Source organism: Ideonella sp., assembly GCF_041914305.1.
GTDB lineage: Bacteria > Pseudomonadota > Gammaproteobacteria > Burkholderiales > Burkholderiaceae_C > Ideonella.
The window spans coordinates 170,538-228,208 of record NZ_JAYSDQ010000001.1 but is presented as its reverse complement, the minus strand read 5'-3'; the positions used below and the strand labels follow the sequence as shown (position 1 = coordinate 228,208).

Below are 57,671 nucleotides of genomic sequence, written 5' to 3'. Positions count from 1 at the left end.
CTGGTAGGACAGTGAATTGCGCATGGTTGTCAGGCCCTTCAGGAAAGGACAGAGGCGTCGGTGGTGGTGGCCGGTGCGTTCGCCGCATCGACCTGGTGGACGAAGCGGGTCAGCACTTCGTCGAACTCGGTGGGGTGGGTCAGGAACGGGTAGTGGCCCGAGCCCTTGATCTCGACCAGGCCCGAGCCGGCCAGCGCCTCGTGCATCGTCTGCGAGTGAACCGGGCGGATCACCGTGTCCAGATCACCGAACACGAAGTTCACTGGCCGGCGGATCTCGCGCACCCAGTCCAGCGTCGACAGGGTGATCATCTCGTTCAGGTAGCGCATCGCCACCAACGGGTTGGCGCACTGGCTGCCGATCAGCAGGCCACCCACACGCTCGGCCTCGACCCGGCGGGGGTCGTCGGCCGGCCACTGGGCGGCAACGGTGTCGAAGTCCAGCTTCAGCGAGCCGGAGACGGTCTGGATCATCTGCATCACCTCTTCGATCGAGAGGTTGTCGGCCGTCACCGGCGGCAAATCGGCCCCGTCGTAGAAGCCGCCCACCATGCTCAGCGACGCCACCTGCTCCGGATGGAAACGGGCCAGGTGCGCAGCGGCGATCGAGCCGAAGCACGACGAGACCAGGTGCGCCGGCTGCGTGCCGATCAGGCGCTGCAGCACCTCGGAGAACACGCGCGACACACCGGCGGCGGTCGACTCCCGGATCGCCTTGCTGAGCCCGTAGCCCGGCGCGTGGATCACGATCAGGCGGTGCTGCGTGCGCAGCGACTCGAGCTGTTTCAGCCAGACCGGCGCGGTGAGCGCGACCGCCGGCATCAGCACCAGCGGCGAGCCTTGTCCGGTGACGAACACCTCGACCTGCGGGCATGACGGCACCTCGACCAGCAGGTGCAGCAGCTCGTCCGGGCCGATCTCGGCGCCGTCGCTGGCCTGTGCGTTGGCCAACTGGCCTTCGCGGAACAGGTCACCGTAGCTGAACAGGAACGGCTCGATCTGGTCGGCCGGGATGCGGCGCAGCACGCGCGCACGGTCGGTCAACTCGGCGGCCGTCGGGCCGGCGGACGGCGCGGCCACCTGCACCACGCGGCTGTCGGCAGATTCGGCCAGTTCGACCGGCGCCGGGGCATCCACTGCGGCTGGCGAAGCGGCCGCGACCGGGCCCGATCCGCCCAGCAACTGGCGCGCCTGCTCGACGTGGTTGTTGATCAGGAACTCGGCCACCTCGCGCACCGACTGGTAGTTCAGGAACAGCGTGGCGGGCAGCGTGCCTGCCAGCTCTTCGAGCGCCCGGTGCAGATTGACGACGATCAGCGAATCGACGCCGAAGTCGGCCAGGTCGGCATCGAGGTCGATCTTCTCGCGCTCGATCATCAGCGTGTCGGCCACGATCGCCCGCACGCTTTGTGCCACCGCGTCGACCGTCAGCGCGGCCTCGACGTGCGCGACCTTGGCCTGCTGCGAGATCTGTTCGATCACCTTGCCGGCCTCGCGGCCCGCCTCGGCGACCTTGGTCTCGACAGCAGGACGCGGCGCGGGCTTCACCGGCGTCGGCTGGGCCGGCTTCGGCAGCTCGACGCCCATGCGTTCGAGCACCGCATCCGACACGTTCAACGCCATCACCTGGCCCAGGCCGCTGGCCAGCAGGCGCTCGATCGCCTGGCCACCCTGCTCGCTGTTCAGCGGGTCGATGCCCTTGGCCCGCAGCAGCTCCGGGTCGCCGCGGTCGTTGCCCTCCCAGAAGCCCCAGTTGATGACGTGGACCGGCCAGCCGGTCTCTTCGCGCAGGTGCAGGCTGAACGCGTCCTGGAAGTTGCAGGCCACGGTGTAGGCGCCCCAGCCCTTGTTGCCGACGAAGGATTCGCCCGACGAGAAGAACATCAGGAAGTCGAGGTCGCGGCCCTTCAACGCGCGGTACAGCGCATGCGAGCCGATCGTCTTGGCGTGCAGCGCGTCGTTGAACTCGGCCTCGGTCAGGGTCGCCAAGCGGCCGCCGGCGAACGCCATCGCCGAGTGGAAGACGCCTCGCAGCGCGCCCATCTCGGCCTCGATCTTCTGCAGCGCCTTGGCCAGCTTCTTGTCGTCGCCGATGTCAGCCTGGTAGTAGCGGACGCGGCCGGCGGCCACCTCGTCGCAGCGGGCCTGCATCGCGTCGTCGGCCGCACGGCGGCCGATCCAGGCGATGTTGGCGCCGCAGCGCTCGGCCAGGTACCGGCTGATGCGAACGCCGACATTGCCGGCACCGCCGACGATCACATAGACCCCATCGTCGCGCAGCGCACTCGCCTGGGGCTGCGGCAGGCTGGCCGGCCGCAGCGTGCGGCGATAGGCCTTGCCGCCGCGCAGCGCCAGCTGCTGCCCGTCGCCCACGCCGGTGATCACGCGGTCGAGGTCCTGGCCCAGTTCGGGCGTCAGCGCGGTCACCCCTTCGCCGAGCGCCAGGTCGACCCACTGGGTCGCGACATGCGGCAGCTCGTTGCTCAGCGCCTTCGCAAAGCCAAGCAGGCCTGCCGTGAACGGTTGGATGACGTCGTCCGTGGCGATCTGCGCGACGGCGTTGCTGACAATCCGCAGCGACCAGCGCTGGCGCGCCGTGTTCTGCGCCTCGATCGCCTTCACCAGGCGCAGCAGCATCGTCGTGCTGGCTGTCTGCACGTCGCGCAGCTCCTTGGTGCTGCGCGGGTGCCAGTGCTCGATGTTGACGCCGCCGAGGAAGTAGACCGTGTCGATCGCGCCGATGTGCTGCGCGCAGGCCGGCAGCGCTGCTTCGTCCGCCAACGCCACGCTCCACGAGCGGGCCGACAGCACCGCCGTCTTGCCGCCCAGCACGATCTCGTGCACCGGCCGGTTCAGCCGCTTCTTCAGGCCTTCGGCGACGAAGGCGGCCGCGCTCGGGTAGACCAGCACCACCGCACCCTTGGGGTCGGCCGCCGGCTCGGCCTTTGGCAGCGCCTGCTCGACCCACTCGGGGCGGTAGAACATGCGCTCCATCACCGGGTCGCCCTGGTTCGCGCGCAGCCCACGCGCGGTCATCCAGATGCGGCCTTCCGCGTCCAACAGGTCGACGGCGTAGGCACCGTCGGGCAAGACCCGCAGGAAGACCGAGCCGCCCGCGGCCGGCGCCCCCACCAGGCGGACATGCTCGACGCGCCACGCCTGCGCATCGCTGCCGGCCGCGCCGGGCCAGGCGCGCGCCACCAGGGCGGCCGATGCATCGACCAGCGCCATCGCCACTTGCCAGGCCGGCAGCGTGCGCGACGCGACCTGGTAGCGCGCCACCGCGGTCTGCTCGCCGGCCACGGCCTCGTCGATGCCCACGCCCGCCGCGCGGAACGCCGGCAGCGCCTGCGGGCAGCGGGCGCGCACTTGCGCCAGGTCGGTGGCCGCAGCCACCGGTTCGGTCTCGGCCTCATGGCGCTGGCGCAGCACTGCGCCGGCCAGCGATTGCGCGTTGGCATCGAGCAGGCGAACTGCAGGCGCTTCGCTGCCGGCCGGGCCGTGCGCGATCTCGAGCGTCAACGCCGCACCGGCCTCCAGCGCCACACCACGCTGCCAGCGCACATCGGTCGCCGTGCCACGCTGGCCCAGAAAGTCGGCCGCTTCGCCGATCCAGCCCATGATCCGCGCGTCGGCGGCGCCTTCGGCGGCACCGTCCCAACGCAGGTCGAAACGCAGCGTGCCGTCCAGGCTCTGCAAGGCGTTCAGCTGCGCCGCCAGGCCGGTGGCGGCCGCCACCGGCCTGGCCGCTGCGGCCGTGTTCACCCAGCAGCGCTCCTTGGCGAACGGGTACAGCGGCAGGTCGACGCGCCGTACCGCCCAGCCGCGGTGGCACTCGGCCCATGGCACGCTGGCGCCGTGGCACCACAGGCGCGCCAGCTTGGCCCACTTGCGGCCACGGGCCAGCGAGCGCAGGAACTCCTGGTCCTGCTCACCGTCGGCCTGCACGCGGTCGCGGTTCGACGCCGGGCTGACCGACACGCCGTCGATGTCTTGCGCCCCCGCCAGGAAACGGTCGAGCCGCTCGCGCAGCTGGCCGAAGCTGTCAGCCTCGACCGCGAGCCGCTTGGCCTGCGCCTCGCGGCCCACCTGCAGCGTGTAGGCCAGGTTGGCAAAGCGTTCCGGTTCGTTGGCACCGCCGGCGCCGACCGCGCCACCACACAGCGCGCACAACTGCCCGACGGTGCCGGCGCGCAACACCTCGTCGGCCGTCAAAGCCGTCTCGAAGGCGTCGTTGACGCGCCGCGCGATCCGCTCGGCGGCCCAGAAGTCGATCGACAGGTCGGCCCACGCGTCACCCGCATCCAGCAGGCGGGCCGACACGCCCAGAGCCCCGGCGACGACGCCCAGCACCTCGTCGACCGCCGGCCCGGCGCTCGAACGCGCCGGTGCCGTCGACATCGCGCTGGCGACGAAGCGCTGCACCACCGCCTGCAGGCGCTCGTTGTTCTTCGCCGAGAAGACGAACAGCTGCGACGAGGCGGGCACCGCCGCGGCCGCCCGCGGCGCCTCGACGAATTCTTCGAGGACCACGTGGCCGTTCGCGCCACCGGCGCCGAACGAGCTGACCCCCGCACGCCGCGGCACGCGGATGTCACGCCCCTGCTCGTCCTTGAGCACCGGCTGGCGCCACGGTGCCAGCGTGCGCTGCACGACGAACGGCGTCTTGTCGAAGTCGATGTTCTTGTTCAACACCTCGGTGTGGATCGACGGCACCAGCTGCCGGTGCCGCATCTGCAGCACCACCTTCGCGATGCCGGCGAAGCCGGCGGCCGATTCGAGGTGACCGACGTTGGACTTGACCGAGCCGAGCGCGCAGTAGCCGACCTCGTCGGACGATTCGCCAAACACCTGCGTCAGCGCGCGCACCTCGATCGGGTCACCCAGCGCCGTGCCGGTGCCATGCCCTTCGATGTAGCTGATGGTGCGCGGCTCGACGCAGGCGGCGTCGAGCGCCTCCTTGATGAGCGAGGCCTGCAGCTTCGGGTTGGGCACCGTGTAGGCGTTCGACTTGCCGCCATGGTTGATCGCCGAGCCGCGGATCAGCGCGAGGATGCGGTCGCCGTCGCGCTGTGCGGCGCTCAGGGGCTTGAGCAGCAACGCACCGACACCGTCGCCCGGCACATAGCCGTCGCCGCCTTCGCCATAGGCACGGCACAGCCCTTCAGTCGATGCGAAGCCGGTCTTGCTGAGGAACATGTACTTGTTCGGGTGCACGGTGACGTTCACGCCCCCAGCGATCGCCAGCTCGGTCTCACCGCGGCGCAGGCTCTCGCACGCCAGGTGCACCGTGGTCAACGACGACGAGCACATGGTGTCCAGCCCGATGCTCGGGCCGGTGAAGTTGAACCAGTACGAAACCCGGTTGGCAATCGACGCGTACGACGAGCCGGCGTTCGCCGAGTCGACGCCGTAGAGCTGGTACTGGCTCCACATCGCGCCGGCATAGACGCCCACCTTGCGCCCGGCCAGTTGCTCCCTGGCGTAGCCCGCGTCCTCGATCGTGTGGTAGACGGTCTCGAGGAACAGGCGCTCCTGCGGGTCCAGCGACTGGGCCTCGAGGTTCGAGATGTTGAAGAACAGCGGGTCGAACTTGTCGACGTCGTTCATGAACCCGCCCCAGCGGGTGTACGACTTGCCTTCGACGCCCTTCTCGGTCGTCCAGATCTCACGCCAGTCCCACAGCTCGGCCGGCACCTCGGAGATGCAGTTCTTGCCGGCCACCAGGTTGGCCCAGAACTCGTCGAGGTTGTCGGCCATCGGGAAGCGCCCGCTCATGCCGATGATCGCGATCGGCTCGTCTTGCGGGGCCGGTGCCGCCGCCGGCGGCTGGGCCAGCAAGAAGCCACAAGGCATGGTGGCGCCCGGATCCTGGGCGGCGACCGCCGGTGCTGGCGCCTCGGCCTGCACGGGCATGGGCACCGGCGGCGTGGCGGCGGGCGCGGGCGCTGCCACCGCCATCGCCGGCTCGGCGTTCACCACGGCACTCACCACGGCCGGCGCCGCCACCGGCGACGGCTCGACGGCCGGCTGAGGGTACTCGCGGGCCAGGAAGCCCGCCAGCTCGCGGATGGTCTGGAACTCGAAGAACAGCGTCTTCGCGAGCTCGCCGAAGGTCTCTTCCAGGCGCCGGGTGATGGCCACCACCATCACCGACTCGATGCCGTACTCCTCGAAGGTGGTGTCGCTGGCCAGTTGATGGGCCGGCAGCTTGGTCTCTTGCATGATCGCTTGGCGAACGATCTCTTCCACGCGTTTCGGCCACGCATCACGACCGTTCGTTTCAGTGTTGGACATGCCTTCTCCTTGTTCGTCAATGCCTGTGGTTCATGTCGCGCCGATGAGGTCGCCGGCAGTGCGGCCCAGCATCGAGCGGTCGATCTTTTCGCTGTCGCCCACCGCGAGCGCGACGGTCTCGTGCGGCCCGCCCAGAATGGCGAGCAGGCACTGCATGGCCGTGTCGGTGGCCATGTCGTTCATGCCGTGCAGCTGCGCGATGTAGTCGCGCTCGGCGTCGCTCATGCGCATGCCGCCCTCGCGCCACAACGGCCAGCCCACCGAGCAGCTGGCCCCGCGGCGCAGCCCCTGGCGAACCAGTTCGTTGCGCGCCCTCACCAGGCCGTCCAGGAAAGCGTTCGCATAGGTGTAGTCGGCCTGGCCAACCGGCCCCAGATACGACGCCAGCGACGAGAACGCGATGAAGTGTTCGAGCGGGTCGTCGCGTGTGGCCTCGTCGAGCACGATGGCGCCAGCCACCTTGGCCGCCAGCACCGTGCGCGCCGTCTGGCTGTCCTTGCGCAGCAGCATGCCGTCGGCGCGGCCACCGGCGGCGTGGAACACGGCCTGCACCGGCCCCCAGTCGCGCCGCACCTGGTCGAGCGCCTGCCGGACCTGGTCGGCCTGCGTGACATCGGCCTGCAGGTAGCGGCACACGCGCGGGTCTGCCAACCCGGCGGCCTGCAGCGCAACCGCCACGCTGGCTGGGTCCGAGCGCCCGAGCAGCGCAACGCGGCAGCCCCGCGCCGTCAGGAAGCCGGCCATCAGGCGGCCGATGCCGCCTGCGCCGCCGCTGACCACGACGACGCTGCCGGCCGCCAGCGGCCCCGCCGACGGTGTCGGGTCGGTCGCCGCCTTCGTCAGCCGTTCGGCCTGCAGCCGGCCATCCGCGGTGCAGCGGTAGTTGACCGCCCGCTGTGCGTCGCCCGGCAATGCGGCGATGGTCGCACCGATCGCCGCCAGATCGATGCGCCGCGGGTCGGCGGCCAGCGCGAGTGCGCTGAAGCGCACCGAAGGCGATTCGTTGCGCACCGCGCGGCCGAAGGCGCCCAGCGCCTGCACCGCCGGCATGAGCATCGAGCCTGCCTGGTCGCCATAGACCGCGACCACCGACAAGGGGCGGCGCACGCGCAGCTTCATCGCCGCACGGGCCAGCGCGAAGGCCTCGTCAAACGGCGCGTACACGGCCTCGCGCCCTGCCGCGCTGCCGCCGGCGGCCGGCCACGTGGTGTAGTCGAGCACGATCAGCTCCGGCGCGGCGTCATCGGCCAGCACTGCCGACCAGTCGGCCTCGGCCCTGGCGTCGATGCGCAGCGAGCGCGCCGCAGCGGCGTGGTCGCTGATCGTCCGCTCAGCACGCAGCCAGCCTGCAGGCGTGGCCAATGACGAGCCGGCCGTGACCAGCAGGCCGCGCACGGTCGACTCGACCCGGGCAGCGTTCAATGGCTCCCATCGGGGAACGTACAAGTGCGCCGCCTGCGCCTGCGCCGCCAGGCTCTTGGGTGCACGCGCGGCGGGCGGCGTGGTGACCAGCCCCTTGCCGGCACAAGACTCGATGCGCCCAACCCGGCGCCCGGACGCATCCAGCAGGTCGGCGTCGTACTTCGCCACACGGGCCGGGTTGCCCACAGGCGCCGGCTGCAGGGCCAGCCGCACACTCAGCTCGGTGACACCGGCCCCGCCGACATGCGCCTGCAGGTGCACGCGCCTGGCGTGGAACGGCAGGCTCGGCGCGCCATCGGGCCGCGACAGCTGATGGTGCAGCGCGATGGCCTGCAGCGCGCCGTCCAGCGCCAGCAGCCAGCACGACTCGGCATCGCCGGCCACGATGCGCAGGCTCGCCACGCCACCTGCAGGGTCGAAGCTCAAGCCCTGCACGCTGCGGTAGGGCGCGGCCAGTTGCACACCGCCACGCTCGAAGGCGGCGTAGCAGTCGTCGTGCGTGGCGTGGTGAGGCATGGCGGCCGCCACGCCCACCCGCTCGGCGTCGATCGCCGCCTGGCCAGCGGCCAGCACGTCGACCGTGCAGTGCTCGGCCTGCGCATCGCCCGCGCCGCTGACGAAGCTGAGGCGCTGCGAGCCTTGCCGGCTCGTGCCCGGCACGATTCGAAGCGCTTGCGTCTGCGCGGCGGAGAAGGGCTGCATCCACACCGCATCGGCGAGCGTGACGAGCTGCTCGCCCGATGCCCCGATCGCGCGGCGCGCCAGCGCCAGGTAGGCGGCGGCCGGCAGCACCGGGCGGCCGGCGACGGTGTGGGCCGCCAGCACGGTGCTGGTCGGAGCCAGCGCGACGCTGTCGGACACGGTGGCCGGCAACAGCGCGGGCAGCGTCGACGACACCTCGACGGCCAACGCCGGCAGCCAGTACGGCGTGTGCTCGAACGGGTAGGTCGGCAGGTGCACCCGGCGACCCGCGAGGCCTGGCGCCTCGCGTGGCCACGCCGCGTCACCGTGTTGCTGCCAGCGCTCGACCACGCCGTCACCACCACCCGCCGGCGGGTCACCTGCGGCGCGCCGGGCGGCACCCCGCATCGGCGCCGACTTGACGCTGCCGCGCCAGTGCAGCGCTGGTGTCTGCCGGCCTTCGGCCAGCGCCGTTAGCGCGTCGGTCAACTCGCCCAGCGTGTTGACGCGCAGCAGCGCCCGCTCCTGCAGGCTGGCCCGGCCCGCCTGCAGCGTGATCGCCACATCAGCCAGGGTCACCGTGGCTCCGCGGAGGTAATCAGACAGACGGTGGCACAGTGCTTGCAGTTCGGGCACGCCTTGCGCCGACAGCGGGATCCACCAGGCCTCGTCGGCGTTGGGCGCGAAGGTGTTCGCCGCCGGCGCCACGTGCTGCTCGACCACGATGTGCGCGTTCACGCCGCCGAAGCCGAACGAGCTGACCCCCGCCAGACGCGGCCCGCGCCCGCCCTGGGCGCCGCGTGGCATGGGCCAATCCTGCCGCTCCCGCACGATGAAGAACGGGCTGCCGTCGAGGTGGATGTTCGGGTTGAGCTGCTCCAGGTGCAGCGTCGCCGGCAACTGGCCGTGCTTGACGCACAGGATGGCCTTCAGCAGTCCGGCGATGCCGGCGGCCGACTCGAGGTGGCCGACATTCGGTTTGACCGACGACAGTGCCACCGATCCGGGCTCGGCGCGCGACTGGCCCCGCTCGCCCTGCAGGAGCGTGAACACCTCTTTCAACGCTTCGATCTCGATCGGGTCGCCGAGGGCGGTGCCGGTGCCGTGGGCTTCGAGGTAGCCGATGCGACCGCTGTCGACACCCGCCGCACGGATCGCCGCCTGGATGACCTGCACCTGCGCCGCCGGGTTCGGCGCACTCAGCGCGGTCGCGCGACCGCCGTGGTTGACCGCACTGCCACGGATCACCGCGTGGACCGGGTCGCCGTCGCGCAGCGCATCCGCCAGCGGCTTCAGCAGGATCAGTCCGATGCCCTCGCCGCGGGCGTAGCCGTCGGCGCGGGCATCGAAGGTCTTGCACCGGCCATCGGCCGCCAGCATGCCGATCTTGTTCAGGCAGACATGCGGCACCGGGTCGATCATCACGTTGATGCCGCCGGCGATCGCCAGCTTGCAGTCGCCGTGCTGCAGCGCCCGGACCGCGTTGTGCACGGCCACCAGCGAGCTGGAGCATGCAGTGTCGACCACCTCGCTCGGCCCGTGCCAATCGAACAGGTAGCTGACCCGGTTGGCCAGAATTGTGCGCGAGACCCCCGACAGGGTGAAGCGATCAATCTCGCGCCCCGGCTGCAGCGACAGCGTCGCGTACTCGTCGCCCGTGGCGCCGACGAACAACCCGACGGATTCGCCGCGCAGCTCACCCGGCCGCAGCGCGGCGTCTTCCAGGCACGACCAGACGCCCTCCAGCAGCAGGCGCTGACGCGGGTCCATCAGCTCGGCTTCGCGGGGCGAGATCGAGAAGAAGGCAGCGTCGAAGCCGGCCACGTCGTCCATGAACGCCGCGCGGTGCACGTTGGTGAAGTTGCCCGGTCCGTTCGGGTCACCATCGACCGATCGCCAGTCCCAGCGGTCGGCCGGGATCAGGCTGCTGTTGTCGGCCCCGGCCAGCAGGTTGCGCCAGAAGGCGTCGAGATCGGCGGCCTGCGGCATCACGCCGCTCATGCCGATGATCGCGATGGCGCCTGCAGGAACGGTCGGCGCCTCGGGCACCCCAGAGGCCGGCTTGACGGCCGGCGCCGCAGGGCTCGGCGCCGCATGTGTGGCCGCCGGCCGCAACGCCGATGCCAGCGCGCTGGCATGCTCACGCAGCAGGTAGTCGCGGATCTCGGCGATCGACACGTAGCGGAAGAACAGCGCCGGGTTCAGCGCCATGCCCAGCTCGTCGGCCAGGCGCGCTGCGAGCGAGGTGTAGTGCAGCGAATTGAAACCCAGCTGGCCGAGGTTGTCGTCCAACTGCACGGGCGTCTCGGTCGCACCGAGCACGGCGTTCACCGCGTCGCGCAGCCAGCGCTCCAGTGCGCCCGACAGCTCACCTTCGGCGGGGGCAGGCGCGGCAACAACAGCCATCGGCGCGGCGGGGGCCGCCGCCAACGCCGCGGCCAGCGCTGCCGCCTGCTCGCGCAGCAGGTGGTCGCGGATCTCGGCCACGCTGACATAACGGAAGAACAGCGCTGGGTTCATCGCCACGCCCAGCTCGTTGGCCAGCTTGGCGCCGAGCATCGTGTAGTGCAGCGAGCTGAAGCCGAGCTGGCCGAGGTTGTCGTCCAGGCCGACCGCTGTTTGCTCGGGCCCGAGGATCTCGGTCACTGCGTGCAGCAGCCACTCGGCCAGGCGCGCATCGATCGGGCCGGCGGTCGCCGTCGAAGGCGCCGCAGCCTCGGCCACCACCGTCGTGGCAGCGAGCGCCGCCATGCGCTCGTGCGTCAGGCGCTTGCGGTCGACCTTGCCGTTGGGCGTGATCGGCAGGGCCGGCAGCACGATCACCTGTGCCGGGACCATGTAGGCCGGCAGACGGCCGCGGATCAACGCCAGGCGGGCTTCGTCGGCCAGCTCGCCCGGCGGCACCGCGGCCGACGCCGCGGCGAAGCCGACGAGGCGCCGGCCGGCTTCGTCGTCGCGCACCACCGCCACCGCGCGCGGCAGGCCGGCGGCCTCCAGCGCGGCCTCGACCTCACCGAGCTCGATGCGGTAGCCGCGCAGTTTGACCTGGTGGTCGATGCGGCCGAGGAACTCGATGTTGCCGTCGGCAAAGAAGCGCGCCCGGTCGCCGGTGCGGTACATGATCGCGCCGGCGCGCTCGTGGAACGGGTCGTTGACGAAGCTCTGCGCGGTCAGCTCGGGCTCGTTGATGTAGCCGTCGCTCAAGCACTCGCCGCCGATGAACAGGTCACCCGCCTCGCCCACGGCCACGGGCTCGCGCTGGTCGTCGAGGATGTAGTAGCGGGCGTTCTGGATCGGGCGCCCGTACGGGATGCTGCGCCAGGCCGGATCGAGGGACTCGACCGGAAAGTAGTTCGACCACACCGCCGCTTCGGTCGCACCGCCCAGGCTGATGACCTGCGCCTTGGGCGCCACCGCCTTCATCGCATCGGGCATCGCCAACGGGATCCAGTCGCCGCTGAGGAAGACCACGCGCATGCGCTCCAGCTGCGCGCGGGCCCGGTTGACGCCACCTTCGAGGAACGGCAGCACCATCTGCAGGTAGGCCGGGGCCGAGTTCCAGAAGGTGATCGGCTCGTCCTTCAGGTAGCCGGCCACGGCCAGCGCGTTGGTGCGGTCCGCATCGCTGACGATGCGGATGCTGGCCCCATAGGCCAGCATGCCGAACAGGTCGAAGATCGACAGGTCGAAGCTGAGCGGGTTGACGAACAGCACCCGATCGGCCGCGTTGAAATTGAACGTGCGCTCGGCCCACTCGATCAGGTTGACCACCGGGCGATGGCGAACGATCACGCCCTTGGGCGTGCCGGTGCTGCCGCTGGTGAAGATGATGTAGGCGCGGTCGTCCGACAAAACGGCTTCGCGCGGCTGGAACTGGCTGGGCCGGCCGGCGATCTGCTCGGCTTCGGCGTCGAGCAGCACCACGCGGCGGCCCGGGTCATCGAAGCGGCCGTAGTGCTCGCGCGTCGAGACCACGGTGGTCGCCTGGGCCTGCGCCAGCACGCGCGCCAGCCGGTCTTGCGGATCATCGATGTTCAGCGGAATGAACGCGCCACCGCACTTGATGATCGCCAGCGCGGTGACGACCAGGTGGTTGGTGCGCGGCAGCATCATCGCCACCAGCGTGCCGCGGCCGACACCCAGTGCCTGCAGGTGGTTGGCCAGGCGGTTGGCGCGCGCGTCGAGTTCACCGTAGGTCAGCACCTCGTCATCGCTCAGGACGGCGACGCCGAACGGCGCGGCGCGGGCACGGCGCTCGAACAGCGTGTGCAGGCACACCGTGCGGTCGTAGGCCACGTCGGTGGCGTTCCAGCGCGCCATCAGCGCGCGGCGCCTCGCCCGCTCGTCGGCCCCCACCCGCTCGCCGGCGGCTCCGGCCAGCGACGGGGTGTCGATCAGCGCCTGGATCGACTCGACGTAGTGGTCAAAGCAGCGCCGGACCTCGGCAAGGTCGACCTGGTCTCGACGCACGATCCAGCTGAGGGTCAGGCCGCCGGCGCAGCGCTGCACCAGGTTGTCGATCGCCACGCCCGGGGTGTCCGACGCGGCGTCCACTTCGGTGACCCCGGTGAACGCGGGTGCCGGCGTGTCGAGGCAGTTGGTCATCACCACCGAGCGCACGACGGCCGGCTGGCCCGACGCCAGGTGGGCACGCAGCGCATGGAACGGCTCGGCCCCGGCATGCTGGCGGTCTCGCGCCAGTTCTTGATCGAAGTCGGTGGCCAGGGCCAGCAGCGACGCGGTGGCGTGATCGCCCGACGCGGTCACCCAGGCGAAGCGTGTGGCATCACCGAAACCGGCAAGCGGCACGCCGCCGGCCATGCGCAGACCGTAGTCGACGACGCCAAGTGCAAAAGGCAGCCGGTCGTTCGGCAGCGCACGCGCATAGGCCGCGAGCAGCAGCGCTTCGAGGCTGACGCCGTGGGCCGAGGCCCAGGCATCGAGCGGCCCGATGTCGGCCCAGGTGTGGGCCCAGCGCGTCGTCGCGTGGATGTCCGTCACACTGGCTGGCAAGGGGTGCGCACCGGCCAATCGTGGCCCGGCCGGCAGATCGGCCCAGCGGGCGGCCCAGTGGCGCTGGTGCGCAGCGTCGCCCCGGGCGGCGCCACGTTGCAGCAAGAACGGCTTCCAGCCGCCCGATTCACGCGTGCCCGCTGCGCCGTGCGCGCGGCCGATCAGCTCGTTGTAGAAGCTCCACGCCGAATGGGCGTCGAACGCCGCCATGTCGAGCAGGCTGAGCAACAGGGCCGAGCCGTCCGGCTGCCGCAGCAGGCGCAGGCGAAAGGCGGGCCAGCCGCGGTCGGCAACGAAGTCCTGCAGCATCGCGCAGGTCTGCGCCGGGACGTCCGACGCGTCGGACACCGGGATCTCGTAGGCGGCGACGGCATCGGGGCATTCCAGCGTGCCGCGCGGGCTCGCATAGGCCTTGAGCATCGGGTGATCGGCCAACAATGCGTCCAGCGCCTGCTGCCAGCGCGCGGGCTGGAACGCTTCGCAGCGGAACGAACGGAAGATGTAGCCGCTGGCCTGGCGCGGATGCCGGATGCGCTCGGCCAGGTAGCCCTGCTGCAGCAAGCTCATCGGCACGCTGGTGGCCACCGCTGGCGCGCCCGGCGCCGCGGCGCGGCCGCGGGCCACTGCGCCACGATCCCACAGCGCCGGCTCGTCGGCCAGCGCCTGCAGCGTGGATTGAAAGGCCTCGAGCAGGCGATGGACCACATCGCCCTCGAACCACGACGGCACCGCGTCGAAGGTGATCTCCAGCGCAGCGTGCACGGCGCGCAGCTGGCAATGCAGCGCCGTGCCCGGCGTCTGGGCCGCGCCGAAGGCCACACGCTGCATCCAGCCCGCCTGCTCGCCCGGGCCGCCGCCGGCGGCCAGCAGGCTGGTGAAGACCACCCGGTCGTTGCGCTGCGGGCGATCTGGCCCCAGGCTACGCCAGGCCTCGATCGCGCCGACGTGCCCGTGGTCCAGCGCCTCGAGCAACTGCTCGCCGTAGCGGCGAGCCCGCTCGCCCAGGGTCTCGCCGTCGACACAGTCGGCGGCGAACATCGCGCTGGACGTGAACGGGCCGACCACACGCTGGATATCGGCGTGCATCGGTGGCCGGTTCTGCAGCGTCAGCACCAGGCCGAAGCGCTCGCTCGTCGTCCAGCCGCGCAGCACGTCGCAGAACACGGCCAGCACGCCCGCGGTGGCCGACAGCTTGCGTTGTGCGAACAGCGCCTGCAGCCTGGCCCACTGCGCCGGCGACACACGGGCCACCTCGCGCTGGCGGTTGCGCGGGTTCACCGGGGCCTTGTCGATCGCGTCCGACCACGGCAGCGCCGGGCCGTCGGGCATGTCGGTCAGGCGCCGCTGCCAGTAGGCCAGGCTGCGTGCGTGGCCGTCGGACGCGCGGAACGCCTTCATGCTGTGGATGAAGTCCCTGAAGCGGATGTCGGGCGAGGCCGGGGCCTGGTCCGGCTGTTCGTAGCAGGCCTGCCATTGGGTGTAGATCTGCTCGGCGCTGTGGGCGTCGACGATCCAAGAGTCCATGCTGACGTGGATGCGCGCGGCGCCTTCGGGCAGTCGCGTCACGCGGATCTCGTACAGCGGCCAGTCGCCGGGCAGGTACAGGCGATGGGACAGCTCGTCGCGCACGCGCTCGATGCATCGCTGCGCCGCGGCCGCATCGTCACGGTGGTCGGCCACGCCGAAGGCCGGCAGGGCCCGGTCACTGACGATGCGCTGCAGGCCGTTGGGCAGCACCTGCGCGCGCAGCATCGGGTGCGCCTTGGCCACCTGCACCCAGGCCCGCTCCAGACGCTGCGGGTCGATCCCGTCCACGTCGAACTCGAGGTAGACATGGCAGCCGGCCGGGTCCACGCGCACCGGGTTGACCTTGGCCACCAGGTAGGCGGTCTGCAGATCGGTGAGCGCAAACGGCGAGTCGGCCGGCGCGGCGTCGCGCACCAGGCGCGGATGATTCTGGCGCACCGGAGCCTGGGCCACGGCAGCCGGGCGATCGGCGGCTGTGTCGGTGCCAGCCGCCCGCGCCTGCATCATCGCCAGCACGCGGCGCTTCTCCGGCAACGACAGGTTCTTGAAGTCGTCAACTTGCATGGCTCAGGTCGGGTTCGGTTGAGGTCGACAGCTGTCGGAACAGCGCGATCAGTTCGGCGTCGGTGGCCTGCTCGAGGTCGGCGAGTCGGGCGTCGTCGCGGGCCGGTGGGGTCGGTGGCCGGGCCGACTGGGCATGGGCCAGCGCCGCCAGCTCGCGGGCGGTGTCGGCGCCAACGATGTCCTGCACCGAGAGGTCCACGCCCAGCCGCGCCTCGATCACGAAACGCAGGTTGATCGCCTTGACCGACTCCATGCCATAGCTGGACAGCGCGGCGTCCGGGTCGACCGCAGACGGGTCCATGCCCAGCTCTTGCGCCAGCACCGACCGCACCGCCGCGAGCGTGGCGGCCATGGCCGCCTGCACCGCGGCGCCTGGCACCGATGCCGTGGTGGCCGCGTCGCCGCGCGGGGCCCGCACGGCCTGAGCCGGCATCGCATCGTCCCGGCGCAGCAGCCAGCAGCTTTCGGTGTCGAACGGGTAGCCAGGCAACGCGACACGGCGGCGCTCGTCGTGTGCGAACCACTCTTCCCAGCGCGGCTCGAAACCCGCGGCGATCAGGCGGCCGATCTGATGCACGGCCGCGCGGTCCGGCTCGGCGTCGAGTGCGGCGCGCCAGCGTCGTGCGCCCTCGGCCAGCCCGGCGGCATCGATCGCGCGGCGCTGCTCGATCGGAGCCAACGGCCAGACACCCTCGTGGCCGCGGCCGGCGATGGCCGCATCGAGCTGGGCCATGAACTCCGCCCGGTCGCGGAACGCGAAGACATGGCCGTGGGCGAAGCGGCTGCGGCCGCAGGCCAGCGTGAAGGCCACGGTGTGCAGTGCGGCGTCGTGGTGGTCGTCGATCCAGTCGCGCAGTTGCCGCAGCCGGGCGGCCAGCGCGCGCTCGGTGCGCGCACTGACCGGCGCCACGAGCCAGCGCGCGCGTTGCGGCGGCGGCGCAGCATCGCGCTGCGCGAGGCCCTCGATCACGCAGTGGCCGTTGGTGCCGCCGATGCCGAACGAGTTGATCGCCGCGCGGCGCACGTCGCCCGTTGGTGCCGGCCACGGCCGGGCCACGGTGTTGACGTAGAACGGCGTGCGGTCGAAGTCGATCTTCGGGTTGGGCTCGCGGTAGTTGATCGACGGCACCAGCCGGCCGTGGTGGACACACAGCGCCGCCTTGATCACGCCGACCAGGCCGGACGCCGCCGTCAGATGGCCCACGTTCGGCTTGACCGAGCCGATGGCCACCGAGCGTGGCGCGAGCGGCGCAGATTCGAAGCTGCGCACCAGGGCCTGCAGCTCGACCACGTCGCCCAGCGCCGTGCCGGTGCCATGGGCCTCGACATAGCCGATGCTCGCGGGGTCGATACCGAGCCTGCGGTACAGCCCCGTCTGCAGCCGCGTCTGCGCCAGCCCGTTGGGGGCGGTGATGCCGTTGGAGCGGCCGTCCTGGTTCATCGCGGTGCCGCGGATCACCGCATACACCGAGTCGCCGTCACGCAGCGCGGCGGCCAGCGGCTTGAGCACCACGAAGGCCACGCCTTCGCCGTGGACGAAGCCGTCGGCCGCGGCGTCGAACGCGCGGCAATGGCCAGTCGGCGAGAAGATGCCGAGCTTGCTGCTGGCCACGTAGAACGACGGGTCCAGCGTCAGGCAGACACCGCCGGCCAGCGCGATCTCGGCATCGCCCTGGCGCAGGCCGGTGCAGGCCAGGTGCAAGGCGGTCATCGACGACGAGCAGGCGGTGTCGACCACGACGCTCGGGCCGTCGATGTTGAGAAAGTAGGACAGCCGCGCCGCGATCAGCGACATGTCGCCGCCCAGCATCAGGCCGGCGTTCGCGGGCTGCCCCTGGCGCGCGGCCAGCACCGGGTATTCGGGCTCGCGGGCGCCGATGTAGACACCGACCGCCCGACCGGCCAGGCTGTCGGGTGCATAGCCGGCGTCTTCCAGCGCGCGCCACGACTCCATCAGGCACAGGCGCTGCTGCGGGTCCATCGCCGCCGCGTCCTTCGGCGACAGGTGGAAGAACAGCGGCTCGAACTGGTCGATGTCGCGCAGGAAGCCGCCCCATTTGCTGTTGGACTTGCCGGGGGCGGAGAGGTCGGCGTCGTACCAGGCCTCGGCGTTCCAGCGCTCGGGCGGGATCTCGCCGACGCTCTCGACACCACCTTCGAGGTTGCGCCAGAACGCATCCCGGTCGGGGGCGCCCGGCACACGCAGGCTGATGCCGATGATGGCGATGCCGTCTTGCGCTGGCGGCTGGACGGGTGCCGCTGGCACGCGGTGGCCACCCGCCAGCTGGCCCGGGCCGAGGTGGCGGGCGAGCGATTCGATGCTCGGGTGGTCGAAGCAGCTCGCCACCTGCAGCTCGATCCCGGTGCGCGCCGAAACGGCCTCGGCAAAGCTCATCAGCAAGGCCGAGTCGAAGCCCTGGTTGGCGAACTCGACCTGCGGGTCGATGCGGTCCACCGCGACACCCAGCACGCCGGCCGCCACCTCGCGCAGCAATGACACGCCGACGATCGGCGCGGCCACGGCCACGGGCTGCGGCGCCATGTCTATCGACTGCTGCTTGAGCAACATCCGGTCGACCTTGCCATTGGGGCGACGCGGCAGCGCCGACTGCATCTGGAAGTGGCCGGGCACCATGTGGGCGGGCAGCCGCTCGGCCAGGAACTGCTGCAGCACCGCCGCGTTCGCCGGCTGGCCCTCGCGCGCGACCCAGAAGGCGGTCAGCCGCGTGTGCAATTCGGAGGTGGCGTGGGCCACGACCGCACATTCGGACACGGCCGGGTGGTCGCCCAGCACCAGCTCGACATGCTCCAGCTCGACCCGCAACCCGTTGACCTTGGCCTGGTGGTCGAAGCGGCCGGTCATGCGCAGCGTGCCGTTGGGCTGCAGCACCGCCATCTCGCCGGTGCGAAACAGCTGCCCCTCGACCCGGCAACCCGCCGGCCCGCCCGCGATGAAGCGCTCGGCAGTCAGCTCGGGCCGCCCGAGGTAGCCCAGCGCCAGGCTCGGGCCGTGGATATAGACCTCGCCCTCGACCCCAGGCGCCACCGGCGCGCCCTGCTCGTCGAGCAGGTGGATGGTGGTGTTGGCGATCGGGCGGTAGCCGCCCATGCCATCGGCCGCACCGGGCACGATGGGCCTCGCGTCGTGCAGGTAGGTGTTGGTTTCGGTGCAGCCGAAGTCGTGCAGCAGCTTGACGCCAGACAGCTCGGCGTGGAAGCGCTCCTGCAAGGCCGCACTCATCGGCCCGCCGTTGATCACGCGGCGCAAGCGCGACGGGTGCTGCGCGCCGCGGCGCTTCAGATCGAGCAGCAGCTTGATCAGCGGCGGCGTCAGCGTCAGCTGGCTCACACCCTGATCGGCGAACCAAGCGAACAGGGCGCTCGGCTCGCGCAGCACACGATCGGGCGCCAGCGCCGTCGGCACGCCGGCGAGCACGCCGCCGAGCAGCTCCCACATCGATGGCATCACGTTCATCGGGGACCGCTGCCCCTGCACGTCGCCGGGCTCGTAGGGGTAGTCCTCCCACATCCAGTGCAGCCGGTTGATCAACTGGCGCTGGCTGTGGACGACGCCCTTGGGCTGCCCCGTCGAGCCGGAGGTGAACATGACCAGCGACGGCGCGTCGGGCGACACGTGTGCAAACTGCTCGAGGCCGGTGCTGCCGGCGCCGGAGGCCGCGTCGAAGTCGATCGACGCCAGGTCCAGACGCGGAACGCCGGCAGCGACCAGCCCGGCCGCGTCGCCACCATGCGTCACCACCAGGCTCGGCCGGGCGATCTCGCACAGCGAGGCCAGGTAGGCCGGCGGGAACGCCCGGTCGAGCGGCAGGTAGACCGCACCAACCAGCCAGGTCGCGAGGATGACGACCACCAGCTCGCTGGTGCGCTCGACATGGGCGGCCACGGTCTGCTGGGGTTGCACGCCCGCGGCATGCAGCCGCCGGGCCAGCACCACCACCCGGTGGCCAAGCTCACGGTGGCTGAGTTCACGCCGAACGCCGGGGGCGGGTGCGTCGATCAGCGCCACCCGGTCCAGCCACGCCGTGCTGTTGGCGAAGTAAAGCCGCTCCAGGCGCTGGTCGAATGGATAGGGCCGCACCGGGCCGCGCACGCACGAGGCGACCGCAGTCACCTCGGTCAGCTGCGGCTGAGGCGTCGAGTTCGGCGCACCGTGCGCGGCGATGGGCGCCGCAGGCGGGCGCAGCCGAGCCGCTGCAGCCTGCAGCCAGTCTGTCAGTCTGGTCATGGCCGGGTCCTAGGCGGTTTCGAGCGCGGCTTCGACGCGCCCTTGCACCTTCACCGTGACGTTGCCCGCCATCGTCTTGGCCACCATGCAGGCCGTCTCGGCCTGCAGCATGCAGCTTTGCACCGTGCCGCCAAAGAGCATGCGGGCATCGGGCGCCATCCGCACGACAGGTGCGTGTTGCAAGCCGACCAGCACCGGGCCCTGCGGCGTGCTGTCGAAGACGGCGCTGGTGCGGTTGGACAGCTCGGTGTAGCTCACGCCCTCGGCGCCCAGCAGTGCCGCCAGGGTCATCAGGTAGCAGGTGTGGGCCGCGGCGACGAGCAGCTCTTCGGGGTTGGTCCCCACGCCCGGTCCGGTCATCTCGCGCGGGACCGAATACTCACCCTGGAGCGAACCGGCCCGGAACCGGCCGTCGCCGCGCATCAGCGCGCCGTTCCATTGACCTTCGCATTCGAAAACGTGTTGCTTTGCCATCGCCGTGAATCCTTGGTTGTCGCCTGATCGGGATCAGGCGGTCTCGGCCATGCGCTGGCGCATCGCCTGCTTGGTGACCTTGCCGGTGACACCCACCAGGATGTCGGCCGCATCGACCTGCTTCAGCCGAACCAGCCGGGGGCGGCCCAGCCGCTGCTGCTCGGCGTTGATGCGCTCCAGCAGCGCCGCCTCATCGACCGCACCGCCGGGGTACGGGTAGCCGTAGACGACCGGCTCGAAGTACTCGCCGACCGGGTGGCCCAGCACCGTGCAGTCGAGCAGCTCCGGGCAGATCTTCAGGATCAGCTCCTCGGTCTGCAGGCTGTACAGCGTGCCTTGCTCGGTGCGGATCGGGTCGGTCGTCCGGTCGACGTGGAAGAAGCAGCCCATCCGGTCCTTGTAGACCAGGTCACCCGTGAGCCAGTAGCCGGCGAGCTGGCTGCGATGGGTGAGCAGCGAATCGTTCCAGTAGCCGCTGGTCACGCTGGGCGACTTGATGCCCAGCCGGCCAACCTGGCCCACCGGCAGCTCGCTGCCGTCTTCGCCCAGCACACGGGCATCGACCCATTCCTGCGGCAGGCCGACGCAGCGATCGAAGTTCTGGTCGGCCGACGTGTAGACCACCCGAAAGCTCGAATGCCCCATCTCCGACGAACCGAGGCCGTCGATGAACTGCGAGCCCTTCACCCTCTGCGATCCCCGGTAGTGGTGGCCGTGGCGCACCAGCTGGCGGATGTGGGCCTCGTGCGCCGCGTCGCCGCTGTTGATCCAGTTGCTGACGGACTCCAGCGCACGGCCTTCCAGGCCGCTCGCCACCATCGCCACGTAGTTCGACGGGAACGACACGACGGTCGACGGCTTGAAGCGCTCGATGCTGTCGAGCAGCACGTCCGCCCGCTGCTTGGACACGACCATCAGCGCGGCGCCGCACAAGATGGCATGCATCGCATAGGCGATCGCCGCGTTGTGCGACACCGGCAGGCACGACAGGTAGCGCTCGGCGCCCTGCGCTGCGGGCAGGCCGAGCAGGTGGCGCAGACCGTGGAACCACTTGCCGTGTTGCAGCAGGACCGGCTTGGGCACCCCGGTCGTTCCGGAGCTGTGGGTGATCATCACCGGGTCCAGGTCGTCATGGACGAACGGGTAGGGCTGCGGCAGCACCACCTCGTCGCCGGGCGGCACGATCTGGTCCATGCGGGCCAGGAACTTGAACTCGCCCGCGGTCGCGATCTCGGCCAGTGCCTCGTGTTGCGCCTGGTCGGCCACCACACCCACCGCACCGACGCGGCGCATGTGCGCCAGCGCCGTGGCCCGCGGCATCGCCCCGTTGGTGAGCACCGGGATCGCCCCCAGCGCGGTCAGCGCCACGTAGTGCAGCAGGTAGTGCAGCCCGTTGCTGCCGTAGACACCCACCGGGTCCTTCGCACGCACGCCGTGGCTCACGTACCAGCGGGCCAGGGCATCGGCGCCCGCCTTCAGCTGGTTCAGCGACAGCGGCCCGGCCAGCATCTGCCCGCCGAGGTTGAACGGCTCGTCCGTCCACACCAGCGGTGCGTCCGCCTCGGCGTTCAGGCCGTGGGCGACATGCAGGAAGTTGCCCGCGCCCAGGGCCGGGTTCAGTTTCAACCAGTAGCGCTGCGCGTCGCTGAGGACGGAGGTGCGCTGGCCATCGCTGTGCTCGTTCATCGCTTGTTCTGCCGCTGACGGATGGAGGGATTTCGACGCGTTCGACCCGGCATCAGCCGGCGTTGACCAGCGCCAGGTTCGTGTCGGGCTGGCGCGCCATGCGCAGGCCCAGCGCCGTCAGGAACTTCTCGGGGTGCGCGTTCTGGAACACATTGCGCCCAACGCACAAGCCCTTGGCGCCAGCGTTCAGCCCCAACGTCAGCAGACGAGCGATCTCTTCGTCGCTGCTGCGCGGGCCGCCGGCGAAGAAGACATCGATGTCGCCGGTCAAACCGTCGAGCAGCTGCGGGATGTCGCCGATCGCCTCGGGCTTTTGCAGCTTGACCGCGTCGCCGCCCAGCTCCCAGATGGAGCGCACCACGCGCCGCAGGCGCGGGATCGCCGCATCGCCCGCCGCCTGTGCGCCCAGGCACTTGACCATCACCAGGATCGGCAGCCCGTAGGCTGATGCCTCGTCGGCCACGGCGCCCAGCAGGCGCAGGTTGTGGCTATCGTGTTCGCCGTCGAAAACGAGGTCGAGGCTGACGGCATCAGCGCCCATGCGCAGCGCCGCGTCGATGGAGGCGAGCATCTCCTTGCGGTGCGGCTGGGCGGCGCTGGAGATCATGCCGTTCAACTGCAGGATCACGCCTTTGCCCAGCAGGCAGCCGGTCTCGTTCAACCGCGCCACCATGCCCTTGTGCGCCACCACCGCGGTGATGGACGGGTGATTCAGCCAGCGCGCCGGCATCGCCGAGTTGCGAAGGCCGTCCATCGCCCCCGACGTGAGGCCATGGTCAATCGGAATGATCAGCCCGCGGCCGGTCTGGGGGTTCACGACGCGCGACCAGCGCGCCAACTTCGATCCGTTCATCTTCAGTCCTCGATGTCTTCACAATCGATCTTCAGCGCCACGATCGGCCATTCGCCGTGCAGCGCCGGCGCCCCGGCCCGCACCGAATGAAAGCCGCTGGCGCGCAACAGGCGCTCCATGCCGATCGGCGATACGGTGATCAAAGTGCCGGCCCCCTGCTCCCGGGCCACCGAGACCGCCCGGCGAAACAGGTCGCGGGCATGGCTGGCCGACGCCTGAATCTCGGGCGACGCCGCCGACTTGAAATCGACGGCCGCAAACCTGGACAATTCCCAGACCCGGTTTGATTCAGGTAACTCGTTACCTCCCCACAGAGGCCGAAATGCCTTGGCCAACAGATAGGGGCGCGTCGTCGGCAACAGCCGCGCCGTACCCGTCACGTGGCCGTCTTCGTCTTGAGCGACGACATATACCGTGTCGTCACGATCGAATTCGTCATATTCCAGCTCATCTCGGCACTGCAATTGCCAGCCGAGTTTGCCGACGAAAACCTTGTACCGATATCGCCCCATATCTGCGAAAAGCGCAGGCGGCAAGATATCAGGCGTGCCCGCAATGTATTGCATGTCACTTCCGTTTTTGCCCTGGTGAATGGCTGCAGTATGGGCGATCCGCCGGCAGCCGTAACCTACCAACTTTGGTAGGTAGGCGCGTCACACGGCTGTCGCACCCACGCTCTGCGCCACCGCACTCGCCCAGGGCAGGGAGTCAACCACGGTCGACAGGCGGTCCAGGCTCTGTTCCCAGCGCAAGTCCCTCCCCTTCGAATCGACGAGCAGGACATTGGTGCGCGGCGGGTTGGTGCGATGCCAGCGGGGGGTATCGAGCATGACGTCGAGCTGCCAGTCCCAGCCCAGCGATACCGACGGGCCGGCCGCGCTCACCCACTCGGTGTAGCCAGAAATCGTGGCCACCCGGCCGCACGACCCGATGAGGTCGGCGCACGAATCATCGAGGCCCGAGAAGCAATGCTGCAACGGGAGCGACAACAGTTCATCAAGGTCAAGACGGATCAGGCCTTCGCCGGACACTCGCATCGCGCAAGTATCGACTATTCGACATTGCGCAAAGAATGACCGTGGTCAAATCATGACGATCAATTCAGATAGCCGAGGATCGCTGCGCGCACCACCGCCGCCGTCTTGTTCGCCGCCTGGAGTTTGCTGACGGCGTTGCGCACATGGAAGTCGACGGTATTCTTGGACACGGCCAGGATGTCGGCGATGTCCTGGGACGACTTGCCATCGGCCGTCCACTTCAGGATCTCGAGCTCGCGCCCGGTCAGGCCCTGGGTCATCTTGTCGGGCTGCTTGGCGCGGAACACGCGCGCCAGCGCCAGGTGCGCCACATGCACCAGCCATCGCATCTTCTGTTGATTGGCCACCAGTTCGACATCCGTCAGCGGCTCGGCCGAGCGGCACAGCGTCAGCATGCCGCCCACGCCGAAGCCGTCCAGGCTCGATTGCGCCCAGCCGACCTTCAGCCCCGCGGCGCGCGCCTCGTCCCAGAGCGCGCCCGAGCCGGCGAAGACCTCGTCGCTCCAGACCATCGGCACCTGCGACTTGCGCCCATGCTGGACCGTCGGGTCGATCTCCAGGTAGCCGGCCTTGGCATAACGCTCCGACCAGGCGAGCGGGTAATTGTTGAGCAGCGCAATGCGCGGGCTGCTGACCGGCAACGGCGCACGAAAACCGTAGGCGCAATAGTCGAACCCCAATGCCCGCGCCGCGGATTCGACGCTGGAAAAAATAGCCCGTTCACAGTCGCCCTGCTCGGTGATGCTGAGCAGGTCTTCTTGCCAGGTTTTCACACACCCCTCCCAACCCGAAGCCATCGCGATGCACAGCCCGCCCGCAGAGTCTGCGAGGCACACTGGTTCATCACTGTCCTTCGTGGATCTCGTACGTCGCGAACCATGCTCTGCCGGCATGTGGACGCGCAGATCAGACGCGCGCTCCAGTCCCGAATCCCTCGCAGGCTGATCGCGCATCGTGCGTGCAGCTCTGAGGCAGGCCGGAGGAAAAGGTTTCCACCTCCGCTCGATCTCGACCGCTGAACGCACGCGCAGTATCGATGAGCAATGGGCCGCGTTCAAGACGCCACCCCTAGTCCACTTCGTCGCGCGCAAGCGTGCGAACCGTCGTCGGGCACCAGGGCCACGACCGGCCACCGGCACCGCGGGCCGCGAGTGGCGAAGGCCATCGCCCGGCGCGTTCGGTCGGCCTGGTGTGCACCGGCCGGCACGGCGCGACACGGCGTGTCGGCATGACCAAGGTCATGTCACCTCGATGCCCAAAGGCGCCTCAAGAAGGTGCACTCGACGACGGCCACGGGGCACCGCGCGCACCGTCGCATGCGCCAGCCCCTGGCCGTGCCCACGCCAATGCCCACATCGCGTCGTGGCCAAACGCCCACCCGCAGGAAAGCTCTCTAAGCTTCGCAGCGTGGCGATATGCCACGACCATAAGAAAGCCTGGGGAGTATGGACATGGACGCACCGCGGCGACGAGTGCTGTTTGCGCTCGCCTTGGCGCCGCTCTCGGCCGTACCAGCGTGCGGCAGCACTGCGCCGCCGGCCGCATGCGCGACGACGGCCAGGTCGCAAGACGTGTTGCGCAGCGCTGCGCTGAGCCTGCGACAGGCCATCACCGCGCCGCCGCAGGCCCGCATCGAGGTCAGCCCCCTGGCCCGCAGCTGTGACCTGATCGACATCCCGGCCGGGGCGCAATTGAGCATCACGGCGGAGCGTTATCACATCCCGCGCCCCGTCATGAACGTGCTGGTGAACGTCAACGAGGGGCGTCGGCTGAAGACCCAGGTCTTTCTGCAGTTCTCGGTTCAGGCCTGGGTCAGGTCATTGATCGTCACGCGCAGCATCCACCGGGGCGAGCTGTTCGACCTCGGCGACTGCGCGGAGCAAGAGGTCGATGTGGCAACACACGGCCAGACGCTGGTTCTCACCGCCACGTCCGGGCCGCGTTGGCTGTCGCTGCGCGACCTCGACGCCGGCTCGCCGCTGGCGCCGCACCTGGTGATCCCGGTCACCTGAGCGTTGCGCTGGCGGGCGCCTGTCACTGCGCGGCCGGCAGCGCGCCGGTCACCCCCTGCACCAGCCAATGCATCTGCGCGATCTGCGCCTCGCTCATCGTGGCGCCGGCCGCTTGCCGCTCGCGGCCGGTGTTGTCCACCAGGCGGCCGGCAAAGGGCTGGAACTGGCCCGAGCGCAGCTGCGGCTCGACCTGCGCGACGGCGTCGCGCGCCGCGGGGCTCAGCTGCGGGCTCAGGGCGGCCAGGCGCACCATGCCGTCCTTGATGCCGCCGACATAGGCCTGCCGCTCCCAGCGCCCATCGAGCAAGGCCTTGGCGACGCGGATGTAGTACGGCCCCCAATGCTGCGTCACCGCGGCCAGCTGCGCATTCGGCGCGACCTCGCGCATGTCGCTCTGGTAGGCCAGCAGGTGCACCTTCTTCTCCTCGGCCACTTGCGCCACCGCGGGTGAGGCCGTGTGGTTGGTCAGCACATCGGCGCCCTGCCCGATCAGCGCCAGGGCGGCGTCGCGTTCGCGCGCCGGATCGAACCAGCTGTTGAGCCACACCACCTTGACCTCGGCCTTGGGGTTGACCGCGCGCATGCCCAGCGTGAAGGCGTTGATGCCCTGCACCACCTCGGGCACCGCAAAGCCCGCCACGAAGCCGGCGACGCCGCTCTTGCTGTGGTGGCCGGCGATGACGCCCGCCAGGTAGCGGCCCTCGTAGAAGCGGGCGTTGTAGGTCGACAGGTTCGGCGCGGTCTTGTAGCCGCCGGCGTGCTCGAACTTGACGTTCGGGTAGTCGGCCGCCACGCGCAGCGCCGGCTCCAGGTAGCCGAAGCTGGTCGCGACGATCATCTGGTTGCCCTGCGCGGCCAGGTCGCGCATCACGCGCTCGGCATCGGCCCCCTCGGGCACCGACTCGACCACCGTGGTCTTCACGCGCCGGCCGAGAAAGTTCTCCAGGTCTTGCCGGCCCTGGTCGTGCTGGTAGGTCCAGCCGGCCTGGCCCACCGGGCTGACGTAGACGAAGGCGACCTTCAAGGGCGCCGGGGAGTACTGCGCGCCGACCGGCGCGGCCAGGGCGGCAACGGCGGCGAGCAGCACGGCTCGCCCGATTTTCTTCAGCATGCGTGTCCTCAAGTAGGCGTTGGCGGGCACGATCCGATCGGGCGCCGGCCTGTATCAACAGGAAAAACCCCAGTGTCGGGCACGGGGTTTGCGTGGAGATCCGGTCCAGAATGCCGCACCTTGCGTCTCTTGCCCTCGCGGCACCCTATTCTTCAATCCCCAACGCACGGCACAACCGTCCTAGGAGATTCCGCATGAGCTATCCACGCTCCACCCCTTCGTTGCCCCGCCTGGCCGCCCTGGCCCTGCTCGCCGCCGCCGGCGTGCAAGCCAAGACCCTGGTCTATTGTTCCGAAGGTTCGCCCGAGAACTTCACCCCGGCGCTGAACACCACCGGCACCAGCTTCGATGCCGCCCGCCCCGTCTACGACCGGCTGACCCACTTCACCCGCGGCTCGACCCAGGTCGAGCCGGGCCTGGCCGAAAGCTGGACCATCTCGCCCGACGGCAAGACCTACACCTTCAAGCTGCGCGCCGGCGTCAAGTTCCACAGCGTGACCGGCTTCACCCCCACCCGCGACCTGAACGCCGACGACGTGGTGTGGTCGTTCGAACGCCAGTGGAAGCCCGAGCACCCGTATGCCAAGGTATCGGGCGGCAAGTACGATTACTTCGCCGACATGGGCTTCAAGGATGGCCTGGTGGCGGTCGAGAAGGTCGACCCGCTCACCGTGCGCATCACGCTGAAGGCGCCTAACGTCACGATGCTGCCGAACCTGGCAATGGACTTCGCCGCCATCCACTCGGCCGAGTACGCCGAGGCGCTGGCCAAGGCCAACAAGAAAGAGCAGTTCGACCAGGTGCCGGTGGGCACCGGCCCGTTCAGCTTCATCACCTACCAGAAAGACGCCGTCATCCGCTACAAGGCCAACAAGGCCTACTGGGGCGAGAAGGCGCTGGTCGACGACCTGGTCTACGCGATCACGCCCGACGCGACCGCGCGCTACTCGAAGCTGAAGGCCGGCGAGTGCCACCTGTCGGGCTACCCGCGCCCGGCCGACCTGCCCGAGATGCAGAAAGATCCGGCGCTGAAGGTCACCAACCTGCCCGGCCTGAACATCGCCTACTGGTCGTTCAACACCCAGAAGCCCCCGTTCGACAAGAAGGAAGTGCGCCAGGCCTTCACGATGGCGATCGACAAGGCCGCGATCCTGAAAGAGGTCTACCTGGGTGCCGGCACGCCGGCGAAGAACCTGATGCCGCCCACGCTGTGGGGCTACAACGACAAGGTGCAGGACTGGCCACACGACCCGGCCAAGGCGAAAGAACTGCTGGCCAAGGCCGGCGTGAAGACGCCGATGGACGTTGACCTGTGGTACATGCCGGTGCAGCGCCCGTACAACCCCAACGCCAAGCGCATGGCCGAGATGATGCAGGCCGACCTGGCCAAGATCGGTGTCAACGCCAAGCTGGTCACCTACGAATGGGGCGAGTACCGCAAGCGCCTGCAGCAAGGCGAGCACATGACGGGCATGCTGGGCTGGAACGGCGACAACGGCGATCCGGACAATTTCTTCTTCCTGCATGGTTGCGATGCCGCACGTCCGGGGGGCCAGAACCTGTCGAAGTGGTGCAATAAGCCCTTCGACGAGCGTCTGGAGAAGGCCCGCACCTTGACCGACAACAAGGCGCGCGCCAAGCTGTATGAGGAAATGCAGGCCATCGAGCACGAAGAAGCACCCGACTTCAAGATCGCGCACTCGGTGGTCTACGAGGTGATGCGTAAAGAAGTGACGGGCTACAAGCAAAGCCCGTTCAACACGCATGAGTTCAAAGGTGTCGACCTGAAGTGAGGAAGTGAGACCCGCCATGACAATGTTTGCCCATACCCGTGTTGCTCTTGGCCTGCTGGTGCTGGTCGGCATGGCCGCCCTGACCGGCTGCCAGCCCGGCGTGCCGGACACGGTGAAGATTGGCGTGGCGCAGCCGCTGTCCGGCCCGCTGAAAGACCTGGGCCAGGACATGGTCGACGGCACCCAGATGGCCGTCGACGACATCAACAAGGAAGGCCTGAAGATCAACGGCAAGATCGTCAAGCTCGAAGTCGTCACGGCCGACGACAAGGCCGACGCCGAAGCCGGCAAGGCCGCGGCGACCAAGCTGGTCGGCGAAGGCGTCATCGCCGTCATCGGTCACCTCAACTCGGGTGTCAGCATCGCGGCCGCGCCGATCTACGCCGAGAAGATGATCCCGCAGCTGGCGATCTCGACCAAGCCCGAGTACACCAAGCTCGGCCTGCCGACGACGCTGCGCCTGGTGGCCAGCGACGCGCTGCAGTCCAAGGCCATGGGTTCGATCGCCGGTGGCCTGCCGGGTGACCACGTCTACGCGGTCGTCGACGACAACACGCCCTACGGCAAGAGCCTGGCCGAAAACGCCCTGGCCCAGCTGAAGGGCAAGACCATCGGCGTGCGCGCGTCGCTGGACGACAAGACGACCGACTTCAAGGCGCTGATCCCCCAGTTGCTGGAGAAGAAGGTCGACATCTTCGTCACCACGCTGGCGGACTTCCAGATCGTCGCGCTGGCCGACCAGATGGTGCTGGCCGGCATGAAGAACATGCAGATCATCGGCAGCGACACGATCAAGACCGAAGGCATGCTGAAGGTCAACCCGGCGGTCGGCACGATCTACGCCACCTCGCCGATCATCGGCGCGGCCGAGTTCACCGGCGGCAAGCCCTTCCTCGAGAAGTTCCGCGCCCGCTTCAAGCACGAGCCGGTCTACGCCGCGCACTACGCCTACGACGCGGTCTACGTGCTGGCCGCGGCGTTGAAGCAGGCCAAGTCGGCCGACGGCAACAAGCTGGTGCCGGCGCTGAAGTCGGTCGACGCGCTGGCCCCGGTGACCAGCAGCATGCGCTTCGCCGAAGACGGCGAGCAGCGCTACGGCTCGGTCAGCGTCTACCAGCTCAACCATGGCGCCTGGTTCCTGCTGACGCGCAGTGACGTGTGGTGATCCGGGGCGACAATAACGCCCCAGCCCTTCCTGGGCTGACATAAGAGAGAGACAAGCGGCCCTCGTGACCCGAGGGCCGTGACAATTCATGCTCAAGTTTCTGTGGCGCCGCCTGGCGCTGACCGTTCCCACTTTCATCGCGCTGATGTTCGTGACCTTCGTGGCCATCCGGCTGGTGCCGGGTGACCCGGTCGAGGTGCGGGTGGGCGAGCGCGGCATCTCGCCCGAGCGCCTGGCCCAGTTCCGCCACGAGTTGGGGCTGGACCAGCCGGTGTGGAAGCAGTTTCTCGACTACATGTGGCAACTGCTGCATGGCGACTTCGGCACCTCGCTGGCGACCAACCAGAAGGTGCTGACCGAGTTCGCGGCGCTGTTCCCCGCCACGCTCGAGCTGAGCCTGTTCGCGATGCTGTTTGCCGCGCTGATCGGCCTGCCCGCCGGCACGATGGCTGCGGCCAAGCGCGGCAGCCTGTACGACCAGGCGCTGATGGGCCTGTCGGTCACCGGCTACTCGATGCCGATCTTCTGGTGGGGCCTGCTGCTCATCATGTTCGTCGGCGAGCGCTGGGGCCTGACCCCGGTGTCCGGCCGCATCGACTTGATCAACTACTACTTCGAGCCGGTCACCGGCTTCATGGTGATCGACGCCTGGCTCTCGGGCCAGGCCGGCGCGGTGAAAGACGCGCTGCACCACCTGGTGCTGCCCGGCATCGTGCTGGGCACCATCCCGCTCGCGGTGATCGCCCGCATGACGCGCTCGGCGATGCTCGAGGTGCTGGGTGAAGACTATGTGCGCACCGCCCGCGCCAAGGGCCTGCCGGCCTGGCGCGTGATCGGCGTGCATGCGCTGCGCAACGCGCTGATCCCGGTCGTCACGGTCATCGGCCTGCAGGTCGGCGCGCTGATGGCCGGCGCGGTGCTGACCGAAACCATCTTCTCGTGGCCCGGCATCGGCAAGTGGCTGATCGAGTCGATCGCCCGCCGCGACTACCCGGCCCTGCAAGGCGGGGTGATGCTCGTGTCCACCATCGTGATCGGCGTGAACCTGCTGGTCGACCTGACCTACGGGTTGATCAACCCCCGCATCCGACATGCCTGAGACCCCAACCCTCGTGGCCTCCACCCCCGCCCCCACCCTCTCGCCGGCCGCCTCGCCGGCCCCGCCCTCGGCGCTGCGCTCGTTCTGGCTCGCCTTCAGCGAGAACAAGGGCGCCGTCGCCGGCCTGGTCATCGTCACCATCGTGGTCGTGCTGGCGCTACTGGCCGACTGGGTTGCGCCCTACTCGCCCAACGAGCAGTTCCGCGACGCGGTGCGCGCCGCACCGGTCTGGGCCGAAGGCGGCTCGACCCGTTTCCTGCTCGGCACCGACAGCTTGGGCCGCGACATGCTCTCGCGCCTGATCCACGGCGCGCGCATCTCGCTGTTCATCGGCATGTCGGTGATGGGCGTGTCGTTCGTGATCGGCGTGCTGCTGGGCCTGGCCTGCGCCTCGCTCGGCCAGGCGGTGGACGTGGCCATCACCCGCGTGATGGACCTGATCATGGCGGTGCCCAGCCTGGTGCTGGCGATCCTCGTCGTCGCGGTGCTGGGCCCCAGCCTGACCAACACCATCGTCGCGGTGACGATCGTGTACCTGCCACGTTATGTGCGGCTGCTGCGCGCGTCCGCGCTGGCCGAGCTGAAGAAGGACTACGTCACCGCCGCCCGCGTGGCCGGTGTCGGCGGCTGGCGGTTGATGTTCCACACCGTGCTGCCGAACTGCCTGGCGCCGCTGATCGTGCAGGCCGCGCTCGGCGTGTCGGACGCGATCCTCGAAGCGGCCGCGCTCGGCTTCCTGGGTCTGGGCGCGCAGCCGCCCACCGCCGAGTGGGGCACGATGCTGGCCGACGCGCGCGAGTTCATCCGCTCCAACCCCTGGCTGGTCACGCTGCCCGGCCTGGCGATCCTGATCACCGTGGTGTCGATCAACCTGGCTGGCGACGGCCTGCGCGACGCCCTTGATCCCAAAATGAGAAAAACGTGAGCCCCCACGCCCCCTCCGGGGGCTGCCCCCCGAGGGGGCTCGCGCAGCGGACCGGCAGAGCCGGATCCGCGCACGCCACTTGAAGGGTGGCGAGCTCCTTCGGAGCCGCCACGCAATAGCAATGAACTCAAAATCAAGCACGCCGCTGCTGGACATCAAAGGGCTGACGGTCAGCTTCGCCACCCGCGGCGGGGCGTTCCGCGCGGTTGATGGCGTCGATCTGCACGTGGCGCCGAACGAGGTGCTGGCGATCGTCGGCGAATCGGGCTCGGGCAAGTCGGTGGCGATGCTGGCCATCATGGGCCTGCTGCCGTGGACGGCGACGGTGAAGGCCGAGCGCATGATGTTCGACGGCCAGGACCTGCTCGCGATGACGCCCAAGCAGCGCCGGGCCCTGGTGGGCCGCGACGTGGCGATGGTGTTCCAGGAGCCGATGAGCTCGCTGAACCCCTGCTTCACCGTCGGCTACCAGATCAACGAGGCGCTGGCCGAGCACACCGAGCTCGACCGCGACGCGCGCAAGAAGCGCGTGATCGAACTGCTCGACCAGGTCGGCATCCCCGACGCGGTGCGCCGCGCCCGCGCCTTCCCGCACCAACTGTCGGGCGGCATGAGCCAGCGCGTGATGATCGCGATGGCGCTGGCCTGCAAGCCCCGCCTGCTGATCGCCGACGAGCCGACCACCGCGCTCGACGTGACGATCCAGGCCCAAATCCTCGACCTGCTGCAAGCCCTGCGGCGCGACACCGGCATGGCGCTGGTGTTGATCACCCACGACCTGGGCGTAGTGGCCGAGGGGGCCGACCGCGTGCTGGTGCAATACGCCGGCCGCCCGGTGGAAACCCAGCGTGCCGACACGCTCTTCACCGACCCGCACCACCCCTACACCGCGGCGCTGCTGTCGGCCTTGCCCGAGCGCGCACGCCAGGGAGAGCGCCTGGCCGCGATCGACGGCATGGTGCCCGGCCAGTTCGACCGACCCACCGGGTGCCTGTTCTCGCCACGCTGCCCGTTCGCGCAGCCAGGCTGCCGCGCCGCTGCGCCGCGCCCCGCCGGCGACGCGCTGGGCCGCGCGCTGTGCATCACCCCGCTGGTCAACGGCCAGCCCTCGCCGCTGCCCGTGGAGGCCCAAGCCGCATGAGCACCAACCAATCCAACGCCCCGGTGCTCGAAGCCCGCGACCTGCGCCGCGACTACCCTGTGTCGCGCGGCTGGATGAAGGGCACCGCCACGGTGCAGGCCCTGGCTGGCGTCAGCTTCTCGGTGCAGGCCGGGCGCACGCTGGCGGTCGTCGGTGAATCGGGCTGCGGCAAGTCGACGCTGGCGCGCCTGCTGACGATGATCGAGCTGCCGACCAGCGGCCAGCTGATGATCGACGGCAAGGACGTCGCCCACGCCGACGCTGCGCTGCGCCACTCGCTGCGGCGCCAGATCCAGATCGTGTTCCAGAACCCCTACGGCTCGCTGAACCCGCGCCAGACCGTGGGCGATGCGCTGATGGAGCCGTTGCTGGTCAACCACCTCGGCGATGCCACCGAGCGCGAGGCCGCCGCCCGCGCGATGCTGCGCCAGGTGGGCTTGCGCGAAGAGCATTTCAACCGCTACCCGCACATGTTCTCGGGCGGCCAGCGCCAGCGCGTGGCGATCGCCCGCGCGCTGATGCTCAAGCCCCGCGTGCTGGTGCTGGACGAGCCGGTGTCGGCGCTCGACGTATCGATCCGCGCCCAGGTGCTGAACTTGCTGGACGACCTGCAGCAGGCGCTCGGCGTGGCCTACATCTTCATCTCGCACGACCTGGGCGTGGTGCGCCACGTGGCCGACGACGTGATGGTGATGTACCTCGGCCGCTGCGTCGAACAAGGCCCGCGCGACGCGGTGTTCGACAACCCGCAGCACCCCTACACCAAGGCCTTGCTGTCGGCCACGCCGACGGTGGACCCGGCCCTGCGACGCGAGCGCGTCATCCTCAAGGGCGAACTGCCGTCGCCGATCGACCGGCCCACCGGCTGCCCGTTCCGCACCCGCTGCCCCTTGGCCTTCGACCGCTGCGCGAAGGAAGAACCGGCGCTCGAAGCGCAGGGCGCGCAGCAGGTGGCGTGCTGGGCGGTCAACCCGGTGCCAGCCAGCCCGGTGGCGGCCGCCGCCTGACGCCCTGACGCCGTAATGCCCTCGCGGCACGGCGCGTGGTGCCGCGACGGCATTCGCGCCGGCGGCAGGCCTGTCAGCCGCCCAGCTTCTGGTAAGTGCCCATCAGCACCGCCTCGGCCAGCACATGGCCCTTCATCGCCTGTTCCAGCTCGGCCTTGGTCGGCTGGGTCAGCCCGGCGAGCGTGGTGTCCAGCGCATAGAGCTTGAAGAAATAGCGGTGCCGCCCGATCGGCGGGCAGGGGCCGCCGTAGCCCAGGCGCTTCCAGTCGTTGAGCCCTTCTCGGTGGCTGGCCGGCAGCGCTTGCCCGTCGGCAGGCAGGCCACCGGTGCCGGGCGGGATGTCGAACGCCACCCAGTGCACCCAGGTGCGCTGCGGCTTGGCCGGGTCGGGCGCGTCGGGGTCATCGACGATCAAAGCCAGGCTCGCTGCGTTCGCCGGCACACCGCTCCAGCGCAGTGGTGGCGCCAGGTCTTCACCCTCGCAGGTGCAGCGGCGCGGCATCTCGCCGCCGTGATGGAACGCGCTCGATGTGAGGTCCATGGCAACACGCCCTCCCCTTGCGGCAAGCCCTGCAGTGACGCCACCCGTCAGCGGTAAGACAACAGCCGCTCGCGCACCGCGGCCACGTGTTCGCCCACCTCGTCGACGATCTGGCTCAGCACCTCTTCGCTGCAACCCAGCTCCAGGCACCAGTAGTGCAACTCCACCGGGTCCATCGTGTTCACGCGGCCCGGGTCCAGGGGCTTCAAGAAACCGGTCGCGTCCGTGGCTTGCGGGCTGGGCTGCATCATGGGGGGCCTCCTGCGCTTGCGCGGTGTGTCGGGTGACACCCGCCCAGTGTGGCCATCCACCGCGCCGGCATCAACCCTGGCGGCCAATCCCCTGCCGGCGTCATGCCGGGCCGCGGGGGGGTGGCGGCGGCCACCCCCGGCGCGGTTCAGCGCACGCTGGCCGTCAGGCCCGCCGGGCCGGCGGCGGGCGCCGCCTTCACGTCGGCCACGGCGGCGGCCGCGCTGCCGGCCTCCCACTGCTTGGCCAGGTCGACCAGGCGCTCGAAAGCCGCGCCTTCGTTCAGCAAGGCGTCCTTGGTGTGGGCGTCCAGCGGTTTTTCGAGGCCAAGATCATCGCGCGGCATGCGGTCTTTGCGCACCGAGTCCATCACCCGCTTGATTTCGGCGGCGGCGTGCATCGGCGTCTGCAGCAGCACCAGGCGCTTCATGCCGTCGGGGTTGTTGGGCACGTGGCAGTCCATGCACTGGCCCTCGCGCATGCGCAGCGCGAAGGTCTTGTAGGCAGCGTCGAGCTTGCCGATGTAGGGGTTGTCCGGGCGCAGCAGGCCGTCGAACACGGTCACGGTGGGCTGGCTGCGGCCTTGCGCGTCGGTCCAGCGCCACTGGCCGTCGAACGCCGGCGGCGTCACGTGGGCGTTGGCCTGGATCGGCGGGTGGTTGCCGAGCACGGTGAACTGGGCCACCTTGACCCGCTCGGTCTTCGCGTCCCACCACAGGATCAGGTCGTTCGCCCGCTCGTACATGCTCCACTTGTCGGCCTCGTGCCAGAACGGGTACGGAAACTGTCCCGGCTTCAGGCCGTTGCGGAACGCCGTCTCCAGGCGGATCTGGTACAGCTTCTCGCGCTCGACGTAGTTGACGCTGAACTGGCCGTTGAACATGAACAGCGGCACGTACATGCCCGCCAGCACATCGGGCCCGAACTGGGTCAGCTTGGTGTCGGCCAGCTTGGCTGCGGGGTCACGCTGGCGCCCCCACAGCACATAGGGCTGCAGGCTGCGCTTGAACTGCGAATCGCGAAACAGGCCGCCGCGGCATTTGTCGAACGCGGCCTGGTCGGCGGCATCGGCCACCGGGCACAGCTGGGCCAGCTCGTCGGCGATCTGGGCCGCCACCTGGATGACGCGGCCTTGGGGGTCGTCAACCGCAGCCTGCGGCAGGGGCTGGGCCTGCGCGGCCAGCCAGGGTCCAACGAACGTGCAGGCGAGAAGAGAGAACTTCAGCTTCGTCATCAAGGCTCGTGCTCCATCGTGGGTGGGGGGAAGTTGTCGGCTTCGCCCCAATCCGTGGGCAGCGAAGCACTTGGATTGCGCAGACTGTGTGGGGTGGCGACTCCGCTAGCCGATGATTCGCCCGTTGCGGTCGACGGCGATCACGTCGACGAAGTGCGAGCCCTCGAGCTTCTGCGGCCCGAAATGCACGCGGTAGCCGCCGAGGTCGACATTGAGCTCGGCCAGCGCCTCCTGGAACCGCGACCGGGTGAGCTGGCTGCCCCCCTTGGCCGTGCCACCCTTGGCGGCCTCGATGGCCACGCGGCCGGCGATGTAGCCTTCGAGGCTGGTGAAGCCTATGCGGGCGCCGCCGCCGAGCGCGGCCAGGTCTTCCTGGCAACGCTTGACCACCGCGGCCGACACCGAGCCCGGGCGCGGCACGACCTGGCTCATGATCACGCTGCGCCCCTTGTTGGCCATCGCGTCGATCAGCGGCTGGCCGGCAAACGACGACGCGAAATAGAAGCCGGGGTAACCGCCGATCGCCATGCCCGACATGATGTCCAGCACGGGCTGCGCATTGGTGGTGAACAGCACGCAGTCCAGCCGCGCGTCCAGCAGCTTGCGCACCTCGGTGTCGAAGTTCTTCGAGTTGCGGTCCAGCGCCACGCTGACCGTCATCTCCAGGCCCACGGCCTTCAGCGCCTTGGTCATCGCCGCCTGGTTGGCCGCCGACGTGTCCTTCAAATGCACGTAGCCCACGCGCTGCATGTTGAAGCTCTTGATGTACGACAGCATGCGGTGGTACTCGTCGTCGTACCCGGTCCGCACGTGGTAGGCCATCGTCAGCTTGTCGTCGCGGATGCCCATGTTGCCGCTTGCGGTGCCCAGCAGCACGATGCGCTGCTCTTCGATGTACGACAGGCAGGCCTCGGCGGCGGCACCACTGGTCAAGCCGACCAGCGCGGTCACGCCCGACTCGACCAGTTGCTTGACGTTGGTCTTGCAGCGTTCCTTGTCGCCGCCATCGTCGAGGGTGGTCAGCTCGAAGCGCGGGCCCTTGGGGTCGGCCTTGTTGGCGGCGTTGAAGGCAGCCTGGATGCCGTCGCGCACGTCCTTGCCGTAGCTGGCCTGGCCGCCGCTGAGCGAGGCGGACTGGCCGAACTTCACCACCGTCGGTTGCGCACGCAGCGGCGCCCCCCACCAAGCCGCCGCAACCGCGGCACCGTTTACAACCAAGCTTCTTCTTTTCATCAACAGCCCCAACAGCAAGGAAGGAAAACCTCGACGCACGGCGGCGCCTGGCTTGTGGCCATGGCCGATGCTCAACGCAGGAAGCCCATCCCCGTTTCCTCTGCAGCGACAGCAAGCCCAGCACCACATCGCGTGGTCGCCATGTTCACTGGTGTCTGTGACAGCTTCACGAGCGTCACATGTCGGCCGTCAGGCCTTCGCAGCAGCCAGCCCGGCAGACCTGCCCGGTGCGACCCGAGCCGTGCCTTGGCGGCGAGAACCCCCTCACAAAAAAAAGGGCGCTGGCAGCAAGCTGCCAGCGCCTGAAAGTCAACCAACTCTTGCCCGAAGGCTCGACGCCGGTTGTGGAGGGATTGGGTTCGTCTTTGCCCTGTGACGCTTCAAGGAGCGGTGTCTACAGGGCCCGCACGCAATGCGGCTAGATAACTGTTGTGTTCTTAAGAAGGATTGGCCTTCGCTTAGCCACCGTTGTAGGGGTAGTCGCACAGACCAAACAGCGCCAGCAGGAACTCAAACATCGCGTACTCCTCAACAACGTTCTCGATGGACAGGATTTCAGCAAAGAAGCTGCTGCTTGCCAGCTATCCGGTCGGATAGTTTCGAGGATAGTTTTTTGAGACCCAGCACCCGGGGACAGCTGCGCGCGCACGAGCCCCGTGTACGAAGTGCGCAACGCTCAGGGTGCGATCAACCCCAGCGAGATCGCCTTGAGAACCGCCATGTGCTTCGAAGGCACCTGCAGCTTAGATAACGTTTTCTTAAGGTGGAACTTGACTGTTGGCTCACTGATGCTGAGCTTGTCTCCCACCTCCCACGCGGTCATGCCCTCTTTCGTCCAACGAAGGACTTCGAGCTCTCGTTTCGAGAGTGAAGGCACGTTCGGCAGTTCTTCCGGCGCCCCCAGAAATCTCAACGCTGCGTCTTGGCAATGGACAGCGAGCATCTGCAAATCGGCGAGCAATCGCATGATCTTCTCGTCGTCGGCCGGCAGATCTCGTTCTCGGTCCAAGCCCAGTAGAAGCTGCCGGTTTCCCGGCAGGCGTAGCGCCACCGAAATGCCGGTTCGATAGCCGTACGGCGCGGCGTGCTCCCACAGTTCTGGCGCGCCTGCGTCGACGTAGTACTTTTGGTCGTAAACGAAAGGCAACGGGCTACGCCGCAATTGAGCCGTTACGGGGTCGATCTTGGCGAGGCTCTTGTCGGACGCGGCTTCAAAGTCAGGGGGGCGATTGCCGATATAGAGGAAATCGGGGTCCTTGCTGGCATGTTCGACCAGCAGTACGGCCCCCACGACTGGGAAGTCCATGCCATGTGCGAAGTCAATCATGCGACGCCGGAAGGTGGTCTTGTCAGGCGCTTGGCTGATGTCGAAGTAGTCTTGGAGTCGCATGCGCGGCCTCGATGATCCCAATTGACTTTGTGGTCCGAACTATCCCTGCACTATCCGATTGGACGGCTTGTGGCGGCTTCGGAGGCGTTAGAGACTGAAGCCTATCGCAACAGGGAGCCAAAGCGAATGAACGCGCGCCTACCTACCATCATCGGCCTCTGGCGACCGGTGTCCACTTGTGTGAGCCGATGGACGCACGACGCCCGTCATTTCCAGCACATCAGTACGGTGCACGGCCACCCCACCGCGGACATCAGCTGCAAGCACGGGCAAGTCGTGTGGGGTGTGCCCGACGGTGACTCGCCGATGGCCGTTTGCTGGGACTGGGCCGAGGTGCGCACCGGCGTCGTGGCGTTAGCGAATCCGATGACCGTGTTCTCCAACGTCCGCCTGCTGGCCGAGGACGGCGCACCATTGACCTATGGCCAGATGCTGCTTGAGCTGAATGGTGTCATCCACGAACTCAACTGGCAACGCCAGCTGTGCGAAGAACTTTCTTTTCGTCGCCGTCGATCGGATGCCGTTCAGGCTGCCCTGAAGCAAAGGCAAAGCGAGCGTGTCAGTTCGTTGCGTCGGCAAGGCGTAGGTGTGTCGATGTCGTTTGCCATGGCCGGGGTTTCCTAGAACCACTGCGCTTGTGGTTCGGCTGCTCGCGCAAACGGTTTCATCGCTCGACCGGCGCCGCGCGCCCTCGCCGGCCCGCAACCCACCCCGCCACCTGCTCCACCACCCACGCCCCATCGTCCAGCGTCAGGTCGTGGCCGGCGCTGGGGTGTTCGGCCAGCGGCAGCCCCCAGGCTTGCGCCAGCGCGTGTGAGCAGCGCGGGTCGACGAAGCGGTCGCCGGCGCCGACCAGCACCAGCATCGGCACCGCCGGCGGTTGGGCCGGCGCGCGGTAGCGCAGCGCGGCCAGCAGTTGGCGCATGGCGTTGGCGGGGCTCACCGGCCGGGTGCGGGCGATCGCGATCCACAGCGCCACGACCTCGGGGTGGGACTCGGCCTTGGCGCTGGTCAAGCGCAGCAACGCGGCCTCGCGCCCGACCACGCCGCCGCGCCCGGCCAGCAAGCCCAGCAACGGGGCGTAGTTGGCCGGCCGCAGCCGGTGGTGAAACGGGCTGAAGCGGGACAGGCTGGTGTTCAGCAGCACGGCGCCGGCCAGCTCTTGCGGGTAGCGGTGGGCCCAGTCCAGCGCCACCATCGCGCCCAGCGACAGGGCCAGCAGGTGGTACGGCGGCTTGGCCTGCATCACCGCCAGCTGCGCGCGGGCCGCGTCGACCATCGCCGCCACGCCCGTGGGGCTGCGCTGGCGGCTCCATTGGCCGTTGCCGGGCAGGTCGAGCGCCAGCACCCGCGCGCCCGGCAGACCGGCCTTCAGCAGGTCGACGAACGGGCCCCAGTGCGCGCGCTCGCGCGTCAAGCCCCGCAGCAGCACCCAGGTCGGGGTCTCGCTCATCGCTCAGGCCGCCTGTACCAGCGCTCGAGCGCCAGCGCCTGGTGCTGCGCGCGTTGCGCGTCGGCGGGCCGCCAGCGGGTGTGGCTGCCGGCGGCGCGGCCGATGAAGTCGAGCAGGCTCAGATGGCGCCGCAGCACCCGCTGCTGCCGGTGGCCGATCAGCGGGTTGAAGATGCCATGGCGCGAAAACACCTGGCGCGGGTTTTTCTTGATCCACAGCCACGAGCCCATCTCCAGCGTCAGCGGCAGGAACACGCGCCCCGGGCCCGATGCCCGCGAGCGCAGGTACAGATGGTCCCACAGGTCGCCATGGGCCAGGTACTGGCGGCTTTGCGGCTCCATCACGTAGCGGTGGTGCAGCAGCGCCTGGTCCATCGTCTGGCTGAAGGCGTGCAACTCGGGCAGATGATCGATCGGCCGGGCGCTGCAGGCAAGCGGGAACCACAGCCGATCGTTCATGCCGAAGCCCGAATGGCAGTCGAGCGCGATGCTGAAGGGCCGGCCGCCCAGCTCGGCCTCGGCCACCTCGCACAGCGCGGCGCTCTCGCGCTCCATCGCCGCGCCGCGTGCGCCGCGGTACCAGGGCAGCGCCGCGCTGATGCGCTGGCCACCCACCAGCCAGGGCACCGGCTCGAGCGCATCTTGCGGCGCGTTGCGCATCAGGTCGACACCGTTCGGGTTGGCGCGGGTGCCGCGCCAGCAGCCGCCCGGGTTCACCAGCGGCACGAACAGCATGACCATCGATTCGAGCTGGCGGTGCAACGTGTCGTCCCAGCGCAGGCGCATCACCAGGCTGCGCAGGTAGGCGATGACCACCTCGGCGCCGATGCGCTCGAGGCCGTGCACGCCGCCGAAGAAGCCGACGGCCGGCGCCTCGGGCCCGGCGCGGCCGAGCGTGTAGGCATGCACGGGCAGCGCCCGGCCGTCGACCTCGACCTCGCACAACAGGCGTTGGCGCAGGTGCGGCGTGCCCTGCTCGGCCAGGGCCTGCAGTTCCAGCAATTCGGGCAAGACAGGCGGTGGCGAGGGCATCGGTGCGTGTGGTGTGAACGCACCAGGATAACCAGCCGATGTGCCATCAATGTGTCACACCGCGGGGCTACGGTGGCGGCCTCCCTGCTTTGCCGCGGCCTCGCCGCCAGCCCGCCATGCACCCTGTGCGCCGCTGGATCACCCACCCAGGCCTGGCCCTGGCCGCCACGCTGCTGGCCGGCGTGTTCGAGCTGCTGGCGCTGGCGCGGTCGCGCGGTGCGGCGCGTGTGCGCGCGCTGCGCTGAAGTACCACGCCGCGGCCATCGCTGTGTAATATCCATCGGCCCTGTCCGCTCTTGTTCGCAAGCTGCTGGACAGGCTGGGGCACGGCACCCATGATGGCCGGCAAGGATCCGGTGCGCAGCGGTCACTGCGCGCCCACACAAGGGTTCGCAGGGAGGTTTGACCATGACGCGAAGCACGCGCCCGGACGCGTTTGGGCCGGGCCACCATGCCCATGTATCGGCCTGTCCGCAGGCCTGCTGTCTGCGCATGCGCCAGGGCGGGTTTCAACCCCGCTAGGCCATGGCCCGCAGCAGCGCCGCCTTGCCCGACACCCGCCCCGTTGTGCCGATGGTGGTGGGGCGCCGGGCTTTGCTCGGCATCGTCACCGCCTATGCCTTGCTGGCCACGCTGTGGCTGGTCGGCTCCGACTGGCTGCTGCACCAGCTCACCAGCGACGCCGATTCGCTGGCCCGCCTGGGGCAGTTCAACCGAGGCCTGTTCGTGGCCGCCAGTGCGCTGGGCCTGTACCTGGGCCTGCGGCGCGCGCTGGGCCGTGCCCGCCTGCTGAGCCAAGAGCCCCCCAGCCTGAGCCAGACGCTGAGCCGCGCGCAACGCTGGCTGTGGGCCGGCGTGGTGGTGTGCCTGCTGGCGCTGGGCGTGGGGGCGGTGGCCTACAACCTGGAGCACGAGCGTGAGCAGGCGTCGCAGCAGTTGGCCGCGGTGGCCGACTTGCGCGCCGCCCAGGTACGAGACTGGCTCGGCTGGCACCTCAGTGCCGCCGGCTACCTGGTCGACAACGACGAGCTGCACGAGCTGGGCGAGCACTGGCTGCGCCGCAACGACATTGCCTCGCGCGACGAGTTGATGCAGCGCCTGGCCCGCTTCGGCCAGACCGTGAACGCCCGCCGCGTGCTGCTGCTGGACACGCAAGGCCGCATCGTGGCCCGGCAGAACCCGCTCGGCCCCGACCTGCCGCCGGCACCGCTGCGCGAAGCCGCCCAGCGCGCGCTGAAGCGGCACCAGATCGACCGCACCGACCTGTACCTGGTCGACGATGCCACCACCCGCGAGCGGCTGGACATCGTGGTGCCGCTGGCCGGCGACGGCACCGGCGCGCTCAGCCTGCTGGCGGTGCTTCGCATCGATCCGCGCGACCAGCTCTACCCGATGCTGCGCAACTGGCCGCAGCCCAGCGAAAGCGCCGAGATCCTGCTGTGGCGGCGCGAGGGCGCGCAGGTGGTGGCCTGGGGCGGCCCGTCGCAGGCGGCGCCGCTGCAGCGGCCGGCCGACGAACCCGACCTGCTGGCCGCCAAACTGCTGCGCAACGGCTCGCCGCCCACGCAGGCCAGCGAAGGCCTGGACAGCCAGGGCCTGGTGGCGATGGGTGCGGCGCGCGCGGTCGCCAGCACCGACTGGCTGGTGCTGGCCACACAGTCGAAGGCCGAGATCGACGCCCGTGCCTGGCGCGAAGCCTGGTGGATCATGGGCGCCTGCGGGCTGGCCGCCCTCATGGTCGGCGCGGCGTTCTACTTCCAGCGCCAGCGCGAGGCCCTGCAGGCGATGCAGCAAGAGCGCAGCCTGATGGCCGAGCGGCTGCAGGCCACGGCCTTGCTCACCGCGGTGGCCGAGGGCTCGGCCGACGCCATCTTCGCCAAAGACCTGCAGGGCCGCTACCTGCTGTTCAACCGCGCGGCCGAGCACCTCACCGGCCACACCGCGCGCCAGGCCCTGGCGCACGACGACCACCACCTGTTCAACCCGGCCGACGCGCGCCGCCTGATGGCCAACGACGCGCAGGTCATGGCGCGCGGCGAGACCATCACCTTCGAAGAGACGCTGACCACCCCGCGGGGGCAGCGCAGCTTTCAGGCCACCAAGGGCCCGCTGCGCGACGCCACCGGCGCGGTGATCGGCATGTTCGGCGTCTCGCGCGACGTGACCGACCAGCGCCTGTCGCAGCTGGCCCTGCAAGACAGCGAGCTGCGCCATCGTGCGCTGCTCGAAGCCCTGGTCGACGGGGTCTTCGTCGCACAAGACCTGCGTTTCGTGTTCGCCAACCCGGCCTTGCCGGCGTTGCTGGGCTACACGATGGACGAGTTCGTCGGCCTGCCGTTCGAGGCGGTGGTGGCGCCCGAATTCCTGCCGCTGTGGACCGAGCGTTTCCTCGCCCGAATCCACGGCGCGCCCGAGCCGCAGCGCGACTACGAGCTGCGCTGGCTGCGCAAGGGCGGCGAGCCGATTTGGGTCGGCCTGCGCGCCAGCCGCATGAGCTTTCAGGGCCGAACCGCGGTGCTGGGCATCATCAGCGACGTGACCGAGCGGCGCCGCACTGCGCAGGCGCTGCTCGACTCGGCCGACCTGGTGCGCGCGGTCGAAGACTCGGTGCAGGACCACTTGGCCGTGCTCGACGCGACGGGCCAGATCGTCGCCGTCAACGAGGCCTGGCGCGCCCACGCGGCTGACGGCGGCGTGCCGCTGGCCGGTGGCGCGGTGACGCTGGGCCAGGGCGACAACTACCTCGACGCGCTGGAAGGCCACCACCACTCGTCCGGCCCCGAGGCGCTGGCCGCTGCCGCGGGGGTGCGCGCCGTGATCGGCGGCGAGCGCGAGCAGTTCGCCTGCGAATACGCCTGCCTGGTCGACGGCACGCCGCACTGGTTCGCGATGCGGGTCACCCCGTTGCGCGGGCGCACCGGCGGCGCGGTGCTGATGCACAGCGACATCAGCGAGCGCAAGCGCATCGAGCAGGCGATGAACGACAGCGAGCGGCTGTACCGCACCATGATCACCGCACTGAGCGAAGGCGTGATGACCTTCGACCCGCGGGCGCAGCTGCTGGCGTGCAACCCGGCGGCCGAGCGCTTGCTGGGCGTGTCGGCGGCCGATGCGCGCGACGGCCACTGGCACTGGCGCGAGCTGGCGCTGACCGACGCCGACGGCTGGCCCTTGCCCGACCACGACCTGCCGCTGGCCCGCGTGCTGAGCACCGGCCGCGGCGTGAAGGGCCTGGTGCTGGGCGCGCTGAACCGGCGCGGCGAGCGGCTGTGGCTGCAGACCAATGCCGAGCCGGTGGCCAGCCCCGACGGGCGCGGCGTGGCCAGCGTGGTGATCTCGTTCGCCGACATCACCAGCCGCCACGCCACCGAGCAGTCGCTGCGCAAGCTGTCGATGGCGGTCGAGCAAAGCACGGCCAGCATCGTGATCACCGCCACCAACGGCCAGGTCGAATACGTCAACGACGCGTTCTGCCGCACTGCGGGTGTCGAGCGCGAGCAGGCCATGGGCCGGCAGCTGGCCGAGCTGCAGCCGCTGCGCCAGCCGGCCGAGCGCCTGGCCGAGCTGCACCAGGCGCTGGCCCGCGGCGAAGCCTGGACGGGCGAGTTCAACGACCAGCGCGGCAGCCGGGGCGAGGCCTTCGTCGAGCAGGTGCGCGCCGCGCCCATCCGGCAGCGTGACGGCCGGGTGACGCACTTCCTGCTGGTCGGCGAAGACATCACCGAGCACCAGCGCCAGAGCGCCGAGCTGGAGCGCTACCGCCTGCACCTGGAAGAACTGGTCGACGCCCGCACCCACGCGCTGGCGCACGCCGAATCGTTCACCCACCTGATCGCCGACAACATCCCCGGCTTCGTGGCCTATTGGGACAAGGACCTGCGCTGCCGCTTCGCCAACCAGGCGCTGGCCGATTTCTACGACCGCTCGCCCGAGCAGTTGCTGAACGTGCAGATGCCCGAGCTGATGGCGGCCGAGTTCGCCGAGCTTCGGCCACATGTCGATGCGGTGCTGGCCGGCGCGCCGCAGCGCTTCGAGCGCGTGGCCCACGGCGCCAAGGGCCGCGCGGCGGCCACCTGGGTGCATTTCGCGCCCGACCGGCGCGACGGCGAGGTGCAGGGCTTCTTCGTGCTGGTCACCGACATCAGCGAAATCAAGCAGGCCGAGGCGCAGCTGCAGTCGCTGAACGACGCCCTGACCGAGGCCCGCGACCGAGCCGACGCGGCCAACCGCGCCAAGAGCGCGTTCCTGGCCAACATGAGCCACGAGATCCGCACGCCGATGAACGCGATCATCGGCCTGACGCATCTGCTGCAGCAAGACCTGCCCACGCCGCAGGCGCAAGAGCGGCTGGGCAAGCTGGCCGGGGCCGCGCAGCACCTGCTGGACGTGATCAACGACATCCTCGACCTGTCGAAGATCGAGTCGGGCAAGCTGGTGCTCGAAGAGCAGCCGATCGCGCTGCACGAGCTGTTGGGCCGCTGCTGCGACCTGGTGGCCGAGCGTGCGCGCGACAAGGGGGTGGAGCTGGTGATCTCGCTCCACGATGTGCCGGCCGAGGTGCGCGGCGACGCGACCCGGCTCTCGCAGGCCCTGTTGAACCTGCTCAGCAACGCGGTCAAGTTCACCGAGCACGGCTCGATCAGCCTGAACGCCCGCCTGCTCGGCGCGACACCCGAGGTCACCACGCTGCGCTTCGAAGTGGTCGACACCGGCGTCGGCATCACGCCCGAGGCCCGCGACCGCCTGTTCCAGGTGTTCGAGCAAGGCGACAGCTCGACCACCCGGCGCTACGGCGGCACCGGCCTGGGCCTGGCGATCACGCGCCGCCTGATCGAGATGATGGGCGGTGAGATCGGTGTCGACAGCACGCCGGGCCAGGGCAGCTGCTTCTGGTTCACCGCCCAGCTGCACGCCGGGCCGGCGGCCCACGCGCTGGCGCCGCTGCCGGCGCTGCGCGGGCGGCGGGTGCTGCTGGTCGACGACCTGCCGCTGGCGCGTGAGGCGATGACAGCGATGCTGCAGGCCGAAGGCATGGTGGTGGTTGCGTGCGCAGACGGCGAGGCCGCGCTGCAGGCCGACCGCGAGGCGCGGGCTGCCGCCCGCCCGTTCGACCTGTGGCTGCTCGATGCGCGCATGCCCAGCCTGGCAGGGGCCGTCTTGCTGGCCGCGTTGCGCCGCGCGGACCACCCCGCCGCCCGCGCCACGCCCGCGCTGCTGATGAGCACCGACGGCGCCGCCGCCTCAGAATTCGAAGCCGCGGCCGCGGGCTTTGCCAGCGTGCTGGCCAAGCCCACCACCACCGGCCGCTTGCGCGCGGCCGTGTCGCATGCGCTGGGCCTGGCGCTGACCGCGCGGGCGCCGGCACCGGCCGTCTCCACCGGCCCGCGCGACTACCTGATGGCGCGGCACCGCGGCGCGCGCATCCTGGTGGCCGAAGACAACCCGGTGAACCAGGACGTGGCTCGCCAGATCCTCGAGCTGGCCGGGCTGCAGGTTGACCTGGCCGAAGACGGCGAGCAGGCCCTGCGCATGCTGCAAGAGCGCGACTACGCGCTGGTGCTGATGGACATGCAGATGCCGGTGATGGACGGCCTGCAGGCCACACGCGCGATCCGCCACCACCCACGCTGGGTGCGGCTGCCGGTGGTCGCGATGACCGCCAACGCGCTGGGCGAAGACCGCGAGCTGTGCCTGCAGGCCGGCATGAACGACCACGTGGCCAAGCCGGTCAACCCCGACCGGCTCTACGCCACCTTGCTGCACTGGCTGGACACCGCCGCGCTGCGCGCGCTGGAGGCGCATGCAGACACGCCTCAGGCGAACTCGTAGTCCGCCGGCTCGACGCGACGCAGGCCACGCACGTACTCGCGCGTGAAGCCCGGGAACAGCGCCACGATGCGACCGTCGCCGTCCATCCGGTACCAGCTGCGGCACTGGCTCCACACCGAGCCGGCCAGCCGCTGCTGCAGGCCCTGGTTGTAGCCGCGGAACACCGCCTCGCGCACGGCCACCCAGCGGTGGCCACCCTCGCGCACCGCGCGCATGCAGGCGATCGCGTGGTCGACCGCCGGCTCGATGAACAGCAGCGTCGAGGTGTGGCCGGTGGCGGTGTTGGGGCCCAGCATCAAGAACAGGTTCGGAAAGCCCGCCACCGCGATGCCGCGGTAGGCCTCGGGCCCGTCGGCCCAGGCCTCGCGCAGCGTGCGACCGCCCTGCCCGGTCACCTGCAGCGACGACAGCAGGTGCACGGTGTCGAAACCGGTGGCGCAGACCAGCGTGTCGATCTCGCGCTCACGCCCGTCGGCGGTGACCACGGCGCGCGGCGTGATCTGCGTGATGGCGTCGGTGACCAGCTCGACCTGCGGCCGCGTCAAGGCGGGGTAGAAGTCGTTCGAGTAGATGATGCGCTTGCAGCCCAAGGGGTACGACGGGGTCAGCCGCGCGCGCAGGGCCGCGTCGGGCACCTGGCGCTGCAGGTGCCGCGCCGCCATCGCGAGCATGCCGCGGCGGGCCCAGGTGCCCTCGTCGAAACCGCGCCGCCCGGCCTCGAGCGCCAGCATCCAGGCCGCGCGCACCGCGCGCGAATACGGCGGCAGATGGGCCAGCCAGCGGTCGAGCCGGGTGTAGCGCCGGTCCAGCCGCGGCAGCACCCAGTTGGCGGTGCGCTGGAACACATGCAGGCGCTGCGCGCGGCGCGCGATCGGGGCCACCAGCTGCGAGGCGGTCGAGCCGGTGCCGATCACCGCCACACGACGGCCGCCGAGGTCGGCTTGCGGGTCCCAGCGCGCCGAGTGCAGGCGGCGGCCGGCGAACTGCTCGATGCCGGCGATGTCGGGCCAGCGCGGTTGGTTCAGCGGCCCGGTGCTGCAGACGAAGAAGCGGGCATCGAGCGCCTCACCGGCGTCGGTGCGCATCTGCCAGCGACCCTGGTCTTCGTCGAAGCGGGCCTCGGTGAGGCGCGTGTTGAAACGGATGTGGCGCCACACGCCGAAGCGCTCGGCCACCTGCTGCATGTAGGCCTGGATCTCGGGCGCCGAGGCGAAGCGGCGGCGCCAGTCGGGATTCGGCGCAAACGAGAACGAGTAGACCGGCGCCGGCACATCGACATGCGCGCCGGGGTAGCGGTTGTCCCACCAGGTGCCGCCCAGGCCAGGTTGTTTTTCGAGGACGACGAAGTCGTCGATGCCGGCGCGCTTGAGCTGGATCGCCATGCACAGGCCCGACATGCCCGCGCCGAGGATGACCACCTCGTGGCGGGCGGCAGCCGCCGTCACGCGGCGATGCCTGAAGGTGCGTGCCGGCGGCGCTCAGGCATCGGCGGATTCACCGGCCACGTCGTCAACCTCGGCCAGGCTGGCCGGCGAGGTCTCGGTGGCCTCGGCCGGCTTGACCAGCGTCACCGGCACCGGCGAGTTGTGCACCATCGCCTGCGAGACCGACCCCTGCAGCGCCGAGCGCAAGGCGCTGCCGCCATGCGAGCCCATCACCACCATGTCGCAGCCTTCGCTTTCGATCAGCTCGAGCAGCGCGTGCGCCGGGTCGCCGGTGACCAGCACCTCGGTCGCATCCAGGCCGGCGTCACGCAGCAGCGACTCGGCCGTCTCGAGCGCGTGCTGGCCCGCCGCTTCGGCGATTTCGCTCAGCGCGCGCGGGTCGGGCGTGCGCATCCATTCGTACAGGTTGGCCGGGGGCTGCACATTGGCCAGCACCAGCTCGGCCCGCAGGCCGGCTTGCAACAGCATGATCACATGGCGCAGCGCCACCAGCGCCAACGCCGAACCGTCGATGGGCACGAGGATCTTCATGAACAGGCACCTCCGCGAAGAGCATCGTGCCGCCATTGGCGACGATGCGCAAGGGCGGCGACGCCCATCAGGCGCTCAGCTCACCGCGGCACTGAAGGCCTGGTCGAGCCGCTGCTGCCAGGCCTGCTGGTGCGCAGCCGGCACGAAGCTCGCCTCGAAGCTGTTGCGCGCCAGCTGCCAGGCCTCGCGCGCGCCGAGCTGTGGCAATGCGGCGAAGGTCTGCAGGTAGTTGTCGTTCAGGTAGCCGCCGAAGTAGGCGGGGTCGTCGGAGTTGACGGTGGCCACCAGGCCGGCCTGCAGCAGGGCCGGCAGGTTGTGCTCGGCCAGCGTCTTGAACACGCACAGCTTGACGTTGGACAGCGGGCAGACGGTGAGCGGCACGCGCCCTTTGGCCAGGCGGTCCACCAGCGCGGGGTCTTCGACGCAGCGCACGCCGTGGTCGATGCGCTCGACTTTCAGCACGTCGAGCGCGCTGTAGATGTACGCCGGCGGGCCCTCTTCGCCGGCGTGGGCGACGATGTGCAGGCCCAGCTCGCGGCAACGCGCGAACACCCGGGCGAACTTCTCGGGCGGGTGGCCACGCTCGGAGCTGTCGAGCCCGACGCCGATGAAGTGATCACGGTACGGCAACGCTTCTTCGAGCGTGGCCATCGCCGCGTCTTCCGAGAGGTGGCGCAAAAAGCACAGGATCAGCGACGCACTGATCCCCAGCTCGGCATGCGCACGGTGGCAGGCGTGCTCCAAGCCGCGGATCACGGTGCCGATCGGCACGCCGCGCTCGGTGTGGGTCTGCGGGTCGAAGAACAGCTCGGCGTGCACCACGTTGTCGGCCGCCGCCTTCTCGAAGTAGGCCCAGGCCATGTCGAAGAAGTCTTCCTCCTTCAACAGCACGCTGGCGCCGGCGTAGTAGATGTCGAGAAAGCTCTGCAGGTCGGTGAAGGCGTAGGCCGCCCGCAACGCCTCGACGCTCGGGTAGGCCAGCGCCACGCCGTTGCGCCTGGCCAGCTTGAAGATCAGCTCGGGCTCGAGCGAGCCTTCGATGTGGATGTGCAGCTCAGCCTTGGGCATCGCGCGCAGCAGCGCGGGCAGCCGGTCAGGGCGGATGCGGTCGAAATCGATCATGGCAAATTCTCCAGCACGGCGCCTGCGCAGGCATTTCCCCAGGCGCGCCAAGCGCCGCCGCTCATCAAGTGGCGTGCGCGGATCCGGCTTTGCCGGTCCGCTGCGCGAGCCCCCTCGGGGGGCAGCCCGCCGGAGCGGGCGTGGGGGTCAACTGATCTGGCCTAAGAAGGCGCGGATGCGTGGATTGTCCTGGTTGTCGAAGAATTCGATCGGCGGGCGGTCTTGCAGGATGCAGCCCTTGTCGAAGTACAGCACCCGGTCGGCCACTTCTTTCGCAAAGCCCATCTCGTGCGTCACGACGATCATCGTCATGCCGCTGGCGGCCAGGCCCTTCATCACGTCGAGCACTTCCTTGACGGTCTCGGGGTCGAGCGCCGAGGTCGGCTCGTCGAACAGCATCACGCGCGGCTGCATCGCCAACGCGCGGGCAATCGCCACGCGCTGCTGCTGCCCACCCGACAACGCGAACGGGTGCTTGTGCGAATGGGCTTGCATGCCCACGCGCTCGAGCAGCGCCATCGACCGCTGGTCGGCCTCGGCCGTGCTCAGGCCCCGCACGCGGCGCGGCGCCAGCGAGACGTTTTCCAGCACCGTCAGGTGCGGGAACAGGTTGAACTGCTGGAACACCATGCCGACTTCGGCATGCAGCGCCTTCAGGTGCTTGGGGTTGTCGTCGACCGGGATGCCGTCGATGACGATCGAGCCGCTGTCGTGCTTTTCGAGCCGGTTCAGCGTGCGCAGCAAGGTGCTCTTGCCCGAGCCCGACGAGCCGATGATGACGGCCACTTCGCCGGCGTTGAAATGGGTGCAGACATCGCGCAGCACATGGGCCGGGCCGAAGTGCTTGTTGACCTTGTCGACGGTGATCAGCGGCGTGCCGGTGGCCTTGGTGGTCGAGTCGCTCATGCCCGGCGCCCCTCGATGTCGAAACGGTGTTCGATGCCGTTGGTGATCTGGGTCAGCAGCGTCGTCATCACAAGGTACAGGATCGCGGTGGTGATCAGGATCGGCACGGGCTGGAAGGTCGACGACTGCACGCGCGCGCCGACGTTGGTGAGCTCGACCACGCCGATCGAGTAGGCCAGCGACGAGTCTTTCAGCAGCGCCACGACGTTGTTGACCAGCGGCGGCAGCGCCACCTTGAAGGCCTGCGGGAAGGTCACGTCCAGCAGGGTGTGCCACTTGCTCAGGCCGAGCGAGCGCGCGGCCTCGAACTGGCCCTTGTGCACGGCCTCGAGGCCGGCGCGGAAGGCCTCGGCGTTGTACGCGCCCACGTTGAGCGACAGCGCCAGCACGGCGGCGGTGAACTCGCTCATGCGCGAGACCTGGCCCAGCCATTCGGAGCCGGTCGACTTGGCGATCTCGGGCAGCGCGAAGTAGACGAAGAAGATCTGGACCAGCAGCGGTGTGCCGCGAATGACCCAGATGTAGAAGCCGCTGATCCAGCGCAGCGGCAGGATGCGCGAGCCCTTGCCCAGCGCAGCGAGCAACCCCAGCACGACGCCGATCAGGCCGGCGACGATGGTCAGCTCGACCGTGACCACCATGCCTTCGGCGAAGAACTTGGCGTTCGGGCCGATCGGCGCGGGGGCCAGCGCAATGAAATTGGCGGCCACCCACAACGCGAGAACGAGGGCCAAGGAGGCCGTGACGATGGTGGCCTGGCTGCGACGCTGGCGCGTCCAGCCGGCAGGCCATCCGATACCTGGAATGCTCATGAACTCTTACAGCTGGTCGATGGATCGGGCGGCCGGAAAGCGGCCGCCCGCATCAGGGGGGGCTTACTTGCAGCGAACGTCTTCGCCGAAGTACTTCATCGACAGCGCTTCGTAGCCGCCGCCCTTGGCCATGAACTCGCCCAGTGCCTTGTTGTAGGCGCCGGCCAGGCCGTCGTTGCCCTTGGCCACCGCGGCCGCGATCTTCTCCACAAACAGCATCCCGGTGGCGCGCAGCCCCGTGTTCTTGTTGTTCTTCAGCACGTCCATCACGACGAACTTGTCGGTCACCCACGCGTCGGCACGGTCAGACATCACCGCGGCTTGCGCGTCCGGGTCCTTCGGGAAGTTCTTCACTTCCTTCACGCCGGGGATCTTCTGCGCGGCTTCGAGGTACGAGCTGCCGGTCTGCACGGCGATGGTCTTGCCGGCCAGGTCCTTGGCGGTGCGCAGTGCGGCGTTCTTGGTCACGATCGCGCCGCCCGAGCAGTAGTGCGGGTCGGTGAAGGTCACGGCCTTGGCGCGCTCTTCGGTGATGCCGTGCGAAGCGATGACCAGGTCCCAACGGTCTTGGCCCAGGCCGGTCAGCAGGGCGTCGAAGCCGAGCGTCTTCCACTCGATCTTCAGGCCCATCTTCTTGGCCACGCCTTCCATCACGTCGACTTCGAAGCCCGAGAGCTTGGAGCCTTCGAAGAAGTTGAACGGGGCGTACTGGCCTTCGGTGGCGACGACGATCGTGCCGGCTTTCTTGATGGCGTCGACGGTGCGGGCCGATGCGGCGGAGGCGCCGAACATCATCACGACGGCGGCGGCGCCGGCAACCCAGGTCAAAACACGCGACATAGCAAAAGCTCCTCGAAATGGAATGGCCCAACAGCAGTGGGCACGGGCTTGGTTGGTGCGCTGCATCGTACTACCGGGGCATGCACGCACCAGGGGGCACGAAGGGCCTCCCGGATCGGGATTGGCCCTAGTGTCCCAACGCAAGGACCGGGCCTGGGTTGTCAGGCCTTTCCCGCGAGGAAACGGCCGCTGGGTGATCGGGCCGTGGCGAAATTGGATGCCCAATTGAACGGTGTTTTCCTCGGTTTTCCGGCCATCGAATGGGGGGCGACTGCTGAAAATCCAGTGAGAGCCCCTATGGGCTGTTCAAAGGTTCACCCATGCCCGCCTTCAGTTTGCGTCACCTGTCCATCGGCCGCCGTCTGGGCCTGGGCTTCGGCCTGATCCTGGCGCTGCTGGTGCTCGTCGCGGCCTTCAGCCTGTTGCAGATGCGCTCGATGTCGGCGCGCATGCAGCACCTGGTGGAATTGACCAATGCCAAGTCGTCGGCCGCGGCCGAGCTGATGGGCGAAATCAAGGAACAGGCGATCCACGTCCGCAACGTCACGCTGCTGACCGACGAGAAAGAGATCGCCACCGAAACCGCCGGCCTGGCCGCCGCCGACAAGCGCTACGACGAAGCGGCCAAGCGCCTGCTCGACACGATCGCGGCCGATGCCGAGTCGCGCGCCGCCGAGCGTGAGCTGGCCCAGGCGATCGCCGCCGCCGCCGAACAGACCCGCCCGATGATGAAGAAGGCCGCCACCCAGGGCGGCTCGGGCGACGTGGTCAACGCCACCGAAACGCTGATGCAGAAGGTGCGCCCGCTGGAGGCCGCCTGGCGCGCCAAGGTGGGCGAGCTGCGGGTGCTGGAAGAACAGATCGGACGCGAGGCCTACGCCGAGGCGCAGGCGGCGCAGCAGCGCGCGCTGGCCGTGGTGGCCACCGCAGTGGCGCTGGCGCTGGCCAGCGGCCTGGTCATCGGCTGGCGCATCACGCGCGGCGTCAAGCTGCCGATCGACCGCGCGATCCGCGTGGCCGAGCGCATCGCCCAGGGCGACCTGGGTTCGAGCGTGCAGGTCGAGTCGCGCGACGAGATCGGGCGGCTGCTGCAAGCGCTGTCGGACATGCAGGCCACGCTGCGCCGACTGGTCGGCGAGATCCGCTCGACCGCCGAAAGCATCCAGGTGGCCAGCGCCGAGGTAGCCACCGGCAACATGGACCTGAGCCAGCGCACCGAGCAGGCCGCGTCGAACCTGCAGCAGACCTCGAGCTCGATGGAGCAGCTGACCCACACCGTGCGCCAGAGCGCCGACAGCGCCAGCACCGCCAACCAGCTGGCCAGCAGCTCGGCCCAGGTCGCCGCGCGCGGCGGCCAGGTGGTGTCGCAGGTCGTCAGCACGATGCAGGCGATCGACGCCAGCAGCAAGCGCATCGGCGACATCATCGGCGTGATCGATGGCATCGCTTTCCAGACCAACATCCTGGCGTTGAACGCGGCGGTCGAAGCCGCCCGCGCCGGCGAACAAGGCCGCGGCTTCGCGGTGGTGGCGGGCGAAGTGCGCTCGCTGGCCCAGCGCAGCGCCCAGGCGGCGACCGAAATCAAGACCCTGATCGGCTCCAGCACCGAGCGCGTCGAACAAGGCGCGCGGCTGGTCGGCGACGCCGGCCAGACCATGAGCGAGATCGTCGCCAGCGTGCAGCGCGTGACCGACATCATCGGCGAGATCACTGCCGCGTCGGCCGAGCAAAGCAGCGGCATCGCGACGATCAACGCCTCGGTCACCCAGCTCGACCAGGTCACGCAGCAGAACGCCGCCCTGGTCGAACAATCGGCCGCCGCCGCCGAAAGCCTGCGCGAGCAGGCGGTGCGGCTGAACGGGCTGGTCAGCGCTTTCAAGATCAACGAGCGCGCCTGACGGCCGCCACACCCCACCCAAGCGGCGCCGCCAGGCGCTGCTGGTAAGCCCGCATCTGCTTCGAAAGCCGCCCGGTTAGCATGATCCAGTGTCCTGTCCCGCAGAGAACTGCCATTGAGATTCGACCAGATGGTGATGATGGTGCGGCCGGACGGCTGGGCAGATACCCAGCGTATCTGCCCTGATGGCCGGGCGCGCGAGCGCGCCATCTGGTCGAACCCGAAGGGCGGGCCGAAATGGGGCGCTCGCAGCGCCGCCAAGCCAGGCTGATACCGCCAGGTATCAGCTTGGCTCGTCGTCTCGCGATCATCCCCATTGCGGCCCGTCGCAATGGCAGTTATCTGCGGGACAGGACACTAGCAGTGGCTGGAGGTCGGACGCGCATGCGGACACGCGGCGAACTGGTGGAGTTCCTCGGCGACGACCCGGCCGCCAATGCGCCGGACTATGCCCCGGCCTGGCTGATCCTCGTCGTCGACGACGACCCCGACGTGCACCGCAGCTCCGAGCTGGCGCTGCGCGGCACCCGTATCCTCGACCGCCCGCTCGACTTCCTGCACGCCTACACGGCCGGCGAGGCCTTGGGCCTGCTGGCGGCCCACCCGCACGTGGCGGTGATCCTGCTCGACGTGGTGATGGAGACCGACGACGCCGGCCTGGGGCTGGTGCGCACGGTGCGCCATGAGCTGGGGCTGGCCGAGGTGCGCATCATCCTGCGCACCGGCCAGCCGGGCTACGCGCCCGAGATCGAGACGATCTGCAACTACGACATCAACGACTACAAGACCAAGAACGAGCTGACGCGCGTCAAGCTGCTGACCGCGGTGATCGCCGCGATCCGCTCGTACGACCAGCTGTGCCGGCTCGAGGCCAGCCGGCGCGGGCTGAAGAAGATCGTCAGCGCCTGCAATGATTTGATCTCCGTCCAGGGCCTGCAGGCGTTCTGCGAGGGCGTGCTGGCGCAGCTGGCGGCGCTGGTCGGCATCGAGCCATCGGGGCTGGTCTGTGCGCGGCACGCTGTCGACGAAGCCCGCCCGGGCACCGAGGTGGTGGCCACCGCCGGGCGCTGCGCGGTCTACCAGGACCTGCTGCTCGACGACATCGACGACCTGGTCATCGCCGGCAGCCTGCGCCGGGCGTTCGACACCGGGGCGCGCCAGCTCGGGCCACGCCACATGAGCCTGTGCTTCCGCGGCCGCCAGGGCCAGGCCTTCGCCGTCTACCTCGAATCGGACACCGCGCTGCGCCAGGTCGACGAGCAGCTGCTCGACGTGTTCTGCTCCAACATCGCGATCTGCTGCGAAAACGTCGAGCTGCTGGCCGAGCTGCGTGAGCACGCCTTCACCGACCGGCTGCTGCGGCTGCCCAACCGGGTCGCCTTCATCGAGCGCATCGAATCCATGCACAGCCGCCAGGCGCTGGCCGGCAAGGCGGTGGCGCTGATCGACATCGACGAGTTCGCCGAGGCCAACGACATGTTCGGCCACGCCTATGGCGACCGGCTGCTGCAGGCCATCGGCAGCCGGCTGGTCGACGCGCTGGGCGACCGCTGCGTGGTGGCGCGGGTGGCGGGCGACGTGTTCGGCGTGCTGGGCGACGAAGGGCTGGTGCGCCCCCAGGTGCTGATGCCTTTGTTCGAGGCGCCGTTCGCCCCGGCCGGTACCGAGCACCGGGTCTCGGCCTCGATGGGGCTGGTGCGCCTGACCGGCTACGGCGGCACCGGGGCCGACCTGTTGAAAGACGCGTCGATCGCGATCAAGCGCGGCAAGGCCGGCGGCCAGGGCCAGGCGATGTACTTCACCGAAGCGATCGCGCAAGAAAGCCGCCAGCGCACCCGGCTGTTGGCCGACCTGCGGCATGCCTTCCAGGCGCGCGAGCTGTACATGGCGTTCCAGCCCCAGGTCGACCTGGCCAGCGGCCGCATCGTCGGGGTCGAGGCATTGATGCGCTGGCCCACGGCCGACGCGATGATCTCGCCAGAGATCTTCATCCCGGTGGCCGAGCAGTCGGGCCTGATCGTCAACCTGGGCGAATGGGCGCTGCACCAGGCGCTGTGCCTGCTGGACGCGCTGCGCGCCGAGGGCCGGCCGCTGCCGCGGGTGGCCGTCAACGTGTCGCTGGTGCAGTTTCGCCACCCCGGTTTTCTCGATGCGGTCGACCGGGCGCTGCGCGAGCATGCGGCGCCGGCCCACGCGCTGGAGCTCGAGATCACCGAGTCGGTGGCGATGATGGGCTCGGCGGCGATCGAACGCGCGCTGCACGAGCTCAGGTCGCGCGAGATCGCGGTGGCGATCGACGACTTCGGCACCGGCTATTCGTCGCTGTCGTACCTGGACCGCCTGCCGGTCGACCGGCTGAAGATCGACAAGGCCTTCATCCGCCCGCTGGCCGCGCCGCAGCCCGACACCCGGCTGGTCGAGATGGTGATCGCGCTGTCGCACAAGCTCGGGCTGAAGGTCATTGCCGAGGGCGTCGAGACCGAAGCCCAGGCCCGGCTGCTGCGCCAGTTCGGCTGCGACGAGGCGCAGGGCTATTTGTGGGGCAAGCCGATGGCCGCCGACGAGCTGCGGCATGTCCTGGCGGCCGACCGCGCCGCACGTGGCCCGTCACAGGAGACACCACCATGAGCGTCGTTGCCAAGTCGAGCCATTCGCTGGCGTCAGACCCTTACCGCGCCGGCATCGAGCTGGGCACGGCGCTGGCCGAGATCCGGCCCGAGCTGGTGCTGTTGTTCGCCGCCGTCGCGCACGCCCGCAACCCCGAGCTGCTCGAAGGCCTGTACGACGCGCTGGGCAGCCGCGACGCGGTCATCGCCGGCAACTCGGGCGACGGCTACTTCGTGCCCGAGCAGGCGTCGAACCTGGGCGTGGCGGCGCTCGGCCTGTCCACGCAGGGCGCGGCGCGCTTTCACGTCGCGTCGGCGTCGGGCGTGCAGGCCGAGCCCGAGGCCGCCGTGCGCCGCTGCGTGGCCGAGCTGGCGACACAGGTGCGCCAGCCGCCGTCGCTGTACCTGATGTTCAGCGACTTCCGCACCGACGCGAGCCGCATCGAGACCGTGGTGCGCGACGAGATCGCCGTGCCGGTGATCGGCGGCCTGGCCGCCGA

The 57,671-nt window shown here is 69.6% G+C and carries 37 protein-coding genes (2 of these 37 cut by a window edge); 13 read left to right on the top strand and 24 right to left on the bottom strand.

Annotated features, from left to right (window positions below; translation table 11 throughout):
• From ACE3SG_RS00880 to ACE3SG_RS00835, 10 genes are all read right to left on the bottom strand, one after another.
• On the bottom strand, positions 1 to 24 hold the start of the coding sequence (locus tag ACE3SG_RS00880) for a 4-hydroxyphenylacetate 3-hydroxylase family protein (RefSeq protein ID WP_374562004.1). 1,545 nt of this gene lie to the left of the window's left edge; the window shows 24 of its 1,569 coding nt (coding positions 1-24); its start codon is at positions 22 to 24; its stop codon lies beyond the left edge, outside the window.
• 14 nt (positions 25 to 38) lie between these two features.
• Complete coding sequence (locus tag ACE3SG_RS00875; RefSeq protein ID WP_374562001.1) at positions 39 to 6,296, bottom strand: alpha/beta fold hydrolase; 6,258 nt, start codon at positions 6,294 to 6,296, stop codon at positions 39 to 41.
• Positions 6,297 to 6,326: 30 nt separating this feature from the next.
• Positions 6,327 to 15,503, bottom strand: a complete 9,177-nt coding sequence (locus ACE3SG_RS00870) for an amino acid adenylation domain-containing protein (RefSeq protein WP_374562000.1) — start codon at positions 15,501 to 15,503, stop codon at positions 6,327 to 6,329.
• Complete coding sequence (locus ACE3SG_RS00865) at positions 15,493 to 19,749, bottom strand: beta-ketoacyl synthase N-terminal-like domain-containing protein (RefSeq protein ID WP_374561999.1); 4,257 nt, start codon at positions 19,747 to 19,749, stop codon at positions 15,493 to 15,495. The genes ACE3SG_RS00870 and ACE3SG_RS00865 overlap by 11 nt, the downstream gene beginning before the upstream one ends.
• A gap of 9 nt (positions 19,750 to 19,758) precedes the next feature.
• Positions 19,759 to 20,223 (bottom strand): OsmC family protein, encoded by a 465-nt coding sequence (locus tag ACE3SG_RS00860; RefSeq protein WP_374561997.1) that lies wholly within the window; start codon positions 20,221 to 20,223, stop codon positions 19,759 to 19,761.
• A 33-nt stretch (positions 20,224 to 20,256) separates the two neighbouring features.
• Positions 20,257 to 21,909, bottom strand: a complete 1,653-nt coding sequence (locus tag ACE3SG_RS00855; protein WP_374561996.1) for a class I adenylate-forming enzyme family protein — start codon at positions 21,907 to 21,909, stop codon at positions 20,257 to 20,259.
• Positions 21,910 to 21,961: 52 nt separating this feature from the next.
• A complete protein-coding gene (locus ACE3SG_RS00850; protein ID WP_374561995.1) occupies positions 21,962 to 22,762 on the bottom strand; it encodes a class I fructose-bisphosphate aldolase in 801 nt (266 codons plus the stop codon).
• Between the two features lie 2 nt (positions 22,763 to 22,764).
• Entirely contained in the window at positions 22,765 to 23,328 is a 564-nt protein-coding gene (locus ACE3SG_RS00845) for an acyl-homoserine-lactone synthase (protein WP_374561993.1), read from the bottom strand.
• Positions 23,329 to 23,415: 87 nt separating this feature from the next.
• On the bottom strand, positions 23,416 to 23,799 hold the full coding sequence (locus ACE3SG_RS00840) for a DUF4902 domain-containing protein (protein WP_374561991.1): 384 nt from the start codon (positions 23,797 to 23,799) through the stop codon (positions 23,416 to 23,418).
• 59 nt (positions 23,800 to 23,858) lie between these two features.
• The gene (locus ACE3SG_RS00835; RefSeq protein ID WP_374561990.1) at positions 23,859 to 24,572 is read right to left on the bottom strand and encodes an autoinducer binding domain-containing protein; all 714 of its coding nucleotides are present in this window, start codon (positions 24,570 to 24,572) and stop codon (positions 23,859 to 23,861) included.
• Positions 24,573 to 25,250: 678 nt separating this feature from the next.
• On the opposite strand from ACE3SG_RS00835, the gene ACE3SG_RS00830 reads away from it, so the two are divergent.
• Positions 25,251 to 25,811 (top strand): hypothetical protein, encoded by a 561-nt coding sequence (locus tag ACE3SG_RS00830; protein WP_374561989.1) that lies wholly within the window; start codon positions 25,251 to 25,253, stop codon positions 25,809 to 25,811.
• Between the two features lie 22 nt (positions 25,812 to 25,833).
• Here ACE3SG_RS00830 and ACE3SG_RS00825 read toward each other — a convergent pair whose 3' ends face one another.
• Complete coding sequence (locus ACE3SG_RS00825) at positions 25,834 to 26,922, bottom strand: BMP family ABC transporter substrate-binding protein (protein ID WP_374561987.1); 1,089 nt, start codon at positions 26,920 to 26,922, stop codon at positions 25,834 to 25,836.
• Between the two features lie 194 nt (positions 26,923 to 27,116).
• Here ACE3SG_RS00825 and ACE3SG_RS00820 point away from each other — a divergent pair, with 194 nt between their 5' ends.
• The 6 genes from ACE3SG_RS00820 to ACE3SG_RS00795 all read left to right on the top strand — a co-directional run bounded on the left by ACE3SG_RS00820 (position 27,117) and on the right by ACE3SG_RS00795 (position 34,052).
• On the top strand, positions 27,117 to 28,715 hold the full coding sequence (locus ACE3SG_RS00820; RefSeq protein ID WP_374561986.1) for an ABC transporter substrate-binding protein: 1,599 nt from the start codon (positions 27,117 to 27,119) through the stop codon (positions 28,713 to 28,715).
• 16 nt (positions 28,716 to 28,731) lie between these two features.
• Positions 28,732 to 29,880: a branched-chain amino acid ABC transporter substrate-binding protein gene (locus tag ACE3SG_RS00815; protein ID WP_374561985.1), complete on the top strand. Its 1,149-nt coding sequence runs from the start codon at positions 28,732 to 28,734 to the stop codon at positions 29,878 to 29,880.
• An 88-nt stretch (positions 29,881 to 29,968) separates the two neighbouring features.
• On the top strand, positions 29,969 to 30,979 hold the full coding sequence (locus tag ACE3SG_RS00810) for an ABC transporter permease subunit (RefSeq protein WP_374561983.1): 1,011 nt from the start codon (positions 29,969 to 29,971) through the stop codon (positions 30,977 to 30,979).
• Complete coding sequence (locus ACE3SG_RS00805) at positions 30,972 to 31,904, top strand: ABC transporter permease subunit (RefSeq protein ID WP_374561981.1); 933 nt, start codon at positions 30,972 to 30,974, stop codon at positions 31,902 to 31,904. The genes ACE3SG_RS00810 and ACE3SG_RS00805 overlap by 8 nt, the downstream gene beginning before the upstream one ends.
• A 121-nt stretch (positions 31,905 to 32,025) precedes the next feature.
• Positions 32,026 to 33,045 (top strand): ABC transporter ATP-binding protein, encoded by a 1,020-nt coding sequence (locus ACE3SG_RS00800; RefSeq protein ID WP_374561980.1) that lies wholly within the window; start codon positions 32,026 to 32,028, stop codon positions 33,043 to 33,045.
• Complete coding sequence (locus ACE3SG_RS00795; protein ID WP_374561979.1) at positions 33,042 to 34,052, top strand: ABC transporter ATP-binding protein; 1,011 nt, start codon at positions 33,042 to 33,044, stop codon at positions 34,050 to 34,052. The genes ACE3SG_RS00800 and ACE3SG_RS00795 overlap by 4 nt, the downstream gene beginning before the upstream one ends.
• Positions 34,053 to 34,125: 73 nt before the next feature.
• On the opposite strand, the gene ACE3SG_RS00790 is transcribed toward ACE3SG_RS00795, so the two are convergent.
• The 5 genes from ACE3SG_RS00790 to ACE3SG_RS00770 form a co-directional block, all read right to left on the bottom strand.
• On the bottom strand, positions 34,126 to 34,593 hold the full coding sequence (locus ACE3SG_RS00790; protein WP_374561978.1) for a YbhB/YbcL family Raf kinase inhibitor-like protein: 468 nt from the start codon (positions 34,591 to 34,593) through the stop codon (positions 34,126 to 34,128).
• Positions 34,594 to 34,640: 47 nt separating this feature from the next.
• A complete protein-coding gene (locus ACE3SG_RS00785) occupies positions 34,641 to 34,844 on the bottom strand; it encodes a DUF3606 domain-containing protein (RefSeq protein WP_374561976.1) in 204 nt (67 codons plus the stop codon).
• A gap of 146 nt (positions 34,845 to 34,990) precedes the next feature.
• The gene (locus ACE3SG_RS00780) at positions 34,991 to 36,076 is read right to left on the bottom strand and encodes a hypothetical protein (RefSeq protein WP_374561975.1); all 1,086 of its coding nucleotides are present in this window, start codon (positions 36,074 to 36,076) and stop codon (positions 34,991 to 34,993) included.
• A 105-nt stretch (positions 36,077 to 36,181) separates the two neighbouring features.
• On the bottom strand, positions 36,182 to 37,228 hold the full coding sequence (locus ACE3SG_RS00775; RefSeq protein WP_374561973.1) for an ABC transporter substrate-binding protein: 1,047 nt from the start codon (positions 37,226 to 37,228) through the stop codon (positions 36,182 to 36,184).
• 757 nt (positions 37,229 to 37,985) lie between these two features.
• Entirely contained in the window at positions 37,986 to 38,699 is a 714-nt protein-coding gene (locus ACE3SG_RS00770; protein WP_374561971.1) for a LuxR C-terminal-related transcriptional regulator, read from the bottom strand.
• Between the two features lie 126 nt (positions 38,700 to 38,825).
• Here ACE3SG_RS00770 and ACE3SG_RS00765 point away from each other — a divergent pair, with 126 nt between their 5' ends.
• Positions 38,826 to 39,323, top strand: a complete 498-nt coding sequence (locus ACE3SG_RS00765) for a hypothetical protein (RefSeq protein ID WP_374561970.1) — start codon at positions 38,826 to 38,828, stop codon at positions 39,321 to 39,323.
• A gap of 40 nt (positions 39,324 to 39,363) precedes the next feature.
• On the opposite strand, the gene ACE3SG_RS00760 is transcribed toward ACE3SG_RS00765, so the two are convergent.
• Positions 39,364 to 40,152, bottom strand: coding sequence for an alpha/beta fold hydrolase (locus tag ACE3SG_RS00760; RefSeq protein WP_374561968.1), 789 nt, complete (start codon positions 40,150 to 40,152; stop codon positions 39,364 to 39,366).
• Positions 40,149 to 41,183, bottom strand: a complete 1,035-nt coding sequence (locus ACE3SG_RS00755) for a M14 family zinc carboxypeptidase (RefSeq protein ID WP_374561966.1) — start codon at positions 41,181 to 41,183, stop codon at positions 40,149 to 40,151. Before ACE3SG_RS00755 ends, ACE3SG_RS00760 begins: the two co-directional genes overlap by 4 nt.
• 116 nt (positions 41,184 to 41,299) lie before the next feature.
• Between ACE3SG_RS00755 and ACE3SG_RS00750 the strand changes: the two genes are divergently transcribed.
• Both ACE3SG_RS00750 and ACE3SG_RS00745 read left to right on the top strand, forming a co-directional pair.
• Complete coding sequence (locus ACE3SG_RS00750) at positions 41,300 to 41,428, top strand: hypothetical protein (RefSeq protein ID WP_374561964.1); 129 nt, start codon at positions 41,300 to 41,302, stop codon at positions 41,426 to 41,428.
• A gap of 280 nt (positions 41,429 to 41,708) precedes the next feature.
• Positions 41,709 to 47,012, top strand: a complete 5,304-nt coding sequence (locus ACE3SG_RS00745) for a PAS domain-containing protein (protein WP_374561963.1) — start codon at positions 41,709 to 41,711, stop codon at positions 47,010 to 47,012.
• Here ACE3SG_RS00745 and ACE3SG_RS00740 read toward each other — a convergent pair.
• The 6 genes from ACE3SG_RS00740 to ACE3SG_RS00715 form a co-directional block, all read right to left on the bottom strand.
• Positions 46,997 to 48,457, bottom strand: a complete 1,461-nt coding sequence (locus ACE3SG_RS00740) for a flavin-containing monooxygenase (protein ID WP_374561961.1) — start codon at positions 48,455 to 48,457, stop codon at positions 46,997 to 46,999. The genes ACE3SG_RS00745 and ACE3SG_RS00740 overlap by 16 nt on opposite strands.
• A gap of 33 nt (positions 48,458 to 48,490) precedes the next feature.
• The gene (locus ACE3SG_RS00735) at positions 48,491 to 48,988 is read right to left on the bottom strand and encodes a universal stress protein (protein ID WP_374561960.1); all 498 of its coding nucleotides are present in this window, start codon (positions 48,986 to 48,988) and stop codon (positions 48,491 to 48,493) included.
• A gap of 75 nt (positions 48,989 to 49,063) precedes the next feature.
• Positions 49,064 to 50,110: an adenosine deaminase gene (locus tag ACE3SG_RS00730; RefSeq protein ID WP_374561959.1), complete on the bottom strand. Its 1,047-nt coding sequence runs from the start codon at positions 50,108 to 50,110 to the stop codon at positions 49,064 to 49,066.
• A gap of 147 nt (positions 50,111 to 50,257) precedes the next feature.
• Positions 50,258 to 51,016, bottom strand: coding sequence for an amino acid ABC transporter ATP-binding protein (locus tag ACE3SG_RS00725; RefSeq protein ID WP_374561958.1), 759 nt, complete (start codon positions 51,014 to 51,016; stop codon positions 50,258 to 50,260).
• On the bottom strand, positions 51,013 to 51,828 hold the full coding sequence (locus ACE3SG_RS00720; protein WP_374561957.1) for an amino acid ABC transporter permease: 816 nt from the start codon (positions 51,826 to 51,828) through the stop codon (positions 51,013 to 51,015). The genes ACE3SG_RS00725 and ACE3SG_RS00720 overlap by 4 nt, the downstream gene beginning before the upstream one ends.
• Before the next feature lie 63 nt (positions 51,829 to 51,891).
• Positions 51,892 to 52,668: an ABC transporter substrate-binding protein gene (locus tag ACE3SG_RS00715; RefSeq protein WP_374561956.1), complete on the bottom strand. Its 777-nt coding sequence runs from the start codon at positions 52,666 to 52,668 to the stop codon at positions 51,892 to 51,894.
• A 320-nt stretch (positions 52,669 to 52,988) separates the two neighbouring features.
• Between ACE3SG_RS00715 and ACE3SG_RS00710 the strand changes: the two genes are divergently transcribed.
• From ACE3SG_RS00710 to ACE3SG_RS00700, 3 genes are all read left to right on the top strand, one after another.
• The gene (locus ACE3SG_RS00710) at positions 52,989 to 54,566 is read left to right on the top strand and encodes a methyl-accepting chemotaxis protein (RefSeq protein WP_374561955.1); all 1,578 of its coding nucleotides are present in this window, start codon (positions 52,989 to 52,991) and stop codon (positions 54,564 to 54,566) included.
• 383 nt (positions 54,567 to 54,949) lie between these two features.
• On the top strand, positions 54,950 to 57,193 hold the full coding sequence (locus tag ACE3SG_RS00705) for a putative bifunctional diguanylate cyclase/phosphodiesterase (protein WP_374561953.1): 2,244 nt from the start codon (positions 54,950 to 54,952) through the stop codon (positions 57,191 to 57,193).
• Positions 57,190 to 57,671, top strand: partial view of an FIST signal transduction protein gene (locus ACE3SG_RS00700; RefSeq protein ID WP_374561952.1) — the start only. The gene runs 691 nt beyond the window's last position; only the first 482 of its 1,173 coding nucleotides appear in the window; the start codon lies at positions 57,190 to 57,192; the stop codon falls past the right edge of the window. The genes ACE3SG_RS00705 and ACE3SG_RS00700 overlap by 4 nt, the downstream gene beginning before the upstream one ends.

Bases quoted from the DNA above. Each gene is read 5' to 3' on its own strand.
- ACE3SG_RS00875 (WP_374562001.1), bottom strand. From the start codon at position 6,296: ATGTCCAACACTGAAACGAACGGTCGTGATGCGTGGCCGAAACGCGTG.
- ACE3SG_RS00870 (WP_374562000.1), bottom strand. From the start codon at position 15,503: ATGCAAGTTGACGACTTCAAGAACCTGTCGTTGCCGGAGAAGCGCCGC.
- ACE3SG_RS00865 (WP_374561999.1), bottom strand. From the start codon at position 19,749: ATGACCAGACTGACAGACTGGCTGCAGGCTGCAGCGGCTCGGCTGCGC.
- ACE3SG_RS00860 (WP_374561997.1), bottom strand. From the start codon at position 20,223: ATGGCAAAGCAACACGTTTTCGAATGCGAAGGTCAATGGAACGGCGCG.
- ACE3SG_RS00855 (WP_374561996.1), bottom strand. From the start codon at position 21,909: ATGAACGAGCACAGCGATGGCCAGCGCACCTCCGTCCTCAGCGACGCG.
- ACE3SG_RS00850 (WP_374561995.1), bottom strand. From the start codon at position 22,762: ATGAACGGATCGAAGTTGGCGCGCTGGTCGCGCGTCGTGAACCCCCAG.
- ACE3SG_RS00845 (WP_374561993.1), bottom strand. From the start codon at position 23,328: ATGCAATACATTGCGGGCACGCCTGATATCTTGCCGCCTGCGCTTTTC.
- ACE3SG_RS00840 (WP_374561991.1), bottom strand. From the start codon at position 23,799: ATGCGAGTGTCCGGCGAAGGCCTGATCCGTCTTGACCTTGATGAACTG.
- ACE3SG_RS00830 (WP_374561989.1), top strand. From the start codon at position 25,251: ATGGACGCACCGCGGCGACGAGTGCTGTTTGCGCTCGCCTTGGCGCCG.
- ACE3SG_RS00825 (WP_374561987.1), bottom strand. From the start codon at position 26,922: ATGCTGAAGAAAATCGGGCGAGCCGTGCTGCTCGCCGCCGTTGCCGCC.
- ACE3SG_RS00820 (WP_374561986.1), top strand. From the start codon at position 27,117: ATGAGCTATCCACGCTCCACCCCTTCGTTGCCCCGCCTGGCCGCCCTG.
- ACE3SG_RS00815 (WP_374561985.1), top strand. From the start codon at position 28,732: ATGACAATGTTTGCCCATACCCGTGTTGCTCTTGGCCTGCTGGTGCTG.
- ACE3SG_RS00810 (WP_374561983.1), top strand. From the start codon at position 29,969: ATGCTCAAGTTTCTGTGGCGCCGCCTGGCGCTGACCGTTCCCACTTTC.
- ACE3SG_RS00805 (WP_374561981.1), top strand. From the start codon at position 30,972: ATGCCTGAGACCCCAACCCTCGTGGCCTCCACCCCCGCCCCCACCCTC.
- ACE3SG_RS00800 (WP_374561980.1), top strand. From the start codon at position 32,026: ATGAACTCAAAATCAAGCACGCCGCTGCTGGACATCAAAGGGCTGACG.
- ACE3SG_RS00795 (WP_374561979.1), top strand. From the start codon at position 33,042: ATGAGCACCAACCAATCCAACGCCCCGGTGCTCGAAGCCCGCGACCTG.
- ACE3SG_RS00790 (WP_374561978.1), bottom strand. From the start codon at position 34,593: ATGGACCTCACATCGAGCGCGTTCCATCACGGCGGCGAGATGCCGCGC.
- ACE3SG_RS00785 (WP_374561976.1), bottom strand. From the start codon at position 34,844: ATGATGCAGCCCAGCCCGCAAGCCACGGACGCGACCGGTTTCTTGAAG.
- ACE3SG_RS00780 (WP_374561975.1), bottom strand. From the start codon at position 36,076: ATGACGAAGCTGAAGTTCTCTCTTCTCGCCTGCACGTTCGTTGGACCC.
- ACE3SG_RS00770 (WP_374561971.1), bottom strand. From the start codon at position 38,699: ATGCGACTCCAAGACTACTTCGACATCAGCCAAGCGCCTGACAAGACC.
- ACE3SG_RS00765 (WP_374561970.1), top strand. From the start codon at position 38,826: ATGAACGCGCGCCTACCTACCATCATCGGCCTCTGGCGACCGGTGTCC.
- ACE3SG_RS00760 (WP_374561968.1), bottom strand. From the start codon at position 40,152: ATGAGCGAGACCCCGACCTGGGTGCTGCTGCGGGGCTTGACGCGCGAG.
- ACE3SG_RS00755 (WP_374561966.1), bottom strand. From the start codon at position 41,183: ATGCCCTCGCCACCGCCTGTCTTGCCCGAATTGCTGGAACTGCAGGCC.
- ACE3SG_RS00750 (WP_374561964.1), top strand. From the start codon at position 41,300: ATGCACCCTGTGCGCCGCTGGATCACCCACCCAGGCCTGGCCCTGGCC.
- ACE3SG_RS00745 (WP_374561963.1), top strand. From the start codon at position 41,709: ATGGCCCGCAGCAGCGCCGCCTTGCCCGACACCCGCCCCGTTGTGCCG.
- ACE3SG_RS00735 (WP_374561960.1), bottom strand. From the start codon at position 48,988: ATGAAGATCCTCGTGCCCATCGACGGTTCGGCGTTGGCGCTGGTGGCG.
- ACE3SG_RS00730 (WP_374561959.1), bottom strand. From the start codon at position 50,110: ATGATCGATTTCGACCGCATCCGCCCTGACCGGCTGCCCGCGCTGCTG.
- ACE3SG_RS00725 (WP_374561958.1), bottom strand. From the start codon at position 51,016: ATGAGCGACTCGACCACCAAGGCCACCGGCACGCCGCTGATCACCGTC.
- ACE3SG_RS00720 (WP_374561957.1), bottom strand. From the start codon at position 51,828: ATGAGCATTCCAGGTATCGGATGGCCTGCCGGCTGGACGCGCCAGCGT.
- ACE3SG_RS00715 (WP_374561956.1), bottom strand. From the start codon at position 52,668: ATGTCGCGTGTTTTGACCTGGGTTGCCGGCGCCGCCGCCGTCGTGATG.
- ACE3SG_RS00710 (WP_374561955.1), top strand. From the start codon at position 52,989: ATGCCCGCCTTCAGTTTGCGTCACCTGTCCATCGGCCGCCGTCTGGGC.
- ACE3SG_RS00705 (WP_374561953.1), top strand. From the start codon at position 54,950: ATGCGGACACGCGGCGAACTGGTGGAGTTCCTCGGCGACGACCCGGCC.